Annotated in this window: 58 protein-coding genes (2 of these 58 only partly in view); 54 read left to right on the forward strand and 4 right to left on the reverse strand. The window is 37.1% G+C overall.

Annotated elements, in window-relative coordinates; translation table 11 throughout:
* From MKX83_RS11215 to MKX83_RS11270, 12 genes are all read left to right on the forward strand, one after another.
* Nucleotides 1-202, forward strand: partial view of an MFS transporter gene (locus MKX83_RS11215; protein WP_095373458.1) — the 3' end only. It extends 1070 nt beyond the left edge of the window; only the last 202 of its 1272 coding nucleotides appear in the window; its start codon lies off the left edge, out of view; its stop codon occupies nucleotides 200-202.
* Nucleotides 203-334: 132 nt separating this feature from the next.
* On the forward strand, nucleotides 335-862 hold the full coding sequence (locus tag MKX83_RS11220) for a cupin domain-containing protein (RefSeq protein ID WP_095373457.1): 528 nt from the start codon (nucleotides 335-337) through the stop codon (nucleotides 860-862).
* Between the two features lie 137 nt (nucleotides 863-999).
* On the forward strand, nucleotides 1000-1914 hold the full coding sequence (locus MKX83_RS11225) for a VOC family protein (RefSeq protein WP_307314255.1): 915 nt from the start codon (nucleotides 1000-1002) through the stop codon (nucleotides 1912-1914).
* A 27-nt stretch (nucleotides 1915-1941) separates the two neighbouring features.
* On the forward strand, nucleotides 1942-2733 hold the full coding sequence (locus MKX83_RS11230; RefSeq protein WP_307314253.1) for an SDR family oxidoreductase: 792 nt from the start codon (nucleotides 1942-1944) through the stop codon (nucleotides 2731-2733).
* A gap of 26 nt (nucleotides 2734-2759) precedes the next feature.
* On the forward strand, nucleotides 2760-4481 hold the full coding sequence (locus MKX83_RS11235) for a thiamine pyrophosphate-binding protein (protein ID WP_341055352.1): 1722 nt from the start codon (nucleotides 2760-2762) through the stop codon (nucleotides 4479-4481).
* 29 nt (nucleotides 4482-4510) lie between these two features.
* Nucleotides 4511-5956, forward strand: a complete 1446-nt coding sequence (locus MKX83_RS11240) for an aldehyde dehydrogenase family protein (RefSeq protein ID WP_307314250.1) — start codon at nucleotides 4511-4513, stop codon at nucleotides 5954-5956.
* A 15-nt stretch (nucleotides 5957-5971) separates the two neighbouring features.
* Nucleotides 5972-6754 (forward strand): aspartate dehydrogenase, encoded by a 783-nt coding sequence (locus MKX83_RS11245; RefSeq protein ID WP_095373452.1) that lies wholly within the window; start codon nucleotides 5972-5974, stop codon nucleotides 6752-6754.
* Nucleotides 6755-6813: 59 nt separating this feature from the next.
* Entirely contained in the window at nucleotides 6814-8115 is a 1302-nt protein-coding gene (locus MKX83_RS11250; RefSeq protein ID WP_341055355.1) for an aromatic ring-hydroxylating dioxygenase subunit alpha, read from the forward strand.
* A 28-nt stretch (nucleotides 8116-8143) separates the two neighbouring features.
* On the forward strand, nucleotides 8144-8653 hold the full coding sequence (locus tag MKX83_RS11255) for an aromatic-ring-hydroxylating dioxygenase subunit beta (protein WP_095373450.1): 510 nt from the start codon (nucleotides 8144-8146) through the stop codon (nucleotides 8651-8653).
* Nucleotides 8654-8686: 33 nt separating this feature from the next.
* A complete protein-coding gene (locus MKX83_RS11260) occupies nucleotides 8687-9472 on the forward strand; it encodes an SDR family NAD(P)-dependent oxidoreductase (protein ID WP_095373449.1) in 786 nt (261 codons plus the stop codon).
* Nucleotides 9473-9490: 18 nt separating this feature from the next.
* Nucleotides 9491-10450, forward strand: a complete 960-nt coding sequence (locus MKX83_RS11265; protein ID WP_341055357.1) for a VOC family protein — start codon at nucleotides 9491-9493, stop codon at nucleotides 10448-10450.
* Nucleotides 10451-10596: 146 nt separating this feature from the next.
* A complete protein-coding gene (locus MKX83_RS11270) occupies nucleotides 10597-11799 on the forward strand; it encodes an NAD(P)-dependent malic enzyme (RefSeq protein ID WP_322909263.1) in 1203 nt (400 codons plus the stop codon).
* A gap of 214 nt (nucleotides 11800-12013) precedes the next feature.
* On the opposite strand, the gene MKX83_RS11275 is transcribed toward MKX83_RS11270, so the two are convergent.
* Nucleotides 12014-12295: a phage holin family protein gene (locus MKX83_RS11275; RefSeq protein WP_095373446.1), complete on the reverse strand. Its 282-nt coding sequence runs from the start codon at nucleotides 12293-12295 to the stop codon at nucleotides 12014-12016.
* Nucleotides 12296-12587: 292 nt separating this feature from the next.
* Between MKX83_RS11275 and MKX83_RS11280 the strand changes: the two genes are divergently transcribed.
* The 39 genes from MKX83_RS11280 to MKX83_RS11470 all read left to right on the forward strand — a co-directional run bounded on the left by MKX83_RS11280 (nucleotide 12588) and on the right by MKX83_RS11470 (nucleotide 52446).
* Nucleotides 12588-12806, forward strand: coding sequence for a DUF1659 domain-containing protein (locus MKX83_RS11280; protein ID WP_095373445.1), 219 nt, complete (start codon nucleotides 12588-12590; stop codon nucleotides 12804-12806).
* A gap of 26 nt (nucleotides 12807-12832) precedes the next feature.
* Complete coding sequence (locus tag MKX83_RS11285) at nucleotides 12833-13051, forward strand: DUF2922 domain-containing protein (RefSeq protein WP_095373444.1); 219 nt, start codon at nucleotides 12833-12835, stop codon at nucleotides 13049-13051.
* A 138-nt stretch (nucleotides 13052-13189) separates the two neighbouring features.
* The gene (locus MKX83_RS11290; RefSeq protein WP_263624176.1) at nucleotides 13190-13309 is read left to right on the forward strand and encodes a YvrJ family protein; all 120 of its coding nucleotides are present in this window, start codon (nucleotides 13190-13192) and stop codon (nucleotides 13307-13309) included.
* 173 nt (nucleotides 13310-13482) lie between these two features.
* Nucleotides 13483-13683: a cold-shock protein gene (locus tag MKX83_RS11295; protein WP_095373442.1), complete on the forward strand. Its 201-nt coding sequence runs from the start codon at nucleotides 13483-13485 to the stop codon at nucleotides 13681-13683.
* A 944-nt stretch (nucleotides 13684-14627) separates the two neighbouring features.
* Entirely contained in the window at nucleotides 14628-15773 is a 1146-nt protein-coding gene (locus MKX83_RS11300) for an exonuclease SbcCD subunit D (RefSeq protein WP_341055363.1), read from the forward strand.
* Nucleotides 15770-18916: an SMC family ATPase gene (locus tag MKX83_RS11305; protein WP_341055365.1), complete on the forward strand. Its 3147-nt coding sequence runs from the start codon at nucleotides 15770-15772 to the stop codon at nucleotides 18914-18916. The genes MKX83_RS11300 and MKX83_RS11305 overlap by 4 nt, the downstream gene beginning before the upstream one ends.
* Nucleotides 18917-19395: 479 nt before the next feature.
* Nucleotides 19396-20757, forward strand: coding sequence for an MFS transporter (locus MKX83_RS11310; RefSeq protein WP_341055367.1), 1362 nt, complete (start codon nucleotides 19396-19398; stop codon nucleotides 20755-20757).
* Nucleotides 20758-20808: 51 nt separating this feature from the next.
* Entirely contained in the window at nucleotides 20809-21264 is a 456-nt protein-coding gene (locus MKX83_RS11315; protein WP_095373699.1) for a GNAT family N-acetyltransferase, read from the forward strand.
* Nucleotides 21265-22172: 908 nt separating this feature from the next.
* Nucleotides 22173-23420: an MFS transporter gene (locus tag MKX83_RS11320; RefSeq protein ID WP_341055369.1), complete on the forward strand. Its 1248-nt coding sequence runs from the start codon at nucleotides 22173-22175 to the stop codon at nucleotides 23418-23420.
* Nucleotides 23421-23535: 115 nt separating this feature from the next.
* A complete protein-coding gene (locus MKX83_RS11325) occupies nucleotides 23536-24216 on the forward strand; it encodes a diphthine--ammonia ligase (RefSeq protein WP_341055372.1) in 681 nt (226 codons plus the stop codon).
* Nucleotides 24213-25169 (forward strand): ketopantoate reductase family protein, encoded by a 957-nt coding sequence (locus MKX83_RS11330; protein ID WP_341055377.1) that lies wholly within the window; start codon nucleotides 24213-24215, stop codon nucleotides 25167-25169. The genes MKX83_RS11325 and MKX83_RS11330 overlap by 4 nt, the downstream gene beginning before the upstream one ends.
* Nucleotides 25153-25974, forward strand: coding sequence for an MBL fold metallo-hydrolase (locus MKX83_RS11335; RefSeq protein ID WP_341055381.1), 822 nt, complete (start codon nucleotides 25153-25155; stop codon nucleotides 25972-25974). Before MKX83_RS11330 ends, MKX83_RS11335 begins: the two co-directional genes overlap by 17 nt.
* Nucleotides 25975-26416: 442 nt before the next feature.
* Complete coding sequence (locus MKX83_RS11340) at nucleotides 26417-27595, forward strand: acyl-CoA dehydrogenase family protein (protein WP_095373436.1); 1179 nt, start codon at nucleotides 26417-26419, stop codon at nucleotides 27593-27595.
* Nucleotides 27596-27621: 26 nt separating this feature from the next.
* A complete protein-coding gene (fabG, locus tag MKX83_RS11345; protein WP_095373435.1) occupies nucleotides 27622-28383 on the forward strand; it encodes a 3-oxoacyl-ACP reductase FabG in 762 nt (253 codons plus the stop codon).
* Between the two features lie 20 nt (nucleotides 28384-28403).
* Complete coding sequence (locus MKX83_RS11350) at nucleotides 28404-28853, forward strand: MaoC family dehydratase N-terminal domain-containing protein (protein WP_095373434.1); 450 nt, start codon at nucleotides 28404-28406, stop codon at nucleotides 28851-28853.
* Nucleotides 28850-29254 (forward strand): MaoC/PaaZ C-terminal domain-containing protein, encoded by a 405-nt coding sequence (locus MKX83_RS11355; RefSeq protein WP_307314219.1) that lies wholly within the window; start codon nucleotides 28850-28852, stop codon nucleotides 29252-29254. The genes MKX83_RS11350 and MKX83_RS11355 overlap by 4 nt, the downstream gene beginning before the upstream one ends.
* Nucleotides 29255-29269: 15 nt before the next feature.
* Nucleotides 29270-30496, forward strand: a complete 1227-nt coding sequence (locus MKX83_RS11360) for an acyl-CoA dehydrogenase (protein ID WP_341055384.1) — start codon at nucleotides 29270-29272, stop codon at nucleotides 30494-30496.
* A complete protein-coding gene (locus tag MKX83_RS11365) occupies nucleotides 30496-31269 on the forward strand; it encodes an SDR family oxidoreductase (protein ID WP_307314214.1) in 774 nt (257 codons plus the stop codon). The genes MKX83_RS11360 and MKX83_RS11365 overlap by 1 nt, the downstream gene beginning before the upstream one ends.
* Before the next feature lie 19 nt (nucleotides 31270-31288).
* Entirely contained in the window at nucleotides 31289-32467 is a 1179-nt protein-coding gene (locus MKX83_RS11370; RefSeq protein WP_341055387.1) for a thiolase family protein, read from the forward strand.
* A gap of 33 nt (nucleotides 32468-32500) precedes the next feature.
* Complete coding sequence (locus MKX83_RS11375; RefSeq protein WP_095373429.1) at nucleotides 32501-33085, forward strand: TetR/AcrR family transcriptional regulator; 585 nt, start codon at nucleotides 32501-32503, stop codon at nucleotides 33083-33085.
* A 2-nt stretch (nucleotides 33086-33087) separates the two neighbouring features.
* Entirely contained in the window at nucleotides 33088-33531 is a 444-nt protein-coding gene (locus MKX83_RS11380; protein ID WP_095373697.1) for an acyl-CoA thioesterase, read from the forward strand.
* Nucleotides 33521-34582 carry a phosphotransferase family protein gene (locus MKX83_RS11385; RefSeq protein WP_307314209.1) on the forward strand — a complete coding sequence of 354 codons (1062 nt, stop codon included), beginning with the start codon at nucleotides 33521-33523 and terminating at the stop codon, nucleotides 34580-34582. The genes MKX83_RS11380 and MKX83_RS11385 overlap by 11 nt, the downstream gene beginning before the upstream one ends.
* Before the next feature lie 10 nt (nucleotides 34583-34592).
* Nucleotides 34593-35321, forward strand: a complete 729-nt coding sequence (locus tag MKX83_RS11390; protein ID WP_341055390.1) for a 2-phosphosulfolactate phosphatase — start codon at nucleotides 34593-34595, stop codon at nucleotides 35319-35321.
* A gap of 20 nt (nucleotides 35322-35341) precedes the next feature.
* Entirely contained in the window at nucleotides 35342-36130 is a 789-nt protein-coding gene (locus MKX83_RS11395) for an enoyl-CoA hydratase/isomerase family protein (protein WP_095373426.1), read from the forward strand.
* 56 nt (nucleotides 36131-36186) lie between these two features.
* Complete coding sequence (locus tag MKX83_RS11400) at nucleotides 36187-37866, forward strand: long-chain-fatty-acid--CoA ligase (RefSeq protein ID WP_322909269.1); 1680 nt, start codon at nucleotides 36187-36189, stop codon at nucleotides 37864-37866.
* A 31-nt stretch (nucleotides 37867-37897) separates the two neighbouring features.
* On the forward strand, nucleotides 37898-38761 hold the full coding sequence (locus MKX83_RS11405; RefSeq protein ID WP_095373424.1) for a branched-chain amino acid ABC transporter permease: 864 nt from the start codon (nucleotides 37898-37900) through the stop codon (nucleotides 38759-38761).
* 1 nt (nucleotide 38762) lies between these two features.
* Entirely contained in the window at nucleotides 38763-39767 is a 1005-nt protein-coding gene (locus MKX83_RS11410; RefSeq protein WP_095373423.1) for a branched-chain amino acid ABC transporter permease, read from the forward strand.
* Complete coding sequence (locus tag MKX83_RS11415; protein ID WP_095373422.1) at nucleotides 39754-40515, forward strand: ABC transporter ATP-binding protein; 762 nt, start codon at nucleotides 39754-39756, stop codon at nucleotides 40513-40515. The genes MKX83_RS11410 and MKX83_RS11415 overlap by 14 nt, the downstream gene beginning before the upstream one ends.
* Entirely contained in the window at nucleotides 40508-41215 is a 708-nt protein-coding gene (locus MKX83_RS11420) for an ABC transporter ATP-binding protein (RefSeq protein ID WP_307314199.1), read from the forward strand. The genes MKX83_RS11415 and MKX83_RS11420 overlap by 8 nt, the downstream gene beginning before the upstream one ends.
* A gap of 27 nt (nucleotides 41216-41242) precedes the next feature.
* The gene (locus tag MKX83_RS11425) at nucleotides 41243-42403 is read left to right on the forward strand and encodes an ABC transporter substrate-binding protein (protein WP_307314196.1); all 1161 of its coding nucleotides are present in this window, start codon (nucleotides 41243-41245) and stop codon (nucleotides 42401-42403) included.
* 106 nt (nucleotides 42404-42509) lie between these two features.
* Nucleotides 42510-43517: an NADP-dependent oxidoreductase gene (locus MKX83_RS11430; protein WP_095373419.1), complete on the forward strand. Its 1008-nt coding sequence runs from the start codon at nucleotides 42510-42512 to the stop codon at nucleotides 43515-43517.
* 156 nt (nucleotides 43518-43673) lie between these two features.
* On the forward strand, nucleotides 43674-44405 hold the full coding sequence (locus MKX83_RS11435; protein WP_322909270.1) for a YwaF family protein: 732 nt from the start codon (nucleotides 43674-43676) through the stop codon (nucleotides 44403-44405).
* Between the two features lie 245 nt (nucleotides 44406-44650).
* Nucleotides 44651-45598, forward strand: a complete 948-nt coding sequence (locus MKX83_RS11440) for a C40 family peptidase (RefSeq protein WP_341055393.1) — start codon at nucleotides 44651-44653, stop codon at nucleotides 45596-45598.
* A gap of 180 nt (nucleotides 45599-45778) precedes the next feature.
* Entirely contained in the window at nucleotides 45779-46933 is a 1155-nt protein-coding gene (locus MKX83_RS11445; RefSeq protein ID WP_322909272.1) for an acyl-CoA dehydrogenase family protein, read from the forward strand.
* Entirely contained in the window at nucleotides 46930-48012 is a 1083-nt protein-coding gene (locus tag MKX83_RS11450; protein WP_322909273.1) for an acyl-CoA dehydrogenase family protein, read from the forward strand. The genes MKX83_RS11445 and MKX83_RS11450 overlap by 4 nt, the downstream gene beginning before the upstream one ends.
* Nucleotides 48013-48025: 13 nt before the next feature.
* Nucleotides 48026-48832, forward strand: a complete 807-nt coding sequence (locus tag MKX83_RS11455; RefSeq protein ID WP_322909274.1) for an enoyl-CoA hydratase/isomerase family protein — start codon at nucleotides 48026-48028, stop codon at nucleotides 48830-48832.
* Between the two features lie 25 nt (nucleotides 48833-48857).
* Nucleotides 48858-50045, forward strand: a complete 1188-nt coding sequence (locus tag MKX83_RS11460) for a CaiB/BaiF CoA transferase family protein (protein ID WP_095373413.1) — start codon at nucleotides 48858-48860, stop codon at nucleotides 50043-50045.
* Nucleotides 50046-50343: 298 nt separating this feature from the next.
* Complete coding sequence (locus MKX83_RS11465; RefSeq protein WP_322909275.1) at nucleotides 50344-51117, forward strand: sporulation protein; 774 nt, start codon at nucleotides 50344-50346, stop codon at nucleotides 51115-51117.
* Nucleotides 51118-51423: 306 nt separating this feature from the next.
* Nucleotides 51424-52446 (forward strand): zinc-binding dehydrogenase, encoded by a 1023-nt coding sequence (locus MKX83_RS11470; RefSeq protein ID WP_322909276.1) that lies wholly within the window; start codon nucleotides 51424-51426, stop codon nucleotides 52444-52446.
* Between the two features lie 181 nt (nucleotides 52447-52627).
* Here the strand turns inward: MKX83_RS11470 and MKX83_RS11475 are convergent, their stop codons facing one another.
* From MKX83_RS11475 to MKX83_RS11485, 3 genes are read right to left on the reverse strand one after another with little or no spacing between them, the layout of a single operon-like run.
* The gene (locus tag MKX83_RS11475) at nucleotides 52628-53440 is read right to left on the reverse strand and encodes an ABC transporter permease (protein ID WP_095373410.1); all 813 of its coding nucleotides are present in this window, start codon (nucleotides 53438-53440) and stop codon (nucleotides 52628-52630) included.
* A 14-nt stretch (nucleotides 53441-53454) separates the two neighbouring features.
* Nucleotides 53455-54255 carry an ABC transporter ATP-binding protein gene (locus tag MKX83_RS11480; protein WP_095373409.1) on the reverse strand — a complete coding sequence of 267 codons (801 nt, stop codon included), beginning with the start codon at nucleotides 54253-54255 and terminating at the stop codon, nucleotides 53455-53457.
* Nucleotides 54256-54273: 18 nt separating this feature from the next.
* Nucleotides 54274-55311, reverse strand: coding sequence for an ABC transporter substrate-binding protein (locus MKX83_RS11485; RefSeq protein ID WP_341055403.1), 1038 nt, complete (start codon nucleotides 55309-55311; stop codon nucleotides 54274-54276).
* A gap of 264 nt (nucleotides 55312-55575) precedes the next feature.
* Here MKX83_RS11485 and MKX83_RS11490 point away from each other — a divergent pair, with 264 nt between their 5' ends.
* The 3 genes in view from MKX83_RS11490 to MKX83_RS11500 are tightly spaced (each overlapping or abutting the next) and all read left to right on the forward strand, a layout consistent with a single transcriptional unit that may run on beyond the window.
* On the forward strand, nucleotides 55576-56487 hold the full coding sequence (locus MKX83_RS11490; protein WP_322909277.1) for a DoxX-like family protein: 912 nt from the start codon (nucleotides 55576-55578) through the stop codon (nucleotides 56485-56487).
* Nucleotides 56484-57074 carry a DUF4166 domain-containing protein gene (locus MKX83_RS11495; RefSeq protein ID WP_341055405.1) on the forward strand — a complete coding sequence of 197 codons (591 nt, stop codon included), beginning with the start codon at nucleotides 56484-56486 and terminating at the stop codon, nucleotides 57072-57074. The genes MKX83_RS11490 and MKX83_RS11495 overlap by 4 nt, the downstream gene beginning before the upstream one ends.
* Nucleotides 57067-57671, forward strand: the start of a protein-coding gene (locus tag MKX83_RS11500; RefSeq protein ID WP_341055407.1) for a YndJ family protein. Its footprint extends 1003 nt past the window's final position; only the first 605 of its 1608 coding nucleotides appear in the window; the start codon lies at nucleotides 57067-57069; its stop codon lies off the right edge, out of view. The genes MKX83_RS11495 and MKX83_RS11500 overlap by 8 nt, the downstream gene beginning before the upstream one ends.

The raw sequence follows: 57671 nt of genomic DNA on the forward strand, positions 1-57671 counted from the left end.
GATGGGGTTTACTAATATTATGGGTGGTTTCGCCAGTTATATTATGGGATATTTACGAGATTTATCAAACGGAGACTTTGGGACATCAATCATTGTGTTAATTTTTGCCTCCACTTTAGGTTTTGTTGCTTATTTATTTACTCTTAAGCGGGAATCAACTGAGTTAAGGGTTGTTCATAATAACCAGTCAATAGTAGGTTAATCGTTTCATTCCAACTATTTATCTTTTTAAAATTTTCTCAAAATTTGTTGACTTTTTTGTTAACAGATTTTAAAATTGATTTATAGGAGAAACAGTGTTTCTAATATAAAACATAAAGGAGTGTTTTTGAAAATGGCATTTGATGTTAAAGAATTTGAAAAGAAGCATGTAGCAAGATTACAGGATCGTTCATTAGATTGGAATGTTCTTAAATTCCAAGAAGAAATTGACCCAAGATTTAAAAGAGCACAAATGAGATATATTGGTCGTGGAGCCACTGCAAATGCTGATTCTAATGTTATTGCAGCTGAGCACTTTACATTAAGCACAATGGTATTACCTGCAGGTTGTATTGGACCATTGCATTTACATGATGATGTTGAAGAAGTTTTCTTCATTATTAAAGGAAGTGTAAAAGCGTTGATTCAAGAAGTAGATAGTGATGAGGTTCATGAAATTCGTTTAAACGAGCGTGATTGTATCAGTTCCCCACCTGGCGTATATCGTGGGATTCATAATGATGGTGACGAAGAAGCATTAATGTTGGTTATGCTTGGTGCAGTTAAACCGAATTTGCCAACTTACGTTAAAGGGAGCGAATTAGAAGAACTTCGTCTTCAAAGAGCGAAAGAAAGAGAAGCAATTATTGCAGATAAATAATTAAGTGAGGTAAGGAAGACCAATCTCATATGGTCTATCCTTACCGATTTTTATTAACATTCTATATTCACCAATAATTTGTAACGAGCGAAACATTTACCACGAACTTTCGCTTTATTTATAGAGGAGGTTTCAAGATGATTGGTATTACCCATTTAAGACATATCAGTCTTATTACTCCGAACATTGAAGAACAAGCAGCCTTTTATGAAAAAGTTTGGGGATTAGACAAAACGGCTGAGGATGAACAAACGGTTTATTTCAGAGGAGCAGGACCTGAGAATCATATTCTTAGCTTGCACAGTGGAGATAGAAGTGCTCTTCATCATATCGCATTTGGCATGGTGGATAAGCATGCAGTTGACCGTGCTGCAGAATATTTACAAGAAAAAGGCGTACCGATTGTGCAAGCACCGGGCTATTTAGATGAGGAAGGTAAAGGTTATGGTCTCCGCTTTGCTGATCCAGAAAATCGTGTAATTGAATTATCGACGTGGGTTGAAATTCATACATCTATTTGGAATCAAAAAAATGTAGATCCAGTCAAACTTAATCATGTAGTAATGAATACCGCTGATTTACAAATGATTACAGAATTTTATACAGATATTCTTGGCTTTAAAGTGACAGACTGGAGTGAAGATAAAATGGTGTTCTTACGTTGTAATCGAAAACATCACTCCATTGCTTTTAATCAAGAGGGTCATGCATCTGTCAATCATATTGCTTACGAAGTTGATACAGTAGATGAGGTCATGCGTGGCATTGCTAATGTGCGGAAAGCTGGATTGAATGAACTATGGGGACCAGGTAGACACGGACCAGGAGATAATATCTTTTGCTATTTCAAAGACCCAGGTAATTTTGTTATGGAATACACTTGTTATCTTGAAACGATTGAGGATGAAGCAGAATGGAAAGCAAGAGTATGGAAACGTGTACCACACTTAATGGATCAATGGGGGATTGCTGGGCCACCATCCAAAGAAGCACGTGCAGCAATGGGGGGAAAACCAGATCCAGGCTGGGCAAAATTACAATCTTTGATTTAATGGCTGACTTAAGAAAGGAAGAGTGTAATGGATTTAGGATTAAATAATAAAGTAGCAATTATTATGGGGGGGACTTCAGGTGTTGGATTGAAAACGGCTGAGATGTTCCTAGCTGAAGGTGCTAAAGTTGCTATTTGTGGTAGAGATGAAACAAGAAAAAATACGGCAGAGAAATATTTAAATGATTTAGCATCTGCTGATAGCATTTTTGCCGAAACATGTGATGTAACGAATAAAGAAGATGTACAGCGTTTTGTCAAAGGTGTGGCAGAAAAATTTTCAGGTATTGATATTTTAGTCAATGCAGCAGGGCAAAGTGTAATGGGACATTTCTTTGATGTTACTGATGATCAATGGGAACAACAAATTCAATTAAAGTATTTTGCTATCATCCACGCTGTAAAAGCTGTTCATCCCTACTTAGTTAAGCGTGGCGGCGGCCGAATAATAAATATAAATGCTACGCTCGCGAAAGAACCAGAAAGGCATATGATTGCAACAGCTGCGACAAGAGCAGGATTACTTAATTTAAGTAAAACATTATCGCAAGAACTGGCGAGTGATAATATTCTTGTGAATTCTGTAAGTCTTGGCTTAATTAGAACGGATCAATGGGAGAGAAGAAGGAAGAAAAATGCCCCCGATATGGATCCAGAAAATTATTATGCAGACTTAGCGAAGAAAAGAAATATACCACTTGGTCGTGTTGGAGAAGCAGAAGAAGTAGCTAGTGTGATTTTATTTTTAGCATCCAAACATGCAAGCTATGTCGCTGGCTCAACTATTGAAACAGCAGGTGCATTAGGAAAGGCGTTATAAATACACAAAAAAGGTAGGAAGATACTATGACAGAAACAAAGCAAATGGAGACAGCGAGTGTAACAGATAACTCGGAGATGAACTTTACGGTTGCTGATGCGATTGTTCAAGAGCTTGTTAAAGCGGGCGTTACGACAGCATTTGGAATTGTAAGTATACATAATATGCCGATTTATGATGCCATTTTACGAGAAGGAAGCATCCATCTTGTATGTGCACGTGGTGAAAGTGGCGCGGTAAATATGGCCGATGGCTACGCACGTGTTACAGGAGAGTTAGGTGTTGTCATTACAAGTACAGGAACAGGCGCAGGTAATGCAGCAGGCGCACTTGTTGAGGCTTGGGCAGCAGGTGTACCACTTCTGCATCTAACTGGTGAAGTAGCATCCCCCTATTTAGGTACTGGCCGTGGCTATATTCATGAATGTAAAGATCAATTATCAATGTTAGAAGGATGTTCTAAACAAGCGATGCGCTTAAGAGTGCCACATCAAGCAAAAGCAGTGGTAAGGCAGGCTGTTGTAACTGCTCAAACTGCGCCGGCTGGTCCTGTTTCGTTAGAAATCCCCATTGATTATCAATCTGCGATTATTCCTGACCTGCATTTACAAGACTGGTCGGTAAAAACTCTGGAAGTTAACTCAAATACATATATTCCTGAAGATATTCTCTCATTGGTTGCTAAAGCGAAACGTCCTGTGATTTGGGCTGGTGGAGGTGTCATTTCAGCAAATGCATCCCAAGAGTTAACAAGATTGGCTAATCAGCTAGGAGCTGCTGTTATTACGAGCCAATCCGGAAAAGGAAGCATCCCTGAAGATCATCCTCAATGTATTGGTCATTTTGCTGCCTATCCAGACACGAAAGAAATGCTCAAGAATGCGGATTTGTTAATTAGTGTCGGTGTGAGATTTAGAGGAAATGAAACGTCAAATTGGAAGGTTGAAGTGCCGAATAATCATATTGCAATTGATGCCGATTGGCAAGGAATAAATCGAAATTACCCTTGTAGTTATGGACTTGTTGGAGACGCGAAGGATATTTTAAATCACTTTGTCACGCAATTACAGACAAAAGATGTTCAAGATAAACCATCGTATAAGGCTGAAGTAAAGCAACTACGAGAAAAATTACGAGCAAATTTACGAGCAACTTTAGGTCCATATGAACAAATAATGGACGAAATGAGAGCAGCATTACCGAAAGATACAGTGCTCGTACGAGATGTGACAGTACAAGCTAATGTATGGGGCAGCAGATTGTTCGAGATTCTTGAACCGAGAACATCTATTCATGCTTCCGGTGGTGGAATAGGTCAAGGGTTACCGACAGCGATTGGTGCTCAAATGGCTGCAAAGGATCGCAAAGTGGTTTTAATGGCTGGTGATGGGGGCTTTATGGTGAATGTTGGTGAAATGCCGACTGCTGCTGAGGAGGCTCTCCCACTTATTGTTATCTTATTTGATGATGGTGGTTATGGCGTTCTTCGTAATATCCAACAAAATGCATACGGTCGTCAAGTAGCTGTTGATCTACTAAGTCCTGATTTTGTGCAATTGGGAGAGTCTATGGGATTTGATGCGGTACGAATTCATTCAAGTGATGAATTTGCCGTAGAAATAAATAAAGCGGCAAAAAGTGTTAATCCGACAATCATCGTTGTAGATATGGAAGCTGTAGGGCCAATGGCTAAACCTTTTGAGGGACCTCCTGGTGCTGCTGATGCGTTTAAACCGAAGAAGTTATAAGTAAACATCTGAGTAAAGGAGGAAGCATAATGATTTCAACATATCCTAAAGTTTCAGGAAAATTTTTAATTGATGGTAAATGGTTGGAAGCGGAAAATAAAAAAGAAGTCATTAATCCAGCAAATACGCAAGAAGTAGTTGGAGAAGTTGCCCTTTGTACAAAGGAGCATGTAGATAAAGCGATAACATCAGCAGTGACGGCATTCGAATCTTGGTCTCAGTCAGATATTCACGAACGCGCAGAAAAAATGAAGGTAGCAGCAGGAGCGATTGAAAAAATCGTTGAAGAGAATGTGAATTTACTCGTAAGGGAAAATGGTAAAATATTAGTTGAAGCAAAGAAAGATTTACTTCGATGTGTCGACATTATGAGAGAAGCGTCCGATGAATTATTAACTTGGTGGCAACCAGAGTCATTAGATGGAAAACAAAAAGTGCAAATTCGTAGAAGGCCGAGAGGGGTAACTGCGGTAATCTCTCCATGGAATTCACCGATGATTTTAACATTTAAGCGTGTTATTCCTGCTATCTTAACAGGTAATACAGTCATCGTTAAACCAGCTACAAGTTGTCCGCTAACAATTATGACATTTCTAGAAAAAGTCGCTTCATACTTTCCAAATGGTGTATTGAATGTTGTAACAGGGTCAGGATCAGTAATAGGAGATGCACTTTGCAAAGATTCTAGTGTACGAACAGTTGCCTTTGTTGGTAGTACGGAAACGGGTAAAGAAATTATGAAAGCGTCAGCTAGCAATGTGAAAAACATCTTCATGGAATTAGGCGGGAATGATGCAGCCATCATCTTGGAAGATGCGAAACTCGATGATGAATTAATAACTAAGTTAAGATTTGGTATCTTACGAGCAGCTGGTCAAGTATGCTCAGCAGTTAAAAGGGTATATGTGCATGAATCTCGTTATGAAGAGCTTGTGGAAAAATTAAGGAAAAAGTTCCAATATATTCGGATTGGTAGTGGGATTCAACCAGATGTAGAGATGGGACCGTTAAATAATCAATCACAATATGAATATGTGAAAGGGTTAATTTCGAGAGCGAAAGATGGAGGGGCAGAAGTCCTTACAGGTGGAATCAAAATTGATCCAGAAGGTTGGAATGATGGATACTTTATTGAACCTACTATTATTACTGGTGTTAATCAAAATAGCGAAATTGTTCAAGCGGAACAATTTGGACCAGTAATTCCGATTCTCTCATTTAAGACAAATGAAGAAGCATTAAAGCTTGCAAACGATAGCCATTTTGGTTTACGTGCGTCTGTTTGGACAGAAAATGAAAAGAAAGCGATTGCGTTTGCTGATCAATTAGAAGCCGGTGCTGTATTTATCAATAACCATACTGTATTCCAGGACCTTCATTTAGATTTTCCTGGTTTAAAAGAAAGTGGTATTTCACGCGAAACGAGACACTGTAGCTTGGAATTTTTTGCAGACACTTATGGATTCGCGAATTAGAAAGTAGGGTTAAAAATGAAGCTGGGATTAATAGGTGGAGGAAATATCGGAAAATTTTTGCTACAATCTATCAATAGCGATAAATTGGTAGATGGCGCACAATTCGTTGGATTGTATACAAGAAATCAAGAGAAAGCAAATGAGCTGGCTGAAGAGTATGATTTGCGAAGCTACCAATCAATCGATGAACTGATTGCTTCAGATATAGATGTGATAGTTGAAGCAGCTACTGTAGACGTTGTTCGAGCCCATGCCACATCGGTTCTCACACATGGTAAAGATCTTGTTGTGAGCAGTGTTGGCGCATTTTCTGATAACGACTATTTTCTCCAATTAGAAACGATTTGTAAAGAACAAGGGACAACGATTCATTTACCTTCAGGTGCAGTAGGAGGCTTGGATATATTAAAAGCTGCTAAGGCTATTGGTGCTTTACAAGAAGTATCGTTAACAACAACGAAGCCACCGCATGCCTTAAACGGTGTTACTCTCGAGAATAAAACAGTCTTATTTGAAGGTAATGCCTATGAAGCGATTAAACAGTTTCCTAAGAATATTAACGTATCAATTATTCTATCATTAGCTGGACTTGGTTCAAAAGAGACAAAAGTGAAGATTATTGCTGATCCAAAAGCAACGAAAAATAGTCATGAGATTACAGCTAAAGGGGCGTTTGGAAAAGTGAAACTAGTGGTTGAAAATGATCCGATGCCAAACAACCCAAAGACAAGTTACTTAGCAGCTTTAAGTGTTCTCTCAACATTGAAACATAAGGATCAATCTATCAAAGTGGGGTAAGAATTAGTACAATAATCTTTGTGACATCGATGAATCAATTGGTAAGAAGGGGGATTATTATGATTAAAACGGCAAAAGACATAGAGGATATGACAAAATCGGAATTATTGGAACATTTGAATGATACGGTCAAACCGGAAGTAGGAGAAATACCTGCCTACGTGTTGGCTGATCCCAAAGTTTATGATCTTGAACATAAAAAAGTCTTTATGAAAACATGGATATTTATTGGTCATGAATCAGAAATACCTAATAAAAATGATTATATGCTGAGAGATTTAGCCGGATATTCAATTATTGTATCTAGAAATGCAGATAGCAGCATCAAGGCATTTTACAATATGTGTACGCATCGTGGTATGAAGTTGTGTCGTGCAGACAAAGGGAATAAATCTGCTTTTGTTTGTCCATATCATGGATTTAACTTTAAAAACAATGGTGATTTAATTGGTGTTCCACTACAAAAAAACATCTATGGTGAAGAGCTAGATAAATCTACTATGGGTTTAACAGAAGTACGAATTGAATCCTATAAAGGATTGTTATTTGGTACTTGGAATGATGAGGCAGAATCATTAGATGATTTTTTAGGAGATTTTAAATGGTATCTTGATATATTAGTAGGTCGAGCTGAAATGGAAGTTCTCGGTGCTCCGCAACGTTTCGTGATTCATTCGAATTGGAAGATTGGTGCTGATAATTTTGTTGGTGACTCCTATCATACAATGGTGACACATGGTTCAATTGCTAAATTAGGAATGGTACCCTCTGCAACGTATTCCAAAATGGGTTATCAAATTCATAGTGAAAATGGCCATGGACTAAATCTTGGTACACCAAATCCTGATTTTGCTTTTCCAGAAGAATTAATAGAAGAATATAAATCGAATTTATCGTCAGAACAGTTTGAAGTATTAAGTAACTTGAAGAATATGATCGGGAACATCTTTCCACATCTATCTTTCTTAATTTCTCATACGAAAGTAAAAGGGCAATTGATTTCCAATACCACTGTTAGGTTATGGCGACCAATCGAACACGACAAAATGGAAGTGATTGCTTGGTTTTTAGTAGAAAAAAATGCACCTGAAGATTGGAAGAGACGTTCACGTGAATCCTTTGTCCTTACATTCAGCCCATCAGGCATTTTTGAACAAGACGATACGGAAGTATTTACTGACATTACTGCCGCAGCAAAAGGCCCTATGCCAGTAATGAAAAATTTAACTTATAACTACACAATGGGACTGCATAGAAAACCAGTAGACTTTATCGGTCCTGGAGTTGCTTATGATGATAAATTCTCTGAAGCGAACCAAAGAAATTTTTATAAATACTGGTTGGAGCTAATGAATAGCTAAATTTTCTTGAAGGAAGGAGATAGATGAAATGAGTATGGAAAAAATGCTTGCAAATTATGAATTTGAACAATGGCTATATAAAGAAGCACAATTATTGGATGATATCGATTTTGATGGCTGGTTCAGTTTGATGCATCAAGATTTGAAGTATCAGATGCCAGTCCGTATAAATAAGGAAGGAACAGAGCGACCTGATTATACGACAGATATGTTTTGTTTTGATGATGATATTGACTTGCTAAAACTCAGAGTGGATCGTTTAAAAACAGATTATGCTTGGGCGGAAATTCCACCTTCTCGAACTCGACGTTTTGTCAGTAATGTAAAACTGGAAGATTATAAAGAGGAAGAATTTGCGTCAGTGAATAGTTATTTACTTCTTTATAGAAGTAGAAGTACAGATATCCATCACGATATTATTTCAGGAGAGCGTCGTGATGAATTCAAGTTCGAGAACGGCAAATGGAAGCTATCGAAACGGGTATTTATCGTGGATCAAACAACAATTAATACTCGAAATCTAGCAATCTTTATTTAATTTATTCACAAGGAAGAGAGGAGGACAACTAGAATGGCAGAGTTTAGTGGTCGCTCGCTTTATGTAACTGGTGGGGCATCAGGTATTGGGAGAGCTGTGGTGGATTCATTTCTGAATGAAGGAGCAAATGTGACGATTCTTGATCGCTCAAAAGACGGATTAGCTGCTATCAAGGCACAATATGGTGAGCAGGTGATTTGTATAGAAGGAGATGTCACTATTTTTGAAGACCACGAAAAAGCGGTATATCAAGCGGTTGAAAAATTTGGGGGACTAGATGTCTTTATTGCTAATGCAGGGGTATTCGATGGATTTGCAAAATTCGAAAATGTGACTGCTGAAGCAATGAATGATGCTTATGATTTATTAATGAACATTAATGTTAAAGGATATTTCAACGGTGCGAAAGCTTCCCTTCACGAATTGCAAAAGACAAAAGGTAATATCATTTTCACCGTTTCAGGTGCAGGATTTTACCCTGATGGTGGTGGAGTATGGTACACCGCTAGTAAACATGCGCAAATTGGTTTAATGAGACAATTAGCTTTTGAGGTTGCCCCAGACGTAAGAGTGAATGCAGTTGCCCCTGGTGGGACATTAACAGCACTTAATGTCATCCCACCTTTAAAACCATTTGTGAAAGAAATCGACAATGATACGAAAGCGAAAAGCATAAAAACGAGAAATCCATTAAGAATCGCAATGAATGCTGATGATCATGTTGGTCCATATTTATTATTAGCTTCGAGTAAATCACGCGCCATTACTGGCGAAGTCATTTCGAGTGATGGCGGCCTAGCCATCAGAGGTCTTAGTTAAGAAAGGAGATAAATGATTATGGCATCAAATACGAAAATACAGCCACTTCTTGGTAGTACAGAGGTCAATCAATTAGCATTTGTTGTCAATGATATTGAAAAAGCCTCGGCTGATTTTTCAAAACTGTTAGGTATACCTAATCCTAGCTGGTTCTTAACAGGTGATGAGGAAGTCTCTAAAGTAATATATAAAGGAAAGTCGACCGCTTCACAAAGTAAACTAGCATTCCTAAATACACCGACTGTTCAATTTGAACTCATAGAACCTAATATGGAGCCGGGAACAATGCGCGAATTTCTCAATGAAACAGAAGAAGGAATCCATCATATTGCCGTTGATGTTGATAAGATTCAAAATCATTTGCCGAACCTAGAAAAAAATGGTTATCCGCTTCTTCAATCAGGTGAGTTTACATCAAGTGATGGAAGGTACATTTATGTTGATACAACGAATGAAACGAAAACTTTGATTGAATTATTAGAAAGTGCAGAACCTAGGGATACTACATACAAAGCGGGAGAAGAAAAGCCACTTTTAGGTACAAATGTTGTGGAACAACTTGCCATTGTGGTAAAAGATTTAGATAGAGCAGCAGATAAGTTTTGCCAATTACTAGGTGTGAAAAAACCAGCAGTGATTCAATCAGGTCATAGTGACATAACAAAAGTTGTTTATAACGGTGAAGCAACGGATGCGGATAGTCGCTATATGTTCATTCGAACACCATTATTAGAAATTGAGTTAATTGAGCCTGGAAAAGCACCAAGCACATGGAAGACACATTTAGAATCATATGGAGAAGGTGTTCACCATATATCCTTTGTAGTAAAAGATATGGATGAAAAGATTACACTTTTAGAAGAAATGGGCTATCCAGTTATTCAAAGAGGTAATTTTTATAACGGAAAAGGCAGATATGCTTATATGGACACAACTTCAACTTTTAAAGTCATCATTGAGTTGTTAGAAAAATATTAAACTATATTGGGAAGCACTTTGTAAATGAAGAGGTATACAAGGTTGCTTCTCTCAATTTTTTAAGTAAATACTTATCAGGTGATTTCATGACAAAAGTTGATGTCTTTATTATCTGAATTTTCAAATAAAAAATAAGCGAGGATTATATGATGGAATTAAAGGAGAAAGCACTAGCGCTTCATCGTTTGCATAAGGGAAAACTTAGTATTACCACAAAGGTGCCAGTAAAAACGAAAGAAGATTTAAGTTTGGCGTATTCTCCAGGTGTAGCTGAACCTTGCTTAAAGATTGCCGAACATGAAGAGTCAGCCTATGAATATACGAGTAAAGGCAATATGGTCGCAGTCGTTTCAGACGGTAGTGCCGTTTTAGGCCTTGGAAACATAGGTGCTCAGGCATCTTTACCTGTAATGGAGGGAAAGGCGATTCTTTTTAAAGAGTTTGCCAATGTCGATGCAGTGCCGATCTGTCTTCAGACCAATGATGTAGATGAGATTGTCCGTACGGTGAAATTATTAGAGCCCTCATTTGGAGGGGTGAACCTTGAAGATATTTCTGCACCTAGATGTTTTGAAATTGAACAAAGATTAGTTGAAGAATGCGGAATTCCTGTCTTCCATGACGATCAACACGGTACGGCAATTGTAACAGTAGCTGGTTTAATCAACAGCTTGAAGGTTGTGGGGAAAAAGCTTGATGAAATAAAAGTAGTCGTTAATGGTGCAGGTGCAGCGGGGATTTCAATTATTAAATTATTAAGAAAATTAAATGTTAGCGAAATGATTCTTTGTGATACAAAAGGAATGATTTATAGCGGAAGAGAGGAAGGGATGAACGCGATTAAAGAAGAGGTAGCCAAAATAACAAACAGTAAGTCTCTATCGGGTACGTTAAAAGAGGCAATGAATGGGGCGGACGTGTTTATTGGAGTCTCTGCAGCAGGTGTATTATCTAAAGAAATGGTACAAACAATGAATCGTGATGCGATAATTTTTGCGATGGCTAATCCTAGTCCAGAAATTATGCCAAAGGAAGCCAAAGATGCTGGAGCAGCCATCATTGGTACCGGCCGGTCTGACTTTCCTAATCAAGTGAACAATGTATTAGCTTTTCCAGGAATTTTTAGAGGTGCATTAGATGTAGGAGCCAAAGTGATTAATGAGGAAATGAAGATTGCGGCTGCTTATGCAATAGCAGGCATGATTAACGAAGAAAAACTTACTAGAGACTATATTATCCCAGATCCATTTGATATCAATGTAGCACATAATGTGGCAAAAGCAGTTAGTGAAGCAGCCATTTCTACTGGTGTCACTAGAAATGCATATAGAGAACCAATTTTTATATAAAATAATGAATACGCCGGGGATGTTTGTCCAAACAAAATAAAGATGTGGACATACTATAATTGTGTAAGATCTCCTCCCTATTAGATCTTTTGATCTACTTTGGCCACAAGCCATTTAAACTTGTGGTCTTTTTTATGTCCAATTAGAAAAAAGATAAAAGCTACCAAACATGCCGGTAGCCTTTACTCTCACGAACACCATACCTCCTCAAATATCAGCCCTCGTTATCTGTTTTTTTATTTATCACTATCCCTTCCTTTGTTTGTTTCAAAACCTGATGACCAAAAACAGCGATCCCTGCTGCAATAATACCGTTAACAATCGCCTCTAATGAAAAACCATATCCGATGCTCCCAATACCGATAGAACAAATAAACAAAATCCAAATGATTGTCCAATCAGGGATAATAGGGGTCTGTTTGAGTGCATGTCCAATGAGCCAAAGCGCCGGTATTAATACAAAATAATTTTGGTTCAAAAATTGCACAAGGTTCATGTCACCACCTCCTTATTCCGGCTATTAAATATAGTATGAAAACCGCATAAGATTGCTTGTTCGCTTGCACTAAGTTTAGAAGCAGAAAGGTATTATTTTTTGAGAAATACTAGAAATAGTATAAACAAATCCTTATTTTTAGGTGATCTGTTCTATGTAATAGGGGTGGAACAACCTCTAAGTTCTAATAAATGAAAGCACCTTGTAAGTAGCTCAATTTTAATTTATCTGATGATAACCTGTCTCTTTTGCATATTAACTTTTATATAAGAAGTGAAAGGGGGGAGAGAATATGGCACAAACAATTTTAGTTGATTCAAAGCTTCGTTTAAGTTTTGAAACAGGTGTAAATGAAAAGGGAGAAGCGGAGTATAAGGTGAAAACTTTTAGCCATGTGATATCAGAAACTACGGCTGATCAATTATATCGATTTGCCGAGGCATATGGATCTTTAGCACAATCACCACTCGTTTCTATCCAAAGAAATGACAACCATGATATTTTACAATAATACTATTTGAAGGGAGAGAGTAAAGAATGACGAAAAAATTAGAGTTAACTTTTGGAACGGCAGATGGAAGTGTTTCGACCATTTCAGTTGATGATCCTAAAGAACCTATTGACATCGCTGAAGTCATTACTGTAATGGAAGAAATGATTGCTTCAGAAGCGGTTCAATCAACAAAAGGAAAGCTTACAAATGTTAAAGGTGCAAGACTTGTAGAAAGAACCGTTACTGATTATGAGATAGTGTAATATAAGGTTATTGTAACCAAGTTGTAATTTTAGGTGAACCTCTATCTTTTGCAAGGAAAGAGGTTCATCTTTTTATTTATCTTCTATATTCTTATTACGCAAATTTAGGAGGGAACGAATGTGAGTGAGCTTGTTAAAATGATCAGTGAAGTCGGCTTTCCTATCATTGTGACATTGTATTTACTTTACCGCATTGAGGCGAAGTTAGATGTCGTTGTTCAATCGATTCAAAGCTTGCCTGAGAAGCTAAAAGATTAAAAGCGTAATTTGTTGACAGTGATGGGGATAGATGCTAAATTTAAATTAACCGTTACTCATTAGTGGTATATGAAGAAAGCTTTTCCTTTGATTGGATAGGTCTTTGTAAGTACAATGATTAAAGGTGAATTTTTATATGGTTGTTTTTTTAACCATAAGGAGGATTTTTTGTTATGAAAAACGGTAAAGTAAAATGGTTTAACGCAGAAAAAGGTTTTGGATTTATCGAAGGCGAAGACGGAAATGATGTATTCGTACATTATTCTGCAATCCAATCTGAAGGATTCAAATCACTAGATGAAGGTCAAGAAGTTTCTTTCGAAGTTGTTGAAGGTGCTCGTGGACCTCAAGCGGCTAACGTTAATAAAATATAATTCGATGATAAACAGTCTAACATTTGTTAGGCTGTTTTTATATATATAAATAATAGTTGATCTTTTCACTTAATGAGATGCTGAGCCCACTTACGAAACATCTCATCAAAATCAGTCATATTAAAAGTAATAGGAGGAAAGATGCTTCAATATATTTTAAAAAACATTTGTAAAGTATTACCTGCTGACTTCGTACTTGCCCACTTTCATTAATAATCTCTTGAGTCACATGCTTGCAAGGTTTTGCCCTCATATCATCATTGCTTCTTCATTTGGAATCTTTCATATGTATAACAATTGGTTGATTTTGACGTACACGGTTCATTTTTTGCACTCGGTAGGAGTAATCATCGAGATGATTACTCAATCACTATGATGAACCAATAATCATCCCCGTTCACTCCCTAACAAGCAGTACACCTTTTATATGATAATCTGATGATCCTTCCAATCATTGCGTTATTGTCCGTTCTAGCCCATCTTTTTCCTTAATAAATTGTTATGCTCACTCCTTTATTTGTTTTTATTTAAAAATATTCAAAAAAATGAAATGGAATATATTAATCTTTGTATGAAGAAAATGTTATTAAGATATAGCTTGTAATCATAGTAGATTATTTGTGATAATATGGTGAGAAAATTGGTTACAGAGTTAATGGTTCGATTATGGGAAAAGGAAGGCTTCGTCATTACTAACAATAAGACCTTACGAATCGATACTGTATGATTGATTGCAGATATGGGATGTAAGGATTACCTATGTGCCGCAGCATTCGCTTGCTATGAAAGTACGACTTTATTAAGATATATGGTTATTGAAGATAAGATAACATCAGTAGATGTTTTCACAATGTGGAAGAAAAGCAATATGAAGGCAGATTTGCCTCATTTTTATAAAAGGTTAAAGTAGGCAAACAAAGATACATAGAAGAGAGGGAAAATAAGTGAAATTTATTCATACAGCTGATTGGCATTTAGGAAAGCTTGTTCATGGGGTTTATATGACAGAGGATCAATCATATATGCTAAAGCAATTAGTTAAGCTTGTTGAGGAGGAACAACCAGATTGTTTAGTTATAGCAGGTGACCTTTATGACCGATCTGTCCCGCCCGTTGCTGCGGTAGAATTATTAAATGAAGTATTATTCACAATCAATGTAAAATTAGGTGTCCCCATTGTGGCAATTGGTGGAAACCATGATAGTGCAGAACGATTATCATTTGGCAGTTCGTGGTATCAACAAAGTGATTTTTACTTAGCGGGAAAGCTGAAAGACACGGTTGACAGTGTGAATATTAAGGGAGTGAATTTCCATCTTGTTCCCTTTGCTGAACCAGGTCTAGTAAAATATGCTTTCAATGATGATCGGATTATCTCACATGAAGAGGCAATGAAAGCGATTATCGAAAAAATAGAAAAGAAGATGAACCATAATGAGCCAAATGTGCTCGTCGGTCATGCATTTGTACTTGGGGGAGAAACGACAGATTCAGAGCGAATATTATCTGTAGGTGGTTCGGGCTGTGTAAGTGCCCGTAACTTCGATTTATTTGATTATACAGCTCTTGGTCATTTACATAGTCCAGATGCGATATCTCATAACAAAATTAAATATGCGGGATCTTTGATGAAGTATTCTTTCTCAGAGGCAAAACAACAAAAATCGGTTTCAATTATTGAGATGAATGATAATGGTACTTTTCAATTAGAGAGAAAAAGTTTAATGCCGCTCCGAGATATGAGGGAAATTGAGGGCTATTTAGACGAGTTATTAGACGAGCGTTTTTATAGCGAGCAGAAGAAGGATGATTATATAAAAGTAACCCTATTGGATGAAGGCGCGTTGATTGACCCCATCAATAAATTAAGACAAATATACCCTAATATTCTTCATTTAGAACGAAAGCGTACTTTGCAAGATATGAAAAAGAAGACGAAATTAAATGTTTTAACTGATGAGAGAAAAAGTGAACTTGAACTATTTTCGCATTTTTATCAAGAAGTAACAACAGCTGAATTCACTGAGGATAAGCAAAATATTATTGTTGATGTAATAGAAAAAATGAGAATTGAGGGAGTTGGCCAATGAAACCACTGTTATTAACAATGCAAGCGTTTGGACCATATGCCGGTAAAGAAAAGATTGATTTTACTCAATTAGGTGGTCGTTCAATGTTTGTTATATCCGGAAAAACAGGAGCGGGAAAAACAACTATTTTTGACGGGATAACATTTGCCATTTATGGGAAGGCGAGTGGGGAAGATCGAATGGGTGCAGACTTACGTAGTCAGTTTGCAGAAGAAGAGTTAATAACGGAAGTATCGCTCACATTCACAATTAAAGAGAAACGATTCTATATTGTTCGCTCTCCTCAGCAATTGAAGAAAAAAACGAGAGGGGACGGCTTCACAACCCTTGGTGCAAAGGCTGAATTATATTCGATCTCTAATGATGGTACAAAGCAACAATTAGCTGCGAATGTTCGAGATGTAGATGAAAAGATTAAAGAAATCATGCTTATTGATAGCAACCAATTCAGGCAAATACTGATGATTCCACAAGGAGAGTTTCGTAAATTACTCACTTCAGATAGTAAAGAAAAGGAAGTCATACTGCAAAAACTATTTCATACAGAGGTATATAAAAGAATAGAAGAAAGATTAAAAGATGAAGCAGCTGAACTGCGCAAAAATGTGGAAGTGAAATTCGAGCAAAAGCAGAGAATCGCGCAGCAAATTCATGCTGTTATGAATCAGGAGTTACAGAGCGTACTAGAAGAGGATAAGCTTGAGTCTATCAATCATCATCAGTTTGTAAAACTTTTATCAGAAGAATTAGCACAAATGGAAGAAAAAATAATTGACTGGTCAAAAAAGATAAAAGAGCTTGAAAAGAGAAGTTTAGAATTTCAGCAAAAGAAAATAGAAGGAAACCGGATTATTGAACAATTCACATTAAAGGAAAGATTAACTGAAAGGTATGAACAGCTAAAAGATACTGAGGAAATAATAGCGAAGAAAGAGAAAGATTTATCATCGGCGTACAAAGCAGCTGTCTTATTCGAACAGGAACAAAATTGCCACCGTTTAAAAAAAGAAATGAATCATATTTCCGAGCAAATGCAATCAGTCCAAAGTGAAGAAAAAATCCAAAAGGAACGGCTATTACATGCAAATAAAGCATTAGAGATGGAATTGCTTCGGGAGAAAGAAAGAGAATTAGTAGAATCAGAGTGGTTGTCATTAAAAAATTTACACGATGATATCCACATCTTTGCTGACACAGAGAAAAAGGTTTCATTATTAGATCATGCAATGACTAGTAAAAAGAAAGAGATTGATAAAAGCCAACAAAAACTTCATCATTTACAGCAAGAATTAAAAAAAGTAAAAGAAGAAAAGCAAGAGCTTGAGAAAAATCAAGAACATATGCTATCAATAGAACAACAACTTCATCAACACAAATATGAAATCAAACAATTACAATCACTTATACACTCAGAGCAAGAATTAGTTATTGAAAAGCAATCTTATGAAGAGAAAGATAAATATCTGCAGAATGCAATTGCGCGCTTGAATGATAGTAAATCACTTCAGCACGAACTCGAGAAGAAGTGGATAGAAGGACAAGCAAGTATTCTAGCAAGGCAGCTTAAACAGGGTGAACCATGTCTTGTTTGTGGTTCAATTCATCATCCATCAATTGCTAATGGTCATGAAACCATTCCAACTGAGGAGGATTTAAACGCAGCTAAACATCAAGTATTAGTCGTTGAAAAGGAAAAAATAGCGGCAGAGCAAGCTTTCTACCTAGTACAATCTAAATTACAACATATCGAAAAATCAATTGGAAAACTATTAACAGAAATACAATCAGAGCATCTACATCATTTAACATTAGATAATGCAAAAGAAGTTTTAGCAGAAGTGGAAGAAAACGAAAGAAAAAAAAGGCAACAGAAAAATCAACTAGAAAAAGAAAAATCAAAGCTAAAGCAATGTCAAGAAAAAATCATTTTGTTAGAAGAAGAGGTAAGTCAGTATGCAGAAAAAACAGATACGCTTAAGCAATCTGTTGTTGATTTAAACAATGAATATATAAAGCATCATACCTCGCTGCAAAGATTGATTAAGATTATTCCAGAGGATTTACGTTCTTTACCGCAATACAAAATGGCTTTGCAAAATAAACAGGACAAATTGCAGACATTAAAAGACCAATTAAAGTTGGCAGAAGAACAGAAAGATAAAGTGGCTAAACAATTAACCATTTTGAAATCGCGTTATGAAACATTCACCCAACAACATAACCATTTACAAGGACAATTACATCAGGAAAGAACGGACTTTGTTAATCGAATGCAGGAGCAAGGCTTTCAAAGTTATAGTGAATATGCCAATGCGCAAATTTCAGAAGAGCTTAGGGAACAAATTGCTCAAGAGATACGTTCGTATCGTGAAGAATTTCGTTCTGTTAATGACCGCTTAAATGAGCTGACGAAACAATTAAGAGATATAATGAAACCAGATCTAGAGCAAATTGAATTGAAAATAAATGAACTCGCTAATAAGATGCAATTTGAAAATGAGCAATACAATCAACTTATGTATAAGAAAAGAGATAATGAAAAGGCATATACACGTTTAGAAAGTCTTCATGAAGAAATTGCTGATTTAGAAGAACGTTATCGCCTCATTGGTCATTTATCCGATATTTCGAAAGGACAAAATACGTATAGATTGACGTTCGAGCGGTTCGTGTTAGCTGCTTTCTTAGATGATATCCTTATTCAAGCCAATGTTCGTTTATATAAAATGACGAACGGAAGATATGAATTAACGAGAAAAACAGATCGTTCCAAAGGGAATGTACAAAGTGGATTAGAACTACTTGTATTTGACCAGTACACAGGACAGGAAAGACATGTTAAAACATTATCAGGTGGGGAGAGTTTCAAGGCTTCTCTTGCCCTTGCACTAGGTCTTGCTGATGTGGTTCAATCACATGCAGGTGGCGTTTCGATGGAAACCATGTTCATAGATGAAGGTTTCGGTACACTTGATCCTGAATCATTAGAACAAGCCATTGAATCACTCATCGAAATACAGAGTAGCGGAAGATTAGTGGGCATTATTTCCCACGTCCCCGAATTAAAAGAAAGAATGGATGCACGCCTAGAAGTAGAGTCATCTAAAGGGGGCAGTACAACTAAGTTTATTTTTACAGCCTAAGTAATTTTGGACTCTCTTCATTGATAAGGGAGTCCTTTTTACGTAACAAAAAAGGTTTGGATTATGTAGAAACGACATCACTTCGTTTCGAATGATTTTTTTCGAGCGATTATTCACTATTATTAGGAGTTTTCGGGCGAATAGAAGTGTTTGTCTATAGTCAATTTTTCATAAAAAGAAAATACTTGTGCGAAAGCAACAGATAAGAGTATGGTAAAAAAGGTAAGTACTTCACTTAGAAGCACAAAAGGTGAAAAAGGCGAGCGTATGATGTTTGAACTTTACTCTGAACGAAAGATAGAAATGAAAGCCGTGCACACAAACAAGGCTAGCCTGAGTTAATTAGGTTCAAAAACTCCTAACAAGACCCCAGCAAAAATTGTTTATGTTTTCTTTCGAAAAGCGGAATAATAGGAATCAAAGTTTAATTATTGTATAATTATTAATAATCAGAAAATAATTAAAGGGGGTGAAAAGACATGGCCGTTGCATCCTTCACTCGAACGAGCGCTCATAAGCAAGAGAACCCACAATATAAAAAGTTAATTTTAGCACTCTGTTTTTGTAGCTGGTTTGTCGTTATGAACACAACAATGTTTAATATAGCCTTGCCCAATATAATAACAAACTTGCATATTACCCCGATTATCGGTTCGTGGATGGTTTCTGGATACTCCATCGCTTTTGCCATTTTTACACTCACATTTAGTCGATTATCCGATTATATTTCTATAAAAAAATTGCTCCTTATTGGACTTAGTATATTTATAAGCTCTTCGTTGGTTGGATTTTTTGCTGAAAATTTTATTATCCTTTTATGTTCACGAATCTTACAAGCGGTGGGTGCTGGGGCTGTTCCAGGATTATCTATGATCATTGCTAGTAGATATGTGCCGATATCAGAAAGAGCAAAATCAATTGCCATGATTGGTTCAGGTGCAGCATTAGGTTTTGGGTTAGGTCCAGTAGTAGGTGGGGTAGCAACACAATTTTTTGGCTGGAATTACTTATTTCTAATACCGCTAATGGTTCTTGTCTTTTTGCCTATATTAATGCAATTGTCTCCGGAAAATGAAAGAAGGGAAGGTAGCTTTGATATATTTGGTTGCTTTCTTACTAGTTGTACAACTATTGCCGCCCTTTTAACTATCTCGCAAACATCTTATTTATTCGGCGCAGTATTTGTAGGTTTAGCAATCATTACAATGTTCTATTTGATGAAGCAGAATCACCCATTTATATTTCCGCAATTACTATTAAATAAACACTATATCCGATTATTAGTCATTGGTTTATCAGGTTTTATTTTTCATTTTTCAAATTTATTTATGATGCCACTTATTTTAGGGAATTTGCATCATAAAGAGCCGATTACTATGGGTCTATTGATATTTCCAGGTGCCATCATCGCTATGCTTGCTGGACCCTATATTGGTAAGTTGATTGATTTATATGGAAGCAAGCGTTTTATTTCTCTTGGCCAATTAACATTACTGCTCGCCTCATTACTATTTGCTTTTTTACAAGCTTACAATTCGTACTTTATTATGGGTGCTTACATTTTTGCAAGTATCGGTTTTTCTATGCTAAATAGCAGCGTTGCCAATGAAACAGCCTATCTATTATCAGCAGAATTGAACAGTGCAGGTATGGGTCTGTTACAACTACTTCAATTTATTGGTGGAGGAATTGGAGTGACAATATGTGGATTATTAATGAATCTTCAGGGGGAATTGCCATTATATATTCAGTATGAACGCGTCTACTTTATGCTTGCTAGTATTCTCGTACTCGCTTTTAGCTATCAAATCATCTGTCGGAAAGTAGATATTGAAAACTAATCGTTCAAAACAATATAATAATAGAAAAAGAATTCAAGGGGACAATAGATGATGGAATTGAAGATTGATGATTTATCAGGTACAGATATTCAACAATTGATAATGGAACATTTAGAGGATATGAGTAGTCAATCACCTCCTGAAAGTACACATGCATTGAACTTAAATGGTTTAAAACAGCCTTCTGTGACCGTTTGGAGCTGCTGGGAATCTGGTCAACTTGTTGGTTGTGCTGCATTAAAAGAGCTAGACAACCAACATGGTGAGATCAAATCGATGAGAACAGCCAAAAACGCTTTACGAAAAGGGGTAGCAGGAAAACTATTAGATCATTTGCTTCATGAAGCAAAGGAGCGGGGGTACTTGCGTTTAAGTTTAGAAACAGGTTCGATGGAATCTTTTGAACCAGCTAGAAAATTGTACGAAAGTAGAGGGTTTCAATATTGCCAACCATTTGACCACTATAAGGAAGATCCCAATAGTGTGTTTATGACACGAACAATTTAGAATAAGAAAATTATTCTTGTTAGATAAATGGTTGCTAGTAAAGAATCTCTGTAATGAAACAGGTGCAAACCGAATGTGATTTGCACCTGTCTTTCTTCGCATTATGGAAATATTTTTTTAAAGGACAAAGGTGAAAATGAAAAATAAAATGTAAATGAAGATTAATAAGCCGATAATTGTAAAGGCAATAGTTGCTATTTTACTACTAGAGTATTTATTAAGAACAAACACCATCACAATATAGAGAATAAAAAAGATTAGAGCTGGTAAGAAAATAAAGAATGTTGAACTCAATTGGAAAACCCTTTCTTTTTGCAATATATGTACATTCTCTACTATCTTAAATGAAAGCTAGTAGGACATGCAATATTTCGTACAGAGCATAACCTTTTTGAGGTATTTTTAAGCGTATGATAAGTATATTCAAGACGGTTACAGAAGGAGATGTGTAAACGTGAAAAAATAGAAAGATGGAACACTGTACTGGGCAACCTCCTTTTCCATTGTTTTCTATCTTCTCTTTACTAACGAATGTGATATTGAATAATTTTCCCCCCTTATAATGAAAATTCCTGTGATCTCTTTTAAGCAGTTCAGTTCCGACCGCTTAATACACTAATTAAAGAGTGTATATTTTAAGAGCGCCAATCCTTTGTCGGTTCACACCCACAACCTCAGGCAATTATTGTTCTGTCCACTTTTGCTACCTAACAGATATGGAATCTTTGAGCAATTCCTTTCCCTCTTTTCATCAATATGTTTTTTACAGTATTATTTAATGTGGCAAAAAAGAAGTGTAAAAAATTCAGATAATTATTAACCTGTTTATTTTGTTGAGGATATTTATGGTATCATTTGTAAATAACAAAGGTCCTAAATTCTAGTTTAAAAGGAGATTTGCGCGACAATTGATATCATTACATAATTTGAAAGAATGGAAAAACCCAATCATTTTATTAATCTCACTTTCTAGTGCCCATATTGGTAGTTTTGTATATTTAGCAGCCATTAATGTATTGGTGTACAAAATAACAGATGGTTCAGCAGCGGCTGTCGCCGGTCTTTGGGTGATTTCACCAATAATCAACATGATGACAAAGTTGTGGACAGGTAGTTTTATAGATTATCGTAGTAAAAAGAAAATCGTGATGATTACTTATGTTTTACGTGCTTTATTAATTGTAACCATGTTCTTCGCAACGAAAATAACCTACTTGTATCTTATTTTAATTGCTTTAAGTGTGGCCCAATCATTTTTTGTCCCTGCGTCAGTAACCTATTCAACGATGATAGTCCCTGTTGAGAAAAGAAAAAAGTTCAATACATTCCGTTCGGTCACATCATCTAGTGCTTTTATTATTGGGCCAGCGATAGCTGGTGTATTTATCTTGTTGACAACCGTTGAGGTGACTCTTTTATTAACTAGTTTGTTTTTTGTCATCGCTGCCCTTTTTATTTGCTTTCTACCTGATGTGGATAAGAAGAAGATGGAGATCCCTCGATTAACAGTTAACAGAATAAAGGAAGATTTTACCCTTGTTTTTAGCTTCTTAAAAAAAGAGAAATATGTCAGCTTTGTCTACTTAGGTTATTTATATCTGGTAATTATTTCCTATATTATGGATGCGCAAGAGGTCGCTTTTATTCAAACAGTAGTCGGCCTTTCTGAGACTGATTATAGCTTTCTTTTGAGTATTACAGGTATAGGATCGGTTGGTGGCGCTTTAGTATTAACCATGATGGCAAATAGACTATCAATCCGATCAATGATTGCTTGTGGAATGTTCATGATGGCTATTGGATATGTTATCTACTCATTATCCACGTCATTTACGGCTGTGATGAGCAGTTTTATTCTATTAGGTTTTTTTAATAGTTTCTTAAATGCTGGAGCCTTAACTTTTTACCAAAATAATATCCCTGTAGAAATGATGGGCAGAGTGACAAGTATCTTTCAATTGCTGCAAAGTATGTTACAAGTAGGTTATTTAAGTATCATTATACTAATGACTCATCTCATTCCATTAAAAAATATTATCATTACATTGAGTTTGCTCCTATTTGCATTCACTTGCCTTTATGTTGTAGTTATTTTTCGCTATTCTTTTCAACGTTATTTTACAGAAAAAGGTGAGGAGATGTCTGCTGATGAATAACAGCAAATGGCTATGCTTGTATACAACTTTTCTGCAAACAGTTTTATTTGCTACCTAAGAGTGAAAGGAGTATGATGTGTTATAAGAATATTCAGTTTATTATAAGGGGGATTATATGGGAAAAACGGCTTTATCATGGAGTGGGGGGAAGGACGCTTGCTTGGTATTAGACTACTTATTGGCTAATGGAATAAGTGTTGAAGTATTGATTACAACAAAACAACCATCTGAAAAAAGGACATACGGTCATGGAGAAAAAACAAATCTGTTAGTAAAACAAAGTGAATCATTAGGTATACCCATTCATTTTATTGATACAGACATAAATAATTATACAGATAGATTTGTAGAAGAATTAAAGCAACTGAAGTTAAAATATGATTTAGAGGCTATTGCATTTGGGGACATTTATTTTACGCCCCATAAAGATTGGGGAGAGAAGCTTGCTTCAACAGTCGGGTTACAGGCTATTTATCCATTATGGAGAAAAAAAGAAGAAGTAGATGCACTTCTAAAATCGTTTATTCAGCGTGGTTATAGAGCTAAAGTGATAAGAGTCCGTCCGGATTGTTTATCTGATAGTTGGCTAGGCAGAGAGATTGATGATGAATTTTTTCAGAAGATTAAGTTAGAAGAAGTCTGTCCGATGGGAGAAGCAGGAGAATATCATAGCTTTGTTTATGATGGACCGATTTTTTCTAAAGCGGTTTCACTCCTTACTAAGGAAACAGTGTTATGGGAAGGATCTAAGAAGGTTGATTACCATTTAAGTCATGATGGGGAGGTAGAAGTATGAAAATAGGTGTGGCTGGGGCAGGAGCAGTTGGAAGTTTGTTTGGGGCATTACTTGCAAATGCTCATCATGAAGTGACCTTTCTTGCCAGAGGTAAGCATTTAACTAGGTTGCAAGAGAGGGGCATAAAAGTAGTTACTGAGCAATATCCTATCCTTAACTTAAATAATGAGCAAACGATTTTCACTAATGACATACATGCGTTAGCTTCAGTAGACATCCTTCTATTTTGTGTGAAGTCTACTGATACGAAAAAGTTAGCTGATAGCCTAAAGGGTATTATTAAAGATGAGACAATGATCGTAACGATGCAAAATGGGGTGGATAATGAAGAAATATTGGCACGTAGTCTAACGAATAATAAAATTTTTTCTTGTGCGACTTATGTGCAAGCAAGTATAACTGAACCAGGCTGTGTGAAAGAATCGGGGTCACATCAATTATTAATAGGTGCATTACAAAAAGAAGATAGCAATCAAGCGAGAAAAATGGTTGATTTATTTCAAAGAGCAGGAATAAGTGCAAAATTCACAGAAGAAATTCTTAACCATAAGTGGAAAAAGCTTCTTTGGAATATTACCTTTAATCCGTTGTCGGCTATAACAAAAGCAACAATTGGCGAAATATTAGAGAGTGTGGAATTAAGTGCTTTGGCGAAAAACGTGGCAGCAGAAGCCGTTTCTGTGGCAGCCAGACAAGGTTATCCATTTGATAAAGAAAAAGTGATTCAGTCTATTTTTAAAAAAGCGGCCTATGCCAAAGATCATCAGACATCTATGCTACAAGACCGGTTAAATGGTAAGGCAATGGAATACGAATCGATGTGTGGGTATGTTCTTAAACTTGCCCATGAAACAAAAATAGAAGTGCCAACGATTATGTCTTTATATAGTATATTGAAATTTTGGGACGAAAAAGAAAGAAGAAAGGACTACGGATATGTTGAAATCTTATAAACATGAAGGTGTGATTTGCGCCGAAGGGAATTTATTGAAGAATAGTAAAATTTCAAGAAAAATATTTTCTTTTATTATCGACGGTTTGGTGATTGATACTGGGCCGTATTCGATGTCATCTGCCTTCACTCAATTTTATCAATCCTATTTTGTTGATCAGGTCGTTTTAACACATAGCCATGAAGATCATTCTGGCAATGCCTCGTGGTTTGCCAAACAACAAATTCCTATTTTTTGTCATCGGTTAGGGGTAGAGATTTGTTCTGAAGAGGCGCCATACCCCTTATATAGGCAAAAAACATGGGGAGCAAGAAAAGCGTTTCCTGCTTATCCATTATCGCAAAAAGTTTCGTCAAGACAGCTTGATTGGGAGATAATAGAGACACCTGGTCATGCGGATGACCATGTGGCCCTATTTTGCCGCAATAAAGGGATAATGTTTACAGGTGATTTATATGTTCAGCCTCATACAAAGATTGCGATGGATACAGAATCCATTCCGGAAATAATGCAATCAATAAAAAAATTGTTAACTTATGACTTTGAGGCAATGTTTTGTTCTCATTCAGGGTATTTTCCTCATGGTAAAGAACAATTGCAAGCGAAATTGAATTATTTAGAGGATCTCAGTGGTGAAATCATGCAATTGTATCTTGAAGGAAAAAGTGTTTTAGAGATTCAGCAATTACTTTTTCCAAAGCACTATCAAATGATCGCGTTATCAAATGGTGAATGGGATACGCTTCATATTGTTACTTCTATCATTAATGGCAATCAAGAAAAATTCAAAAAATCATCAGTTTAGTCTTGGCAAGAGAAAAAATCTCTGATATTATAATGAATATTAAAAACATACTGACTAGTCAGATAATATTTTATGTTTTTATTACTCCATGACACATTTCCATTCAACTACTAAGAACTTTGCAAAATTACTGCGTGGTTTGGCTGTAGACACTTCTTTGTTTTAAGTTCCGTTACCTCTGCCAAACGTTTTTATCAAAAAATGAAAGCGTTTCCTAACTAATACGTTCAATGAAATTTAACACCATTGTTCTAAGCCGGTTGTAAAGTGAATAGATTCATAATGTCATTTATAGGTGGCTACTCTATGCTTCGCTACAGGCAAGAGTCAAACAAAATGATCATGTTGTTATTAATAATGTGAAAAAACTAACCGGTTAGTATGTAAAGAAGTTCTAACATACTAACTAGTTAGTATAAATAAATAGATAGAGGTGAAAAGAATGGATTTACGGTTAACAGAAGAACAAAAAATGGTACAACAAACCATTAGAAAGTTTGTGGAGAAAGAATTAATTCCGCTAGAAAATGAAGTGTTAAAGAATGAACGAGAAGGAAAGCCAAGCCTTTCTAAAGAAGTGCAGAAGAAACTACAGTTAAAAGCAAAGGAAGCAGGTTTTTGGGGAATTAACACACCTGAGGAATACGGTGGAGCTGATTTGGGACAAATGATGCAAGCCATTGTTTGTATTGAAGTAGCTAAAACGTTTGTGCCATTTAGTTTTGGTGGATCTGCTGACAACATTCTTTATTATGCTAATGAAGAACAAAAACAAAATTATTTAATTCCGACGATAAATGGTGAGAAAAAATCTTGTTTCGCTATGACTGAACCTGGAGCAGGATCTGATACGCAAAATATTCGCATGACAGCAGTGAAAGATGGAGATGAGTGGGTTCTAAATGGTGAGAAAACTTTCATTACTGGTGGTAATGAAGCAGATTTCGTAATGGTCATCGCGATAACGGATAAGGAGTTACATAAGAAAACAAAGGGTAGAGATGGTGTCACTTGTTTTATCGCTGACCGTGAAATGGGCTGGAAATCAGAATTTATCCATACGATGGGTGAATGGGGACCAGCTGGACTTGTATTTGATAATGTACGAGTGCCAGAGAAGAATATACTAGGTGAATTGCATGGTGGTTATAAACTTGGCCTTGAATGGATTGGATTTGCTCGTTGGATAGTAGGAGCAAGAGCAGTTGGAGCAGCAGAGAGACTATTGCAAATGGCATTAGATTATGCAAAAGAACGAGAAACTTTTGGGAAACCAATTGCTGAGAGACAGGCAATTCAATGGCAAATTGCCGATTCAGCCGTTGAAATTGAGGCAGCTAAGTGGCTAGCTTTAAATGCTGCATTTACTTTGGATCAAGGGGAAGATAATCGACACTATGCATCAATGGCAAAACTTTATGGGTCTAATATGGGGAACAGAGTCGTGGACCGCGTATTACAAATTCATGGTGGCATGGGGTATACAAGAGAGCTTCCGATTGAGAGATGGTACCGCGAGGCAAGACTTTGGAGAATATATGATGGCACAGATGAAATCCAACGTATGATTATCTCAAGAAACTTACTGAAGGGACATGTGAAAATCGGTCAACAAATATAAAGGAATGATACAGGGGGCATATGAAAATGACAAGATTCACAGGGAAAACTGCATTTATTACTGGTGGAAGCCGAGGAATTGGTAAAGGCGTCGCTGAGCTTTTCGCACAAGAGGGGGCAAATATTGCTATTATTGATATCAATGAGGAGGCATTAGCAGAAACAGCCGCAGAATTCAAGGAAAAGGGCTATCATATCTTCGTGAAAAAAGCGAATGTTGTGGAAGCAGGCGAAGTAGAAACAGCAATGGAGGAAGTTGTGCAACAGTTTGGTACACTTGATATTTTAGTTAATAACGCTGGTATCATCCGCGATAATTTACTGTTTAAAATGACGGACGATGATTGGCAATTAGTGATGGATGTACATCTGAAGGGTTCGTTTAATGCATCGCGTGCCGCACAAAAATATATGGTCAAGCAAAACTATGGCAGAATCATTAGTATTTCTTCTACTTCTGCTCTCGGTAATAGAGGTCAGGCTAACTATGCAACAGCAAAAGCTGGTTTACAAGGGTTAACAAAAACATTAGCCATTGAACTTGGACGTTATGGTATCACAGCAAATAGTGTCGCACCTGGTTTCATTGAAACAGAGATGACAAAGGCTACAGCAGAAAGAGTAGGGGTACCTTTTGCAGACTTTGTAAATGGAGCGATTGCGGCTATACCGGTTGCGAGAAGCGGAAAACCTGCGGATATCGCAAATGCAGTTGCTTTTTTTGCAGATGAGAAATCATCATTTGTGAACGGTCAAGTAATCTATGTTGCGGGCGGTCCAAAAAATTAAAATAGGAGTTGATACACAGGATGTACACGGATGTGATCGGCAAAGTATCAGATAAGGTGAAGAATACTGTTGAACGAGGGTTAGTCAAACGGTTCGCGCAATCGATTGGCGACCCCCATCCCATTTTTATTGACGAAGAATATGGAAAGAGAAGTAAGTATGGCACAAATATTGCGCCACCTACTTTTCCACGTGTGTTTGAATCGGGCACAATTGAAGAGTTACAGCTTCCTAAAAAAGGTTTGATTCATGGTGAGCAAAGGTTTCATTATGAAAGACCTCTCCTAGTTGGAGAAGATGTTTATGTTTGGACCGAAGTAAAGGATTATTATGAAAAGAAAGGGAGCAATGGTTTAATGGGTTTTCTTTCCGTAGTGAAGTATGGGGAAGATAAGGATGGGAAGCTCATTTTTAAAGAAGAAGCCATTACCATCATTACAGAAGCTGTGAGAAAGGCGATGAGTGTATGAGTAATATCTTGACATTAGAAAAAGGAAAAACATTGTCAGAAACCTTAGCGCCTGTATCGAGAATGGACTTAATAAAGTATTCAGGTGCATCTGGAGATTTTAACCCCATTCATACAGTTGATGAGGAAGCAAAGAAAACGGGACTTCCTGGAATTATCGCTCATGGCATGTGGACAATGGGTAATTTGGCCAAATTATTCACACCATATTATGAAGAAGGGTTTATAAAGGATTATCGCATTCGTTTTTCAGGTATGGTCTTCATTGATGATGTGATTACACTGGTTGCTACAGTGACTGCTGAAGAGGAGCAGGAAATTGCATTTGAGGTGAAAGCAGTCAATCAAGCAGGGAAGGCAGTTTTAAAAGGTGATGTCACGTTTGTTAAAACAAATGGATAAGAGGAGGTGCGGGTAATGAATTTTGAATATTCGGACAAAGTAAAGCGTTTACAAGCAAAAATTAGTGATTTCATGGATCAATATGTTTTTCCAAATGAGAAAACCTATATGGAGCAAATAAGTAAGGAAAATCGATTTAGTACCCATCCAACCATTATGGAGGAACTAAAAGCAAAAGCAAAAGCAGAAGGATTATGGAATTTATTTTTACCGGATAGCGAAGATGGTGCAGGTTTAAGCAATATCGAATACGCTCCATTATGTGAGTTAATGGGGAGGTCATCTATAGGAGCTGAAGTATTTAACTGTGCAGCACCAGATACAGGTAATATGGAAGTATTAGTACGCTACGGAACGGATGAACATAAGGAAAAGTGGCTAAAGCCATTACTAAACGGTGAAATACGCTCTTGTTTTTCCATGACTGAACCGAATGTGGCCTCATCTGATGCGACCAATATCGAATCCAGCATTATTCGTGATGGAGATGAGTATGTCATTAATGGAACAAAGTGGTGGTCATCAGGGGCAGGTGATCCTAGATGTAAAATTGCCATTGTCATGGGTAAAAACGATCCAAACGCCGAAAAACATAAACAACAATCGATGATATTAGTCCCACTTGATACACCAGGTGTAAAAATCAAACGCACATTAAATGTGTTTGGTTACGATCATGCTCCTCATGGTCATGCAGAAATTGAATATAACAATGTAAGAGTCCCTGCTAGTAATATGCTACTAGGTGAAGGGAGAGGCTTTGAAATTGCACAAGGCAGATTAGGACCAGGGCGCATTCATCATTGCATGAGAACGATTGGGGCAGCGGAAAGAGCATTATCCATTCTTTGTGAGCGTGTCCAAGAGCGCATTGCCTTTGGCAAAACATTAGCAGAACAAGGTGTTATTCAAGAATGGATTGCTGAAGCTAGAATGAATATAGAACAATCTCGTTTACTTACATTGAAAGCTGCTTATATGATGGACACTGTTGGAAATAAAGCTGCCAAAACAGAGATAGCCATGATTAAGGTAGTCGCACCAAATGTGGCACTTCAAGTTATTGATCACGCCATTCAAGCACTAGGTGCAAAAGGAGTAAGTCAAGATACACCGCTTGCTGCAAGTTGGGCGAATATTCGAACATTACGATTAGCAGACGGTCCAGATGAAGTCCATAAAAGAGCGATTGCAAGACAAGAGTTAAAAAAATATAAAAAAGTAGCACAGGGGGTCCAATAATGCATGTAAAAGAACTGTTCGATCTATCTGGAAAAACAGCTATTGTCACTGGGGGCGGAAGAGGATTAGGTGAACAAATTGCTGAAGGGTTTGCAGAAGCTGGAGCAAACATCGTGTTATGTTCCAGGAAAAAAGAGAATTGTGATGAAGTGGCCGATCGTTTAAAGGAACTTGGTGTTGAAGTACTGACTTTTAAATGTGATATTACTAATCCAGAAGAAGTGCAAACAGTCGTCGATGAAACGATTCAGCGTTTTGGAAAGATTGATATTCTTGTCAATAATAGTGGGGCAACATGGGGGGCACCAGTAGAAGAAATGCCTCTAGAAGCCTTTCAAAAAGTAGTCAATGTAAATGTTGTAGGCACATTTCTAATGTCACAAGCTGTTGGTAAAGCAATGCTGGTTGAAAAACAAGGGAAAATCATTAATATAGCTTCTGTTGCTGGACTTAAGGGGTCAAATCCAGAGTTAATGGACGCAATTGGATATAATTCAAGTAAGGGTGGTGTTATTTCTTTTACAAAAGATTTGGCTGTGAAATGGGGACCAAGAGGCATTCATGTCAATGCGATTGCACCTGGGTTTTTCCCAACAAAAATGTCCAAGGTTCTTATTGAAAGAAATAGCGATCGCTTCTTACAGAGGACACCACTTAGGAAATTTGGTTCCGACTCTGATTTAAAAGGAGTGGCTCTATTTTTAGCCAGTGGTGCGTCCGATTTCATTACTGGTGAAACAATTGCGGTAGATGGTGGAACAACGGCGATGTAAAGAGAAGGGGATGGGTGAAATGGGTAATAGAGAAGCAGTAATCGTTTCAGCTGTACGCACAGCGATTGGTAGGCAGGGAGGTGCTCTTGCCTCCGTTCCAGCTCACGTATTTGGTGGCGAAGTTATAAAGGCAGCAGTAGAGCGGGCGCAAGTGAATGTGGGAGAGATTGATGATGTGATTTTTGGTAATGTGCTAAGTGGTGGGGGAAATATTGCTAGATTATCAAGTCTTCAATCAGGTCTTTCTCTTAATCTACCTGGCTTAACAATAGACCGCCAATGCGGATCAGGTATGAATGCTGTTGCACTTGCTGCAGTAATGATTAAAGCCGGTGAGGGAGATGTCTATATTGCAGGTGGAGTAGAAAGTATGTCAAGGGCACCTTACTTGATGGATCGGGCTGATCAACCGTATAGTCCAAGACCCCCTCAATTTAGAAAATCACGACTTTCACCTGATGAAGTTGGAGATCCTCCTATGGGGATAACAGCAGAAAATTTAGTAGAAAAATATGATATTTCTCGTCAAGAGCAAGATGAATATGCCAATCGTAGTCAAGCAAGAATGGCTAAGGCGATGGCAGAAGGCCGTTTTAATGAACAAATTGTTCCGATAAAGATTCCTACTAGAAAAGGTGAGCCGATTACTTTTAATGAGGATGAACACCCAAGACCACAAACGAATATAGAGGGGTTAGCTAAACTTAAACCTGCATTTAAGCAAGCTGGCAGTGTGACAGCCGGTAACAGTTCAGGCTTAAATGATGCGGCTTCGGCGCTTGTTATCATGTCAAGAGAAAAAGCGAATTCACTCGGTTTACGTCCATTAGCCGTCATAAAAGAATCAACTGTCGCTGGTGTTGACCCTAATATTATGGGAATAGGTCCTGTACCTGCTGTTAGAAAACTATTAAAGAAAACTGGAAAAACACTTGAAGATATTGATTTAATTGAATTGAATGAAGCATTCGCCGCACAAGTCATTGCTTGTGACAGGGAGTTATCATTCAATCCTGAAAAGTTGAATGTGAATGGCGGAGCGATTGCTCATGGTCATCCATTAGGCGCAACAGGTGCCATACTTGTTACGAAAGCAGTGTATGAATTGCAACGGTCACTGAGCCAGACGGCTTTAATTACCGCTTGTATTGGTGGAGGTCAAGGGATTGCCCTTCTCATTGAAAGAGAACTAGTCTAAGAATAGGCATAGTCATAGTCAGGAGGGCTTTTAGTGAAAAATCAAATTTTAAAGAAAAGCATCGATTTGTTTGATGATAAAGGCTTTAAGGAAACGACCATTCAAGATATTGTCGATCAACTCGATGTGACGAAAGGTACTTTTTATTATTATTTCAACAGTAAGCAGGAAGTATTAAGGGATATCCATTTAGAATATATCGAGGGTTTATTACAAGAACAAGAGGAAATCTTACAAAATCAAACATTAAGTAATAAAGAAAAGCTCTACGAAAACATTTATTTAACATTAAGTAAGATTGACACCCAGGGAAAAGAAGCACGAATTGTGCATCGGGAGTTAAGGCATTTACATGAAGATCATGTCAAACAAATTAAATTAAAGAGAAAAGAATATCGATTAAATTTTGAAAAAATTATTGATGAAGGTAAAAAGACAAGAGAGTTTAGTAATCATATTCGAACGGATATTCTTGCATTCGGATTTTTAGGAATGACGAATTATAGCTATTATTGGTTTCGCACAGATGGTGAACTAACGGATAAGGAATTAGCACGATTTTATACCGAAATTATTTTAAAAGGTATTGAAGAAGTGCCTGTTAAAGAGGGGATTTGATGATGCATAAAAAACATCAAATAGAGGTGTATGTACGGTTTAGTGAAACCGATGCTGTTGGCCATGTCAATAATACAAGTTATTTTCTTTATTTTGAAGAGGCAAGAACGAAATTATTTTATGAGATTTTACCTAATAGAAATAAACAAAGTAGTATGATTTTGGCTTCTATTCATTGTGATTATGTTGCCCCAGCTTTCGCAGGTGAGGAACTAGTTGTGACTACTGAGGTTAGCAATATTGGCCGTAAAAGCTTTGAATTACAGCATTTATTGACAAAGAAGATGGATGGGAAATTGGTTGCTAAAGCAAGTTGTGTCACTGTGTGTTATAACTTCATAGATGATCATTCTATTTTGATTCCAGAACATTTAAGGGATAACTTAAAAAAATATCAGCCTCTCGCATTACTAAGTAAAACAGAGGAGGGTGTTCATGACTTCTGATACAATTCCCATTCGAGAAGGTGAAGGGCTTGATGTTCATCGCTTAGAACAATATTTAAAAGCAAATATAGAAGAAATACCTAACAAACCATTAGAAATCTCCCAATTTAGTGCAGGTAAATCAAATCTAACCTATCAATTAAAAGCTGGCAACTGGGAAGCTGTGTTAAGAAGACCGCCTATGGGACCAGTAGCACCTAAAGCGCATGATATGGAAAGAGAATATAAAGTACTACAGGAAATCCACCCTTTTTTCAATCAAGCACCGAAGCCTTTTATTTACAGTGATAAAGAACTTTTAGGTGCACCATTCTTTATTATGGAAAGAAAAAAAGGGGTGGTGATAGACGATTCCCTCCCTATTCCCGATGGTGACAGTACTTATGATGTAGGTCAAAGAATATCACAATTGATGGTAAACACTCTTGTGCAATTACACGCTATCAATTATCAGAAGACCAAACTAAAAGAGATGACGAGACCAGCTGGGTTCATGCAAAGGCAAGTAGATGGCTGGATAAGCCGATATCATCGTAGTAAAACAGATGAAATTAATGGGATTGATGAACTTACAAATTGGTTAGAGTCACATCTCCCACATTCCGAAAAAACAACGATTATCCATTATGATTTTAAGCTAAATAACAGTATGTTCAATCAACAGTTAACAAGATTAATCGGTGTCTTTGATTGGGAAATGTCAACTGTTGGTGACCCGTTAGCAGATCTAGGTGTTGCCTTAAGCTACTGGCATGAAAAAAATGATTCCGATCTATTGAAGAGAGGTCTAGGAGAAGAGTCGGTGACGACAAAGCCAGGCTTCTTCACAAGAGAAGAGTTTATTCAAGCATATGCGCTAAAAAGTGGGACAGATGTCAGTCAAATTCATTATTATTTAACATTTGCTTACTTCAAACTCGCCGTTATATGTCAGCAAATTTATTATCGTTGGAAGCGCGGACAAACAAAAGACGAGCGCTTTTCTAATCTAAACTTATATGTAAATAACTTAATACAACATGCTGTAAAGACATCTAGAAGAAAATTGTGAGGTTATTGATATGGTGAAACTTCATGTAGTCATGAAAAAAGAAGAAATCGATAAAGAGAAATTAAATGGGCAGAAGGTGGTAGTTGTATTTGATATTTTGATGGCCACATCAGTTATAACAACTGCGATTCAACACGGGGCAAAGGCGGTCATACCAGTAGCGAATCAAGAGGATGCATTATATGAAGCAAGCATTCGTGAAAAAGGAACATATGTGTTAGTTGGAGAATATAACGGGCTAACGATAGACGGATTTGAATCACCCCATCCAGAAAGATTATCTAAAACTGTTGAAGGTAAGGATATCATCTTAACAACCACCAATGGAACAGTGGCCATCAAACATGCTCTTAATGCAAAGAAAGTGTATATAGCATCCCTCTTAAATGCCAAACATTCTGCTAAGGCAGTTTGTAGCGAACATCTTGATGAGACGGTAGTACTTGTTTGTTCGGGATCTTCTGGTGCATTTAATGTCGAGGACTTTTATGGAGTCGGTTATTATATTGATTGTTTAATAACTAGCAGTCATAAGGCTTGGGAAATGTCAGATACAGCACTGTGTGCCCATCAGTTTTATTTGGGTGCAAAAGAAAAAGGAACAGAATTATTAATGGCTTCACGTGTAGGTAAAATGATTGCAAATCACGGTATGAAGACGGAAGTAGCATTCGCAGCTCAAAAAGATATTTTTGCCGTTGCCCCTATTGTAACGGATGAAGGCGTAATCGGCGTTTAATAAAAAAATGAGGTGAAGATATGACATCGAAAACAATGAGTCATTTACTAATGAAAATTGAGAATGGTGTAATGGAATTAACATTAAATCGTCCTGAGGCATTAAATTCATTTAGCCCTGAGCTAATTCAAGGGTTAAAATCAGCACTACAACAAGCCAAAGCGGATAAAGATATTCGTGTTATTGTATTGAAGGGAGCGGGAAGAGCTTTCAGTTCTGGTGGAGATGTAAAAAGGATGGGTTCAAGATCGCCTATAGCTACTTATGAACATATTGGGAATTTGAATGAGCTTATTCTTTTAATACAATCTGTAGAGAAACCAATCATTGCAGCCGTACATGGATATGCGGCAGGAGCAGGGTTTAATCTAGCACTAGCATGTGATTTAATCTTAGCAGAAGAAGAAACTAAATTTATTTTAAGCTTTTCTAAAGTAGGCTTAATTTCGGATGGCGGCGGCTCTTATTTTCTACCTCGACTAGTTGGATTACAACGTGCGAAGGAACTATTATTTAGCGCAGAGCCATTAACAGTTGAAAAAGCATACGAATTTGGCATCGTTAACCATATTTACAAAAAAGGTCACTTTGAAGATGATGTAAAACAATATGCGGAAAAATTAAGTGCTGGGCCAAATATTGCGTATGGATTCATTAAAAAACTTACTAACGAATCTTATCAGTTATCATTAAAACAAGTATTAGAACAGGAAAGGATTACACAAGGTACGATGGTAACAACAGAGGACCATCATGAAGGAATTACTGCTTTTAAAGAAAAAAGACAACCTGACTTCAAACGTTCTTAAATTAAATATGACACCTCTATGAGCTATTCTAAAAAGTTAAGGAGGAGATTAAATTAATGCAAACAAGACATTTTGATCACTGGCCAAAGCTTCCAAAAAAACTGATTGTTCCAGAAACTTCAGTTTACCAAAACTTGGAATTCTCAGCACTTCAATATCCTTCGCGAGAGGCTATCCATTATTATGGAAATGAAATAAGCTTTAAGCAATTATTAGACGAAGTGAAGAGTGTTTCTAGTTATCTTCAAACGGAATTACAGGTAAAAAAAGGAGATAAAGTCCTGCTCTTTATGCAGAATTCTCCACAGTTTGTCATTAGTTTCTATAGCATTATGAGAATCGGCGCAGTCGTCGTTCCGATTAACCCAATGCTTGTTACGAGTGAGTTAGCTTTTTATATTAATGATTGTCAAATTGAAACAGCAGTTATCGGTCAAGAATTACAACCTATTGTAAAACCACTTATTGAACAGACTTCTTTGAAACACCTACTTATTGCCTCCTATTCAGATTATATTGACCCACAAGATAACATAGATAGACCAGATGTAGTTGCAGAACCACGAAAAGAATGGACAGAAGAGCAAGATCATTTCCGGTGGGATGACGCTATAAAGATAAGAGAAATCGTTCCTTATTATACGAGCAAACAGGATGATTTAATCGTCCTTCCTTACACTTCAGGAACAACCGGTGTACCAAAAGGCTGTATGCATACGAATTATTCTGTTCAAGCCAATACCGTTGGTGGTGCTTTATGGGGGAGGATTTCAAGTAGCAATGTCATTTTATCTTCTTTGCCATTTTTCCATGTGACCGGAATGGTGCAAAGTATGCATGTACCCATTTATGCTGGAAGTACCATGGTCATTATGACTAGATGGAATAAAGATACGGCATTACAACTTATTGAGAGAAAGCAGTGTAGTAATTGGACAGCTATAAGTACGATGTTAATTGATTTTATTTCTAATCCAAAATTAACAGCTGATCGTATAGCTTCACTTATTGGCATTTCCGGTGGTGGCGCTACTTTGCCGGAAGCAGTTGGTCAGAAATTAGAGAAATTAACTGGATTAACTTTTTTAGAAGGGTATGGCTTGACCGAAACAATTGCACAAACCCATTCAAATCCAACAGATCATCCGAAAATGCAATGTTTAGGCATTCCCTTCTTCGATGTGGATGCTAGAATTATAGATCCTATTACAAATGAAGAATTGGGAATCGATGAGGTTGGTGAAATCATCATTCATGGTCACCAAGTAATGAAAGGTTACTATAATCGTCCAGAAGAAAATGAAAGCGCTTTTATTACTATAGAAGGAAAACAATTTTTTAGAACAGGTGATTTAGGAAAAGTAGATGAAGAGGGTTATTTCTTTATTGTTGATCGTGTAAAAAGAATGATTAATTCTTCAGGTTATAAAATTTGGCCGACAGAGGTGGAGTCGATTCTATATCGTCACTCTGCGATTCAACAGGCTTGTGTCGTTGGGATTCCTGATCCGAGACGAGGAGAAGCAGCAAAAGCCTTCGTAATATTAAATGAAGACAGTAAAGGAAAGACATCTGCTGAAGAGATTATTCAATGGGCTAAAGAGCATATGGCTGCCTATAAAGTTCCGAAAGTGGTTGAGTTTAGAGAGTCTTTCCCGATGACATCTAGCGGGAAAATATTATGGCGTAAACTGAAAGAAGAAGAAGAATCGAAAGTGAATCAACAAAAAGTCTAATCTTCTACTGACGTGAAAAAGGGGGAAAATGATGGAACTTTTAATGCAACAATTGTTTAATGGATTAACAATTGGGAGTGTCTATGCCCTAGTAGCTTTAGGGCTCACTTTAGTATACGGCATTCTCCATATTCCAAATTTCGCTCACGGTGCTCTGTACATGGTAGGTGGATATATCACTTTAATTATGATGACTGAAGCAGGTTTACACTATATTCTCGCAATGGTTGTTTCCATTTGTGTAGTCGGACTATTAAGTGTCTTAATGGAGAGACTTGTGTTCTATCCTCTAAGACACTCTCCTCCTATTCAAGATAAAGTGGCTGCCATCGGTATTTTACTTTTTCTTGAAGCATTAGCACAGTTTATATGGGGAGCGGACTATCGCCAAATGTCAACACCTTTTGGGCAGGTGGTGGAAGTGTTTGGTCTCACACTGACATTGCAGAGAATACTCATTGTATTCGCAGCAATTGCGGTAATGATTTTGCTTTACTGGTTCTTAAAGAAAACATTTACGGGTAGGACAATCATTGCAATGGCCCAAAATAGAGAAGGGGCGCAATTAGTAGGTATCAACACACATAAAGTAGCGATCCTCACTTTTTTTATTGCTGGTGCTCTGGCGGCAATTGGTGCTTCACTTACGTCACCAATTAACCTCGTCTTTCCTGGAATGGGACATCTGGTAATCCTAAAAGCTTTTGTCATTATCATCATCGGTGGAATGGGCAGTATTCCAGGAGCCATATTGGGTGGATATATCCTAGGGTTCACGGAAAGTTTAGGAGCAACCTACCTTTCTGCAGATTATAAAGACATCATCGCTTTTGTATTATTAATTCTCATTCTATCAATCAAGCCTCAAGGAATTTTCTCTAAAGGAGGCGTATAGAATGAACGTTCTAACAAACAAGAAGGTAATTATACCTTTGCTCATCGTTCTCGGAATCGTTTTCCCTTTCGTTATTCCGAATCTTTATTATCTTCATATTATGACTTTGGCTTTTATTTGGACCATCGCAGTTTATGGCTTGAATTTACTTGCGGGTTATACAGGTTACTTATCTTTAGCTCATGGTGGTTTCTTTGCAATTGGGGCGTATGTTATCGGCATCCTTACTGTTAAACTTGAGATGGGTTTTTGGTTAAGCTTTTTGTTAGCCCCATTGGTAACGATGTTCATCGGGTTAATCATCGGGCTGTTTGCCTTAAGAACGAAAGAACACTTTTTTGCTATATATACCCTTTGTGTAGGCTATATTATTTACCTAGTGATTGATAAGTGGGAAGGTCTAACTGGTGGCGTAAGAGGACTAATTGGTATCCCTTTGCCAGAGGCAATCGGTCCAATTACTTTTCAATCACCAACAGCTCAATATTATTTAGCGTTTTTCATTTTTCTCCTCGTTGTGGCTGTCATTTATCGTATCGTGCATTCACTAACTGGGAGAACATTTATCGCTATTCGTAATAGTGAAGATTTAGCGTTATCACTTGGTATTTCAACTAAACGGAATAAACTTCTTGCCTTTGTACTTTCCACTTTTTTTGCTGGTTTGGCAGGAGCGATGTATGCAGGTTTTATCCGTTTCATCGGTCCAGAAATAGCTTATACAACGATCACATTTGATTTGCTTACTTATATGATTGTTGGTGGAATTGGTACATTTGCTGGTCCGATTGTAGGGACATTTCTTATCGTGATCATCTCGCAAAATCTACAATTCTTACAAGATTATCGGATGCTCATATTTGGTCCATTATTGACATTACTCATCATCTTTTCTCCTAGAGGAATTGTTGGGTTTATTCAAATGCAGTTGTATCAAAGAAAACGGAAAAAACAGGAATCTCTTGCTTACAAAAACAGGGAGGAGGAGACAAATGCTGGAGGTTAAAGGCTTAACGAAGCGTTTTGGTGGAAATGTAGCAGTGAAGTCAGTGGATTATTCCGTCCAACAAGGGAAGATCAACGCCATCATTGGCCCTAATGGTGCGGGGAAAAGTACATTCTTTAACTTGATTACAGGTGTGCACGAACCGACCGAAGGAACCATTATCTATAAAAATGAGGAGATTACTAGACAACCAGCGAATGTGATAGCAAAGCTAGGTGTGGCAAGGACATTTCAAAGTACACACTTATTTGAAATGTCGACGGTGAAAGACAATGTAATTGTTGGCCATCGCTTGCGAACGAAATCTAATCTGTTTGATAGTATCTTTCGGACGAAAAGGCTAAAAGAAGAAGAACAACAATGTATCGCCAAAGCAGAGGAATCTTTAGATTTCGTTGGCTTATCACATGTAAGTGATCAACTAGTAACAAATATTTCTCAAGAAGAGAAGAAACGTGTTGCTTTCGCATTAGCACTTGCTACTGATCCTGAGATCGTTTTTCTCGATGAACCAACAGCTGGGGTCAATCCTGATGAAACAGATGAAATGGCAAAATTAATCCAAAAAATGGCGGATAAAGGTTTAACGATTTGTCTTATTGAGCATAAGATGCCGATGATTATGCGGTTGGCGCATCATATTATGGTTTTAAACTATGGAGAAAAGATTGCAGAAGGAACACCAGCAGAGATCCAAAAAAATGAAGAGGTCATCAAAGCCTATTTAGGAGGGACGGTGAGTGCTTAAATTAGATGGAGTTTCTGCTAAATATGGAAAATATTTAAGTATTAAAGATATTGATATTGATGTTGTGGAAGGCGAGATTGTTGTTTTACTAGGGGCGAATGGAGCAGGGAAAAGCACGACTTTCAAAACAATTAGTGGTCTATTAAAAGCAACTTCAGGCAAGATACTTTTTAATGATGTACCTATTCATCAAACGGCACCTGAAAAGATTGTACAAATGGGGATTGTCCAATGTGCCGAGGACCGTAAATTGTTTCCTTATATGAACGTAGAACAAAATTTAATGATGGGAGGTTATATTCATCGTAAGCGTAAAGCGCAATTGAAACAATCATTAAATGATGTGTTCGAGCTTTTTCCGATTCTTTACGAAAAAAGAAATGAAGCAGCAGGTTTACTAAGTGGTGGACAACAGCAAATGCTTGCAATCGGCAGAGCTTATATGGCTAAACCGAAGTTAATGTTACTTGATGAACCTTCCATTGGGCTAGCACCACTTATTGTTGAGCAAATGTTTGAAAGCATTAAAAATATTAATCAAGAAGGAACAACCATTCTTTTAGCAGAACAAAATGCATTTGCAGCGTTAAGTATTGCGAAGAAAGGTTATGTGTTTGAAAATGGGCAGATTGCATTGCAAGGGACTGCGGATGAGCTTTTATCAAACCAAGAGGTAAGAAAGGCTTATATTGGTGCATAAGTAATAATTATTAAGGGGGAGAGTTTTATGAAAAAGCGGAAATGGTTAAGTGTTTTAGTCGTATTCACTATCTTTTTTCTATCAGCTTGTGCACAATCAAGTGGTGGCAATGGTGAGAAAGTCGTCAATATTGGTTATAGTGGTCCATTGAGTGGTGCTGCTGCTTATTATGGTGAAAACACATTAAATGGTTTGAAGATGGCAGTAGAGGACATTAATAAAGAAGGTTTTGAAGTAAATGGTGATAAATACAAACTGAATGTTGTTGCCTTGGATGATAAATATTTACCTAATGAAACAGCATCAAATGGAAAACGCTTAGTTCAAGAAAACCAAACACCAATTATATTCTCGCCACATAGCGGTGGCATCTCAGCGTTACAAGTATTTAACGAAGTGGATAATTTCATCGTATCAGCCTATTCGAGTGAACCAGATATTGTTGAGCGTGGGAATACATTAACTGTTAGAATACCGCCGAGCTATGAAGGATATATTGAGCCATTCTCCGATTATGCGATGGATAATTTCGGAAAAAAATTAGCTGCTATTCCGCCTGTTACGCAATATGGAAAAGATTGGGCTGAAGCGATTATTCCATACTGGGAAAGTGCAGGAGGAGAAGTAGTTCATAAAGCTTCAGTTGATTACTCGAAAGATACAGACTTTTTTACTCTTTTAACGAATGCATTAAAAGAAGAGCCAGATGTCCTCTTCATTGGTGGACCTTCAGAACCTACTGCTAAAATTGTATCGCAGGCAAGACAGCTTGGATATGACGGAGGTTTTATCGTGATGGACCAAGCGAAATTGGATGAAATGAAAAATGTGACAGGTTCATATGATGTATTAGAAGGAGCGATAGGTGTTGTTCCGCTTATATATACAGAATATTCTGGAACAAAGGAGTTTATTGATAAGTATCGTGAAAAGCATGACAAGGACCCAGGTTCTGAAGCAGGCTATCACTATTTAGCAATGTATGTATTTGTAGAGGCAATGAAAGCAGCGGGATCTGTTGATGATGCTAAGCTTATACGGGAACACATTGAAGATGGATTAACTAATTTACCAGATGATAAAAAAGTATATGATTTGAAACATATTGAAGAAAATGGGGCAATCGAAAACTTTATCAGAATGGGTGTAATTAAAGATGGTGAGTTTGAAGAAGTAGATGTAGAGTAAAAAGAGGGCGTCTGTGAGTGAAGAAGGTTCACAGACGTCCTATCTTTTGTTTTACCTTAATTGATAAGGGTATAGAGAAGTAGAACGTATAAAATGGAGGGATAAAATGGGTAATCGAAGTATTCTATTAGTCGAAAGACCAACCGGAATGCCAAATGATAAAAATTTTGAATTAGTAGAGAGTGAAGAACTTCCTCGTTTAAATGAAGGGGAGGTATTAATACAAACCATTTACCTTTCTGTTGATCCATATATGAGAGGCAGGATGAGTGGGCGAAAATCATATATTGAGCCTTTTGCATTAAATGAAGTGTTATCCGGTGGAATTGTAGGTCAAGTAATTGAATCAAAGGATGGTAATTTTAAAGTGGGTGACTATGTGGAAGGGCGTCTTGGCTGGTCTGATTATAATGTAGCTAAAAGTCATCAAGTACGTAAATTAAATCCTTCTATAGCTCCTATATCAACAGCATTAGGTATTGTGGGAATGCCAGGATTAACAGCTTATTTTGGCTTACTAGATATAGGTGAGCCTAAAGAGGGAGAGACGGTTGTGGTCTCTGGAGCAGCAGGTGCCGTCGGTTCAACGGTTGGGCAAATAGCTAAATTAAAAGGCTGTAAAGTGATAGGAATCGCTGGAACGGAAGAAAAATGCCAATATTTAAAAGAAGACCTACATTTTGATGAAGTCATCAACTATAAAACTGATAATATAAAGGATAAGGTTAAACAATATACACCCGATGGCGTCGATATTTACTTTGATAATGTAGGTGGAGATATTTCCGATGAAGTAATAAAAAGAATTAATTACAAAGCAAGGATTATTCTTTGTGGACAAATCTCCTCCTATAATGCGACAGAAATAGAGCATGGGCCGAGAATACAAGGGTTATTAGTACAAAAAAGCGCATTAATGAAGGGTTTCATTGTTGGTGATTATGCAAATAATCACGAAGAAGGCTTGAAGCAACTTGGAGAATGGGTTAATTCAGGAAAGCTTCAATATCGTGAAAATATCGTGGAAGGTTTAGAAAATGCTCCTCATGCTTTTATTGGCTTATTTAAGGGAGATAATTTAGGTAAACAACTGGTTAAAGTGAGTGATGATTAACATGAACGAACTATAAGAGCATGGATATTGGAGAAGAACAAATAACGTGTTTGGCATAATTTGTTCTTTTCCTTATTATTGTGAATGTTTGATCCTGCTACTAGCTCTGTAATAGAACAATAAGGGACAATTAGATACATATATTGGAGGAATGTTATGCAACTATTTGAGCAAAACCATAGCAACTACTCCTTTGAGATATTTTCTACTTCACACCTTGTAATGGTAGTACTCTTTTTAATAGGATCCTTCTTCTTATATTTCCAGAGAAAAAGGTTAGCCGGACATAAAACGATGTTAAGAGTAATATTCTTATTGCTCTTGCTCTTTTTAGAAGGAAGTTATCACTATTGGTTATGGATAGGTGGAAAGTGGGATGTCTCTTTTGCTTTGCCTCTTCACTTATGCTCGATTAGTGTGCTACTTTGTTTGCTATTACTTATTTTACAAAAACGTTTGCTCTTTCAATTAACTTATTATATTGGTATTGCGGGAGCGACTATGGCTATCTTAACGCCAGAATTGTTTTTCGGATACCCACATTTTCGTTATTTTCAATTTTTCTTTATCCATATGATCATCGTATGGACAGCTCTACTTTATATATTTAGCTTCAAGTACTCTCCATCAAGTAAAGGGGTTGTAGCTGCGTTTATTTCTCTTAATATATTTGCGATTATAGCGGCTGTTATTAACTATGTTACGGATGGAAATTATATGTTTCTTTCTCGAAAACCAGCGACGAGTTCTGTGCTCGACTTTTTTGGCCCATATCCTTATTACATTTTTGTTCTTGAGGCTGTAGCAGTATTGTTATTTGTACTTATGTATCTTCCTTTTAAGGATAGGAGGAAAGACCCTTTAGAGAAAAGAAAAACAATTAGTTGATTAAATCGGCCCATTTTTTTCATAGGTGTCACAAAATGGACAAATAAAATGTAACTATTTTCTTTTGTGTTACATTTTGTTTTAGTGATAAAGAACTGTTTATTGTGGATGCTATTGGAAGTTTAGTATGTATTTTCTTTTAAATTGTAATTATATTACATATAAACCATGTTTTTCACGGTTTGTTTTTCTTCGTATGCACTCTATCATGAATGAGAAATGATAGATTAGGAGTGTACAAAGAGATGAAAAAACAACTCGTGTCAATAGCAGCGGCTACTACTCTTTTTGCGGCAACATATGCAGAAGTTGGAGCAGCGCAAACACATACAGTGCAATCAGGTGATACTTTATGGAAATTGTCTAATACATATAATCTTTCCATCAATCAATTAAAGGAGTGGAATCAGCTAAAGAGTTCTACAATTGTTGTTGGTCAAAAGCTGAAGGTAAATGGGGCAGAACAAACAAGTACCTATACAGTCAAAAGTGGAGACTCACTTTGGAAAATTGCACATCAACATGGTATCTCTGTCATTGATTTAAAAAACATCAATGGGCTGAGTTCCGATAGAATATATCCAGGGCAGAAATTAAAGCTAAAGGTGAGTTCAGGGGGGGCACCTTCAACCCCTAATACAAACCAATCAACTTATACAGTACAATCAGGTGATAGTCTCTGGTTAATTGCCTCAAAGCATCAGTTATCAGTGGCGCAGTTAAAAAATATGAATAACTTAACAACGGATGTAATCCGTCCAGGTCAGGTATTAAAAGTGAGTTCATCTAACTCCTCGGCTGGTGGAAATCAAACTAGTAATAACCAACATTCACAGGTAAATCAATTAATAAAAGAAGCGAAAAAACATATCGGTGTTCCTTATACTTGGGGAGGAAATTCACCGTCTTCAGGGTTTGACTGTAGTGGATTTCTAAAATATGTTTTTAATCAAATCGGTGTTTCCATACCACGAACAGTGGAGACGATTTGGCAAGCGACTACATCTGTTTCATCTCCACAACCAGGTGATATTGTTTTCTTTGAAACGTATAAAAAAGGACCATCACATGCCGGTATTTATTTAGGCAACAATCAATTTATTCATGCTGGAACAAGTACAGGTGTAACAATTGCTGATATGTCTTCAAGTTATTGGAAACCGAAATATTTGGGTGCTAAAACGGCATTATAAAAACTGGATTTAAAAGAGCATTTGGGAGACAGTTCCTAGGTGCTCTTTTTTAGGTTAAAACACTGAATTACTCTGTAAATATTCTAAATATTTAAAATTGACAAAAAAGACTATTTTAAATAAAATATTATATATAGATATATAGTATCGAATACCGATAAAATGAGAGGGTGAAAAGTATTGGTTAAATTAGAAGTGCCAACTGTTCAATTGACATCAGATCAGCAGTCATTTAGAAATGAAGTCCGTGCATTTTTAAGAGAAGAAATACAATCCGGGCATTTTACACCTACATGTGATTCATGGCTAAGTGGAGAATCATCTACTTTTTCGAAAAAGCTAGGTGATAAAGGTTGGATTGGAATGACATGGCCGCAAGTGTATGGTGGAAGTGAAAAGAGCGCCATTGATAGATATATTTTAACAGAGGAGTTGCTTGTAGCAGGTGCACCCGTTGCTGCTCATTGGTTTGCTGATAGACAAACGGGGCCATTGCTTCTAAAATATGGGACGGAAAATCAAAAAAAGACTTTTTTACCGCAAATCACAAAAGGGGAATGTTTCTTTGCTATTGGTTTAAGTGAACCGAATGCTGGCTCTGATTTAGCTGCCATCAAAACTCGGGCAGTACGAACGGATGGCGGCTGGCTACTCACTGGTTCAAAGATATGGTCAAGTGGTGCTCATATCGCTCACTATATGGTCGTACTATGTCGTACATCACCAGAAGATGAAGAAAATCGCCATGATGGTATGAGTCAGTTAATTGTTGATTTACATGTTAATGGTGTGACCATTCGCCCAATCACTTTTTTAACAGGTGAGCATCATTTTAATGAGGTATTTTTTGAAAACGTTTTCGTTCCAGATGAACAAGTGGTCGGTCAAGTCGGGAATGGTTGGAAACAAGGAATGGCAGAACTTGCTTATGAAAGAAGTGGACCAGAGAGAATACTCAGTACATACCCATTATTTTCAGGTGTAATTGATGAACTAAAAAGGATAAATGATCGAGAAGGATTAACAGAAATGCTCTCGCTCCTTCCAGAGCTATGGAGCATTAGAAATTTATCTATTGGTGTGGCAAAGTATCTTGACGAGGGGAAGGATGTTTCATTTATTGCCTCACTTGTTAAAGATAGAGGAACAACTTTTGAAACAAAAGTGGCAGAGACGGTGAGGTTAGTATTGTCTAAGCACCCTGATTTATTAAATAGTAAGTCTATCGGTGAGCTGTATACACAATCTATTTTGCATGGCCCAGGTTTCACTCTAAGAGGGGGAACAACGGAAATCTTACGAGGAATTATTGCCAAAGGGGTTGTATCAGAATGAGTGAAATAAAAGAGTATATTTATGATTCGGCCAGTAAATTTTTGAAGAAACAATCTACACAGGACTTACTTGAAAAGGGACAAAAGGGTTTATTTGATGATGAGTTATGGGCATCCCTAAATGACATGGGTCTAACAGGAGTAAATATACCGGAAGCATATGGTGGAGTGGGTGGAGATTATGAAGATGGTTTTACAGTTATTAGATTAGTTGGTCAATACCCAATTCCTCTACCTTTACCTGAAACTTTAATTAGTAAATGGATTCTGTCACAGTACGAGATGAAGATCACTCATGATCAACCGTTATCATTCCATTTTAATGAACAAAACCCTTTGGAAGTTAGGAAACATAACGGTAACTATATTTTAAGCGGAGAGGCTTTAAATGTACCTTGGGGAAGGGTAGCAAAAGAAATCGTTGCCCTCGCTAAATGTCAAAACGAGTGGATGATGGTCCTCTTACCAGTAAACGAGTCAAAGATACATGAACAGGTGAATCTAGCCGGTGAACCACGTGATTCCTTGATTTTTCATGACATTCATATTGGAGATTCAGCCATCAAAATAATAGAAGATTGTGAGAGTAAGAAAATAGTAGAGCAACTGTATGCATTGGCTAAAGCGGCGATGCTTGCTGGCATTAGTGAACGAGTAGTACAGGAGTGCCTGTCTTATGCAAGTGAGCGTAAACAGTTTGGCAAGAATTTATATCGTTTTCAAGCAGTGCAGCAACATATCTCACTTCTAGTAGGAGAAACCGCTGCTTGCTTAGCTGCTGTTAACAATGCAGTGGAAATGCTTCAGGGTAGCTATGATTCGTTGTCTATCATGTTGACGAAGATAAAGGTGAGTGCCGTTGCAGGCGATATTGCGATGACCGCCCATCAGCTCCATGGAGCTATTGGGATGACATATGAACATACGCTGCATCATTTAACAAAACGGTTATGGTCATGGCGTGATGAAGCTGGAAATGAGCGCTATTGGCAAGGGGAATTAAGCACTTATATAGCACACAGTCCAGTCACTATTTGGTCACTATTAGTGGATAATCACGAAGTTAAATCCATTTTATAAGGAGGTAAAGAAAATGTCTGATTTACATTTTGAGGTAAGAGAAGGAATTGCACAAATTATATTAAACCGCCCAAATGCAATGAATGCGTTTAGTGAGGAAATGCTAGATTTATGGATTGACGCACTACAGACTGTGCGAGATTCTAATGATATACGTGTTGTGATTGTTAAAGGAAATGGAAAAGGTTTTTGTGCTGGTGGAGATATGAAAGAGATGGGCGCAGGCAGGGGATTTTATCGTTCTGATGAAGATCGTGTAACCACTGGTCTTGCAAGAAAAAATTCACTATGGAAAAAGGTACAACGGATCCCTTTATTATTGGAAGAGATTGATCAACCTGTTATTGCACAAATTAATGGAGCGGCATTTGGAGCAGGTCTTGATATGGCATTAATGTGTGATATCCGCATAGCCGCAGAAGGAGCGAAGCTATCTGAAAGTTATACAAAAGTCGGCTTAGTTCCTGGGGATGGTGCTGCTTATTTTCTTCCGAGAATAGTTGGAATAGACAAAGCTTTAGATATGCTTTGGACAGCGAAAGTATTGACGGCTAATGAGGCGAAAGAAATGGGATTGGTCACATTTGTAATTGCTGATGATGAGTTGGAAGGTTTTACAGAGAACTATGCCAAAAAATTAGCAAATGGACCACAAACGGCCATTCGCTTCATTAAAAGAGCTGTCTATCAAAATCAAACAATGAGCCTAAGGTCATCATTAGATATGATTTCTTCGTTTATGGCAATCACAACCGAATTAGAAGATCATCGTGAAGGAGTAAAAGCGGTAACAGAGAAGAGAAAACCGAAATTTCAATGAATGGATGTGAAGGGGGGAGGTAGTCGTGGATAGAGCCTTGGATGGAATTAGAGTATTGGATTTATCAAGAGTTTACGCTGCACCGGCTGGTTCAATGATATTAGCTGATTTAGGTGCCGATGTAATTAGAATAGAATCACCTATGGGTACTGATAGCATGCGAGATTGGGGGCCGTTTGTGAATGGTCACAGCAGCTATTATTTTACAGCCAATCGGAATAAACGTTCTATTACCCTTAATTTAAAATCTCATGAAGGATTGACTATTTTTAAGCAGTTAGTAGCGAAAGCTGATATCGTCCTTGAAAACTTTAAAACAGGGACATTGAAAAAGCTTGGTATTGACTTTGATGAATTAAAAAAAATCAATAATAGGATTATACTTTGTTCTGTAACAGGCTTTGGACAAACAGGTCCAATGCGTACAGAACCAGGTTTTGATCCAGTTATTCAAGCGATGAGTGGATTAATGGATGTGACAGGTCACCCTGATGGTGAGCCAACAAAAGTGGGGATTCCAATTGCGGATATTCTTACCTCTAAATATGTCGCTATAGGTATCTTAGCCGCTTTAAGGATGCGAGATAATAATGGTGTGGGTCAGCATATCGACTTATCTTTACTAGATGTGCAAATCAGCTCAATGGCCAATATTGCGAGTGGCTACCTAAATACTGGTATGGAATCTAAAAGATTAGGCAATCAACATAATAATGTTGTTCCCTATCAAGTTTTTGATTGTAAAGACCAACCGCTAATGATTTGTGTAGGAAATAACCATTTGTTTAGACAATTATGCATACTATTAGATAAACCAGAATGGGTAAGTGATCATAGGTTTCAAACAAACGAAAAACGCTTAGAGTATAAAGATATCTTAGTCCCATGGATAGCTGAACAAATGTTAGCAAATACAGCAGACAATTGGTTAGAGAAGTTTTCCCAATACGGTATTCCTGCTGGAAAAGTTAATAGTATTACGCAAGCCTTTAATGATCCGCAAGTAATTGCAAGAGAAACGGTTGGAACAATGTTACATCCAGTGATGGGAGAGGTGAAATTAACGAAAAGTCCTTTACGTTTTTCTGGATTAAACATAAGGTGTGATCTGGCACCACCAATCCTCGGAGAGCATACAAATTTGTTCTTACAAGAGGAATTAGGTTTGGATGAGGGAGAAATAGCAGCATTAAAAAAACAAGGGGTTATATGAGAAAGATTTATATTTTAAAACATTCGTATAATTGAATTGCTCATCTACCTATTCTCATTTGAGTAAAATAACACTTTTTTACCGATGTGTTGGCACCAGAAAGATACTTCATTAGATATTCTATTTTACATGGATGAGAAACTCCTGTTTTTTCTCATCATTCCTTACCAAATTACCTGGCAAATGTGAAGCAGGATATGTGTCGGAAGTAGTAAAAGCCAAGTAAAATATGTGTTGATATCTATCACTACATGGTAAAATATAGATGAGGATGAATATGATGAGGAGGAAGAAATGAATGAGTTTCTTTTCTAAAGTTTTAGCTAGTGTGGGTATAGGTGGCTGTAAAGTGGATACAAAACTTGCAAAAGCATCTTTTGTGCAAGGCGAACAAATCGACGGTGTCATTGCAATCACCGGTGGGAAAATAGATCAACAGATTGAACATTTATATATAGAAGTATGCTGTAAATATGATGTCGAAAATGATGATAATGGGGTAAGCACACAAACAGCAGTTCTGAGTCGCCAATTGATTACACAAAATATAACCGTTTTAGAAGGTGAAGAAAAAGAAGTGCCTTTTTCTTTTCAATTACCTTATGATACACCGATGACTTACGGAAAAACAAAGGTTTGGTTACAGACTTCAGGGGATATTAAGAACGCTATGGACCCTAACGACACAGATTTTATAAAGGTTGAGCCTAATCAATTATCTTCTTCCATTTTACATAGCATGGAGGATATTGGATTTAGGTTAAGAGAAGTAGTATGCGAGGAAGTACCTAGAAGATTAAGAGATAAATATCCGTTTGCTCAAGAGTGGGAATTTGTTCCTGCTAGTGGAGAGTTTCGAGGCCGGTTGGATGAAATAGAATTGATCTTCATGAAGCAAAATGAAAGTAATGTGGAATTACTCATTGAAGTCGACCGTCGAGCAAGAGACTTTGGCTCCTTTCTTTCAGAATTTATGGAAACAGATGAGACGAAATTAAGGGTCTGTTTGTCTGTAAATGATATCCCTCAAATGGAAGCGAAACTTACAGAGCTTATTCGCAAATATGCTTAAAATGTAACAATATTTACTGGTTATATGCTGGAAGTAAGTAGAATAATAGCCTAATAGAAGCTTAACAAGACAATGATTTTAGCTATTATGTTTATTTATGAATGTGATTTTATGCGAACATATCAGAGGATAATCTTCATTGGATATGTTCGCATTTGTCGTTTCAAGCATATTAAGTCAATCTATAGATGTTCTAATAAATCAGAATTTTTGAATTAATCACTTGGTTTGGTATACTTGTATTATGTTTAATTAAGTAAAATAATTGCTTTACATACAGGAGAGGTTTGGAAAGGGGTAGAATAAATGAAAGCGGTTGTATTAAAAGACAAAATGAAAAAAGGAAATATGATTGCTCCATTATATTATGAAGAAGTAGAGACACCACAGCCCAAAAAAGGTGAAGTGCTCGTGAGATTACATTATGCTGCTGTTAATCGTCGTGATGTATTTATCCGATATGGTGCTTATCCTGGAATCGCGGTTCCTTCTGTTTTAGGTTCTGATGGGGCAGGTGTCATTGCAGCATTAGGTGAAGGGGTTTCAGGTATCGCTCTAGGTAGTGAAGTTGTCATCAATCCAGGGCTTGATTGGGGAGATAACATTGACTATCCTCAAGCTAAACATACAGTACTTGGTGTTCCCTCAAACGGGACTTATGCACAGTATGTGACAGTACCTGCTGAGAATGTGCTACAAAAACCTTCTCATTTAACATTAGAAGAAGCAGCTGCCATTCCATTAGGCGCACTTACAGCATACCGAGCCGTTGTCACAAAAGGTGAGGTCAAACCATCTGATACCGTTATTATTCCGGGTATTGGAGGAGGTGTTGCGACTTTTGCATTACAAATTGCTGTAGCAAAAGGAGCGACGGTCTTTGTTACTTCAAGCAGTGATGAGAAAATTGCTTATGCTAAGGAACTAGGGGCTACTGATGGAGTAAACTACCGCAATGAGGATTGGGTGAAGGAATTAAAAGCACTATCAGGTGGTGCCGATTTAAGTATTGATAGTATTGGTGGATCTACCTTTAATGATCTCATCTATTTGGCTAAACCTGGTAGTAAAATCGTCTCCTTTGGTGCGACATTAGGACCGGTAGAGCAAGTTGTGATGCCAAGAATCTTCTTTAAGCAATTACATATTCTAGGGACAACAATGGGTAGTGCTTCTGAATTTAAATCAGTGATTGATTTCTACGGGGCTCATAAGTTAAAGCCAGTAATTGATGGAGTATATGATCTACAAGATATTGAAAGTGTCCATGAGAAAATGGATAAAGGAAAGGTATTTGGGAAAATGGTTTTAAAAATACCGCATGACTAAGAAGGAAAAATGGTATTAAACATGATTTATCGTTGCCAGGCCAGCTATGAAATTATCATCCACTCATCAAAGATATCAAATCCCAACTGACATGCAAAAATGAAAAACATATAAAATAAATAGCAAAAGGTTGATCTTATCATTACTATAAGTTCAACCTTTTTATGCTGCTTATTGATAATTATTCAGGTTTCCATGAGCTAAATCTTTTTTCAATCAAGCCGATAATGCCGGTGAGAATGACACCAGAAACAGCGATTACAACGACACCTACAAACATTTCCGCAGTTTTTAAATTTTGGCCTGCATGTGTGAGATGATAACCAATACCAGCTGTAGATGCATACATTTCACCAACGACAATTGCGATTAATCCCTGTCCTAGCCCTAAGCGAATACCGTTTAGAAGAAAAGGAACTGTGGAGGGGAGAGCAATCGTTTTAAATATTTGGAATTCAGATGCGGTAAAACTACGAGCTGCTTTAATTAAGTTTTGATCTAGAGTGGACATGGCCTTTTGTGCACTCATGACAATAGGAAAAAATGCCATTAAAAATACGACGACGATTTTAGATGCCACACCAATCCCAAAAGCAATGATGATTATGGGTAATAATGCAACTTTTGGCGTAACGTATAGAGCGGATACAAATGGACTAATTATACTGTTGAAAATACGATTCCACCCTGCAAATATGCCAATCGGAATCCCTATCGCCATAGCCAGTATAAACCCAAGTGAAAATTCATAAGCACTAACACCTAGATGTTGCCAATACCTAGGATCTGCAAAAAGTGTCGTAGCCGCTTCAACAATTTTAATAGGTGAGCTTATAAATAGTGGGTTAATAAGCTTATAATAAGAAATCAATTCCCAAGAAATTAAAAATAGAATAACGGAAGTTACACTAATCCAGACGGTGCTTTTTTTTGTTTTTATTTTTAGCGATTTATTTTTCACTGGAATGGTGGATGTCATTTCGGTTTTACTCACTGAATGTCTCCTCCTTAGGCGAATCCTTGTTTTGCTGACTCATTTTCTATTAACTGCCAAATACGGTCAACATATTGTAGAAAATGTGGTTCTCTTTTTATCTTCAATTCTCTTGGTCTTACTAAATCAATCGAAATATCTTCTACTAAATGGCCAGGTCTTGCACCAAACACAAAAACGCGATCAGCTAAAAAAACAGCTTCGTCGATTTGATGGGTGATAAAAATACTTGTTTTTTTCGTTTCACTCCATATTCTCACAAGTTCCTGTTGCATAAATTCTCTTGTTTGTGCATCAAGAGCGGAGAATGGTTCATCTAAAAGTAGTAAGGAGGGTTCCACTGTTAAGGCTCTTGCAAGGTTTACTCGTTGTTGCATACCACCAGATAGTTCATGCGGATAATGACTTTCAAATCCTTTGAGGCCAACCATTTCGATATATGTTTTCGCTAGCTCTCTTGTATCAGGACTCAGTCTCTTTTGTAATTCTACCCCATATAAGACGTTGTCCATTACATTTCTCCATGGAAGGAGACTCGGAGATTGAAAGACCATAGAGCGATCTTTCCCAGGTCCGACTATTTTCTTATTATCTAAAAGAATGGACCCATTACTCGGTTCAATAAAACCGATCACAGTATTTAAGAAAGTTGTTTTTCCACAACCTGATGGACCGACAATACAAATAAATTCTCCTTCTTGAATGGCGAGGTTAATATTTTTTAAAGCAGTTACCTCTTGACCGGTTTTATGGTTCATATAAGTGACATCGAGGAATTGACTTTGCAGTTTAGGTATTGATTGTGTATCTTTCATCGTACCCTTCCTTTCCTATTATTTTGGGAAAGCCTCTTTTAAGTAACGATTTGTCCAAAGTTTTTCTTCAGCCGTATCATGAGTTTGGCTTACACCAGAAATTTCACTTAATTCAACTAAAGGGTCTTGTGCGTGATCCCATGCAGCTTGAGTCATTTCACCATACCCGACATAGGTTGGTTTTAATGAAGTGAGTGATTTTTCTAATATTTCTTGATCAACTCCTTCAAAATACCCTGTAATTAATCCAGCAGCTTCACCTGGATTGTCCCGAGTAAATTCAATCGCTTTTCCTAATGCCCTTACAACTTTTGTAGTAAGTTCAGGGTTGTCTTCGATATAGTCTCTTTTCGCAACAACAATCTCCCAAGCTAGTTCAGCGTACATTTCTTCTTCACTTAGTTCGAGTGCAAGTGAACCACCATCTTCTGCTTCAACCAGTGCAGAGAATGGAGGTGACGCAATTCCACCATCAATAATACCTTCTTGCATTCCACCGACTTTTGATCCTGTTCCTTCCATTTTTACTGTTTCAAGGGTCGATTGATCTTGTCCATACTTTTCCATTAAATAACGTAAATAAACATCGCCGGAATCTCCCACTTGATTAGAGCCAATTTTTGCACCAGCTAATGCTTTTACTTTCTCCTCAACAGTGGATTCCTTTGTTATGCCTTTTTCTTTCATAAAGGCTTCAGACAGCGCTACTTCATATGTGAGAGCAGAATTTAATCCTTGGATGGCTACAAGGTTTTCTCCTGCCTCAATGGCAGATAACATGGCACGTGGTGCAGCTAGCGCAAATTGTGTATCTCCTGAAAGAATAGTCGCTGTTACTTGGGAACCACCACCACCTGAAGCAATATTTGCCTCGATCCCTTCGTCTTCAAAATATCCATTTTCAATTGCCACATAGAGAGGGGCGAAGGAAAGAATTCGTGCTGGCTCTGCAAAAGTAAGTGCGGTCTTCCCATCCTCTGTAGTAGAAGAAGCATTTCCACAAGCTGTCAGAAGGAGCAGTGTTGACAGTAATAAAGTGAATAAAGTGCTTTTCATGTTAATTCCTCCTTTGTTTTATATATAATACATAGTTTTAAATATACAAAAAAGATTTGATTAATGTCAATATTATTTGAATATTTTATTTATTTTGATGAGTTCGATATATCTTTTACCGATTCTAGAGTAGAAAGATAGTCGAAGGAGAATTTCGTCTTTTAATCTAATTAAAGAATCCTATGTATGAATGGATTATTCTCCAACATTTGGTGATTCAACCGTTTATTATCAGTTATAATGGTAAATAAGGGAGGTGGGTTGATGAAGCCTAAACCGATTTATGTGGAGATTGATATCAATCGTGCGCTAGATGACGTTTGGACATACACACAAGAACCTACTAAGCATGTGGAATGGGATATCAGGTTCTCAAGCATTCACTATGAAGAAATACTGGATGATGATGTACAAACTTTTACATATAAGCGAAATATCCCACCACTTTTAGAAATAATAGGATGGGGGAAAACAAAAGGTAGCGTAGATAGGGATGGAAAAAAGACTTCATCGCTTCATTTCGGTACCGATTATTCGTTTTCGCCAATAAGGGAAGGTAGAGGATACTGGAAATATGAACCTAAAGGAGAAAATAAGACATTATTTATTACCCAATATGACTATGATGTCCCATTAGGTAAGTTTGGTATGTTGCTAGATAACTATTTTTTCCGACCTTTATTAGGATGGTCAACGGCCCTTAGTTTCGATGTATTGCGAAGATGGTTAGAAAAAGGGGAAAGTCCTCAGACGCAATATCGAAATTTTATCATTCACTGGATAGTTACTTTTCTATTTGCTTTTATATGGATCTATCACGGTTTGGTTCCTAAATTGATTACACAACATCCCCTAGAGGTGCAAATGATTACTGATGTATTGCCAGTCTCATATGCGCATGCGAAAATATTGACGGTAATAGCTGGTGTAGGTGAGATTGCCTTTGGCTTGAGCTTTTTATTTATTCAGCGAAAAGGGAAGCTGTTTATAATAGCCCTCTTGCTTTTATTTGCTTTAGGCATAGCGGCAATTGTCGGAATTCCATCTTTAATGACTGCCCCCTTTAATCCTTTTACGTTTAACACTAGTTTAATTATACTTGCCCTGATTGGGTGGTTAAGTTCGGCTCATCTACCGTCTGCTAAAAATTGTAGGAGAGTGAAAAAGCGCAAATGACTATGTATGAGCAAGTATTAGGTGAACATTTTGAAAAATTACATAAGAGAATGCAGCAAAGATACCGTTTCAATGAGGCAACTTTTATAGGAAAAGGGAAAATGGACATGATTGAAAATAAATGGTGGCTACGCCCTTTTTTATATTTAGCGACAAAAAGACGCTTAATGTTCCCTGAATATGGTAAAAATATTCCGTTTGAAGTGAAAAATACGTTGAATGTAGAAAAAAACGAAGTGTATTGGGAGCGGAAGTTTTTCATTGGTGGGAAAGTACGTTTTTTTGATGCAAACATGAGGTGGAATGAACAGACGAGAGAAGTGGATGATTTTTTAGGATATCCGTCCCCTTTATACTCATCACTATGTTTTCAAGTACAACCTTGTGGTGGTCTAAAGATTGTGTCGGGTCGGCAAAAGTTGCTTATTGGTAAACACGAGGTAGAGATTCCCTCTTTCTTTCAAGTAAAAGCAGAGGTGTATGAACAATTTGATGAGAAGATTGGCCGGTTTCGAATTAAAGTAAAAGTAATGAATCGGCTTATAGGTACATTGTTCACATATGAAGGGACTTTTATTGATGAATAGACAGAAAAAAACATTACTTATCCTATACATCATTTTATTTATTATCACACTTATCGTATCAATCGATAGTGGATATTTTTTACTTTTGACCGTAGCACAAATGATTTATGTTCCGACAATGATCTTGCTTATTGTTGAGAAAGGGGATTGGATAGACAGATACGGATGGCTATTCATTACAATTGGTGTCCTTTCGATTTTTATACTAGCGGTTTTCACTTCAGGTGAGACCAATTGGATTTTCTCTACAATTTATCTGTTCTATACGGTTTTCATATGTTTTTATGGGGTATGGCGCTTTCTAAATCGAGGTTTCACTCTCTTTGAAGAATTTTTGATTGATGTTGGCTTGATTTATTTAGCGATTGGAGGATTATGGACATTTGCTCATTATAATGGAATTGATACTGGTTTTTCTCCAATGATTACTTGGTTAACGAGTATCCATTTTCATTATGCTTCTTTTTTATTACCGGTTTTTGCTGGTTTTTTAGGACGCGTACTAAAAGGGAAGCGAAGGGGTTTTTATTACTGTAGCACAGCCGTCCTTATTGCACCGCTTCTTCTTGCAATTGGCATTGCTGTTTCTTATTGGTT

Origin of the sequence: Cytobacillus sp. FSL M8-0252 (assembly GCF_038007345.1) — a bacterium.
GTDB classification, from domain to species: domain Bacteria; phylum Bacillota; class Bacilli; order Bacillales; family Cytobacillaceae; genus Cytobacillus; species Cytobacillus kochii.

What these genes read in the sequence shown, in the direction of transcription:
- MKX83_RS11405 (WP_095373424.1), top strand. Translation starts at nt 37,898, where the DNA reads ATGGAACTTTTAATGCAACAATTGTTTAATGGATTAACAATTGGGAGT.
- MKX83_RS11220 (WP_095373457.1), top strand. Translation starts at nt 335, where the DNA reads ATGGCATTTGATGTTAAAGAATTTGAAAAGAAGCATGTAGCAAGATTA.
- MKX83_RS11380 (WP_095373697.1), top strand. Translation starts at nt 33,088, where the DNA reads ATGCATAAAAAACATCAAATAGAGGTGTATGTACGGTTTAGTGAAACC.
- MKX83_RS11395 (WP_095373426.1), top strand. Translation starts at nt 35,342, where the DNA reads ATGACATCGAAAACAATGAGTCATTTACTAATGAAAATTGAGAATGGT.
- MKX83_RS11335 (WP_341055381.1), top strand. Translation starts at nt 25,153, where the DNA reads ATGTTGAAATCTTATAAACATGAAGGTGTGATTTGCGCCGAAGGGAAT.
- MKX83_RS11295 (WP_095373442.1), top strand. Translation starts at nt 13,483, where the DNA reads ATGAAAAACGGTAAAGTAAAATGGTTTAACGCAGAAAAAGGTTTTGGA.
- MKX83_RS11285 (WP_095373444.1), top strand. Translation starts at nt 12,833, where the DNA reads ATGACGAAAAAATTAGAGTTAACTTTTGGAACGGCAGATGGAAGTGTT.
- MKX83_RS11290 (WP_263624176.1), top strand. Translation starts at nt 13,190, where the DNA reads ATGATCAGTGAAGTCGGCTTTCCTATCATTGTGACATTGTATTTACTT.
- MKX83_RS11435 (WP_322909270.1), top strand. Translation starts at nt 43,674, where the DNA reads ATGCAACTATTTGAGCAAAACCATAGCAACTACTCCTTTGAGATATTT.
- MKX83_RS11450 (WP_322909273.1), top strand. Translation starts at nt 46,930, where the DNA reads ATGAGTGAAATAAAAGAGTATATTTATGATTCGGCCAGTAAATTTTTG.
- MKX83_RS11340 (WP_095373436.1), top strand. Translation starts at nt 26,417, where the DNA reads ATGGATTTACGGTTAACAGAAGAACAAAAAATGGTACAACAAACCATT.
- MKX83_RS11365 (WP_307314214.1), top strand. Translation starts at nt 30,496, where the DNA reads ATGCATGTAAAAGAACTGTTCGATCTATCTGGAAAAACAGCTATTGTC.
- MKX83_RS11470 (WP_322909276.1), top strand. Translation starts at nt 51,424, where the DNA reads ATGAAAGCGGTTGTATTAAAAGACAAAATGAAAAAAGGAAATATGATT.
- MKX83_RS11275 (WP_095373446.1), bottom strand. Translation starts at nt 12,295, where the DNA reads ATGAACCTTGTGCAATTTTTGAACCAAAATTATTTTGTATTAATACCG.
- MKX83_RS11425 (WP_307314196.1), top strand. Translation starts at nt 41,243, where the DNA reads ATGAAAAAGCGGAAATGGTTAAGTGTTTTAGTCGTATTCACTATCTTT.
- MKX83_RS11485 (WP_341055403.1), bottom strand. Translation starts at nt 55,311, where the DNA reads ATGAAAAGCACTTTATTCACTTTATTACTGTCAACACTGCTCCTTCTG.
- MKX83_RS11270 (WP_322909263.1), top strand. Translation starts at nt 10,597, where the DNA reads ATGATGGAATTAAAGGAGAAAGCACTAGCGCTTCATCGTTTGCATAAG.
- MKX83_RS11240 (WP_307314250.1), top strand. Translation starts at nt 4,511, where the DNA reads ATGATTTCAACATATCCTAAAGTTTCAGGAAAATTTTTAATTGATGGT.
- MKX83_RS11325 (WP_341055372.1), top strand. Translation starts at nt 23,536, where the DNA reads ATGGGAAAAACGGCTTTATCATGGAGTGGGGGGAAGGACGCTTGCTTG.
- MKX83_RS11480 (WP_095373409.1), bottom strand. Translation starts at nt 54,255, where the DNA reads ATGAAAGATACACAATCAATACCTAAACTGCAAAGTCAATTCCTCGAT.
- MKX83_RS11315 (WP_095373699.1), top strand. Translation starts at nt 20,809, where the DNA reads ATGGAATTGAAGATTGATGATTTATCAGGTACAGATATTCAACAATTG.
- MKX83_RS11245 (WP_095373452.1), top strand. Translation starts at nt 5,972, where the DNA reads ATGAAGCTGGGATTAATAGGTGGAGGAAATATCGGAAAATTTTTGCTA.
- MKX83_RS11495 (WP_341055405.1), top strand. Translation starts at nt 56,484, where the DNA reads ATGACTATGTATGAGCAAGTATTAGGTGAACATTTTGAAAAATTACAT.
- MKX83_RS11410 (WP_095373423.1), top strand. Translation starts at nt 38,763, where the DNA reads ATGAACGTTCTAACAAACAAGAAGGTAATTATACCTTTGCTCATCGTT.
- MKX83_RS11280 (WP_095373445.1), top strand. Translation starts at nt 12,588, where the DNA reads ATGGCACAAACAATTTTAGTTGATTCAAAGCTTCGTTTAAGTTTTGAA.
- MKX83_RS11230 (WP_307314253.1), top strand. Translation starts at nt 1,942, where the DNA reads ATGGATTTAGGATTAAATAATAAAGTAGCAATTATTATGGGGGGGACT.
- MKX83_RS11310 (WP_341055367.1), top strand. Translation starts at nt 19,396, where the DNA reads ATGGCCGTTGCATCCTTCACTCGAACGAGCGCTCATAAGCAAGAGAAC.
- MKX83_RS11360 (WP_341055384.1), top strand. Translation starts at nt 29,270, where the DNA reads ATGAATTTTGAATATTCGGACAAAGTAAAGCGTTTACAAGCAAAAATT.
- MKX83_RS11400 (WP_322909269.1), top strand. Translation starts at nt 36,187, where the DNA reads ATGCAAACAAGACATTTTGATCACTGGCCAAAGCTTCCAAAAAAACTG.
- MKX83_RS11265 (WP_341055357.1), top strand. Translation starts at nt 9,491, where the DNA reads ATGGCATCAAATACGAAAATACAGCCACTTCTTGGTAGTACAGAGGTC.
- MKX83_RS11455 (WP_322909274.1), top strand. Translation starts at nt 48,026, where the DNA reads ATGTCTGATTTACATTTTGAGGTAAGAGAAGGAATTGCACAAATTATA.
- fabG (WP_095373435.1), top strand. Translation starts at nt 27,622, where the DNA reads ATGACAAGATTCACAGGGAAAACTGCATTTATTACTGGTGGAAGCCGA.
- MKX83_RS11350 (WP_095373434.1), top strand. Translation starts at nt 28,404, where the DNA reads ATGTACACGGATGTGATCGGCAAAGTATCAGATAAGGTGAAGAATACT.
- MKX83_RS11465 (WP_322909275.1), top strand. Translation starts at nt 50,344, where the DNA reads ATGAGTTTCTTTTCTAAAGTTTTAGCTAGTGTGGGTATAGGTGGCTGT.
- MKX83_RS11260 (WP_095373449.1), top strand. Translation starts at nt 8,687, where the DNA reads ATGGCAGAGTTTAGTGGTCGCTCGCTTTATGTAACTGGTGGGGCATCA.
- MKX83_RS11330 (WP_341055377.1), top strand. Translation starts at nt 24,213, where the DNA reads ATGAAAATAGGTGTGGCTGGGGCAGGAGCAGTTGGAAGTTTGTTTGGG.
- MKX83_RS11440 (WP_341055393.1), top strand. Translation starts at nt 44,651, where the DNA reads ATGAAAAAACAACTCGTGTCAATAGCAGCGGCTACTACTCTTTTTGCG.
- MKX83_RS11305 (WP_341055365.1), top strand. Translation starts at nt 15,770, where the DNA reads ATGAAACCACTGTTATTAACAATGCAAGCGTTTGGACCATATGCCGGT.
- MKX83_RS11390 (WP_341055390.1), top strand. Translation starts at nt 34,593, where the DNA reads ATGGTGAAACTTCATGTAGTCATGAAAAAAGAAGAAATCGATAAAGAG.
- MKX83_RS11255 (WP_095373450.1), top strand. Translation starts at nt 8,144, where the DNA reads ATGAGTATGGAAAAAATGCTTGCAAATTATGAATTTGAACAATGGCTA.
- MKX83_RS11370 (WP_341055387.1), top strand. Translation starts at nt 31,289, where the DNA reads ATGGGTAATAGAGAAGCAGTAATCGTTTCAGCTGTACGCACAGCGATT.
- MKX83_RS11250 (WP_341055355.1), top strand. Translation starts at nt 6,814, where the DNA reads ATGATTAAAACGGCAAAAGACATAGAGGATATGACAAAATCGGAATTA.
- MKX83_RS11235 (WP_341055352.1), top strand. Translation starts at nt 2,760, where the DNA reads ATGACAGAAACAAAGCAAATGGAGACAGCGAGTGTAACAGATAACTCG.
- MKX83_RS11490 (WP_322909277.1), top strand. Translation starts at nt 55,576, where the DNA reads ATGAAGCCTAAACCGATTTATGTGGAGATTGATATCAATCGTGCGCTA.
- MKX83_RS11355 (WP_307314219.1), top strand. Translation starts at nt 28,850, where the DNA reads ATGAGTAATATCTTGACATTAGAAAAAGGAAAAACATTGTCAGAAACC.
- MKX83_RS11225 (WP_307314255.1), top strand. Translation starts at nt 1,000, where the DNA reads ATGATTGGTATTACCCATTTAAGACATATCAGTCTTATTACTCCGAAC.
- MKX83_RS11430 (WP_095373419.1), top strand. Translation starts at nt 42,510, where the DNA reads ATGGGTAATCGAAGTATTCTATTAGTCGAAAGACCAACCGGAATGCCA.
- MKX83_RS11415 (WP_095373422.1), top strand. Translation starts at nt 39,754, where the DNA reads ATGCTGGAGGTTAAAGGCTTAACGAAGCGTTTTGGTGGAAATGTAGCA.
- MKX83_RS11385 (WP_307314209.1), top strand. Translation starts at nt 33,521, where the DNA reads ATGACTTCTGATACAATTCCCATTCGAGAAGGTGAAGGGCTTGATGTT.